Annotated in this window: 35 protein-coding genes and 1 pseudogene (1 of these 36 running past the window's edge); 14 read left to right on the top strand and 22 right to left on the bottom strand. The window is 68.8% G+C overall.

All coding sequences use genetic code 11. The features are described 5' to 3' along the window. From PHN62_RS12135 to PHN62_RS12100, 8 genes are all read right to left on the bottom strand, one after another. A protein-coding gene (locus PHN62_RS12135) for a hypothetical protein (protein ID WP_300150990.1) crosses the window boundary here: on the bottom strand, positions 1-3,221 show its 5' portion. It extends 2,524 nt beyond the left edge of the window; 3,221 of the gene's 5,745 nt are visible here — the first part of the coding sequence; its start codon is at positions 3,219-3,221; its stop codon lies off the left edge, out of view. A gap of 360 nt (positions 3,222-3,581) precedes the next feature. Beyond that, entirely contained in the window at positions 3,582-4,022 is a 441-nt protein-coding gene (locus PHN62_RS12130) for a DUF6691 family protein (protein WP_300150988.1), read from the bottom strand. A gap of 1 nt (position 4,023) precedes the next feature. After that, positions 4,024-4,446 (bottom strand): YeeE/YedE family protein, encoded by a 423-nt coding sequence (locus tag PHN62_RS12125; RefSeq protein ID WP_300150986.1) that lies wholly within the window; start codon positions 4,444-4,446, stop codon positions 4,024-4,026. Next, positions 4,443-4,811: a metalloregulator ArsR/SmtB family transcription factor gene (locus PHN62_RS12120; protein ID WP_300150983.1), complete on the bottom strand. Its 369-nt coding sequence runs from the start codon at positions 4,809-4,811 to the stop codon at positions 4,443-4,445. The genes PHN62_RS12125 and PHN62_RS12120 overlap by 4 nt, the downstream gene beginning before the upstream one ends. Continuing rightward, entirely contained in the window at positions 4,811-5,014 is a 204-nt protein-coding gene (locus PHN62_RS12115; RefSeq protein WP_300150980.1) for a DUF2892 domain-containing protein, read from the bottom strand. The genes PHN62_RS12120 and PHN62_RS12115 overlap by 1 nt, the downstream gene beginning before the upstream one ends. 97 nt (positions 5,015-5,111) lie before the next feature. Continuing rightward, on the bottom strand, positions 5,112-6,875 hold the full coding sequence (locus tag PHN62_RS12110; protein ID WP_300150977.1) for a SulP family inorganic anion transporter: 1,764 nt from the start codon (positions 6,873-6,875) through the stop codon (positions 5,112-5,114). Positions 6,876-6,882: 7 nt separating this feature from the next. Beyond that, on the bottom strand, positions 6,883-7,776 hold the full coding sequence (locus PHN62_RS12105) for an MBL fold metallo-hydrolase (RefSeq protein ID WP_300150975.1): 894 nt from the start codon (positions 7,774-7,776) through the stop codon (positions 6,883-6,885). 116 nt (positions 7,777-7,892) lie between these two features. After that, positions 7,893-8,327 carry a helix-turn-helix domain-containing protein gene (locus PHN62_RS12100; protein ID WP_300150972.1) on the bottom strand — a complete coding sequence of 145 codons (435 nt, stop codon included), beginning with the start codon at positions 8,325-8,327 and terminating at the stop codon, positions 7,893-7,895. 88 nt (positions 8,328-8,415) lie between these two features. On the opposite strand from PHN62_RS12100, the gene PHN62_RS12095 reads away from it, so the two are divergent. The 3 genes from PHN62_RS12095 to pdxY all read left to right on the top strand — a co-directional run bounded on the left by PHN62_RS12095 (position 8,416) and on the right by pdxY (position 12,544). Beyond that, positions 8,416-10,698: a heavy metal translocating P-type ATPase gene (locus PHN62_RS12095; protein ID WP_300150969.1), complete on the top strand. Its 2,283-nt coding sequence runs from the start codon at positions 8,416-8,418 to the stop codon at positions 10,696-10,698. Positions 10,699-10,931: 233 nt separating this feature from the next. Next, positions 10,932-11,729, top strand: a complete 798-nt coding sequence (locus PHN62_RS12090; RefSeq protein WP_300150967.1) for a YggS family pyridoxal phosphate-dependent enzyme — start codon at positions 10,932-10,934, stop codon at positions 11,727-11,729. Continuing rightward, positions 11,729-12,544, top strand: coding sequence for a pyridoxal kinase (gene pdxY / locus PHN62_RS12085; protein ID WP_300150965.1), 816 nt, complete (start codon positions 11,729-11,731; stop codon positions 12,542-12,544). Before PHN62_RS12090 ends, pdxY begins: the two co-directional genes overlap by 1 nt. Before the next feature lie 78 nt (positions 12,545-12,622). Here the strand turns inward: pdxY and PHN62_RS12080 are convergent, their stop codons facing one another. The 9 genes from PHN62_RS12080 to PHN62_RS12040 all read right to left on the bottom strand — a co-directional run bounded on the left by PHN62_RS12080 (position 12,623) and on the right by PHN62_RS12040 (position 33,563). Continuing rightward, on the bottom strand, positions 12,623-16,597 hold the full coding sequence (locus PHN62_RS12080; RefSeq protein WP_300150962.1) for a hypothetical protein: 3,975 nt from the start codon (positions 16,595-16,597) through the stop codon (positions 12,623-12,625). Positions 16,598-16,615: 18 nt separating this feature from the next. Beyond that, entirely contained in the window at positions 16,616-17,944 is a 1,329-nt protein-coding gene (locus tag PHN62_RS12075; RefSeq protein WP_300150960.1) for a hypothetical protein, read from the bottom strand. A 251-nt stretch (positions 17,945-18,195) separates the two neighbouring features. Continuing rightward, positions 18,196-19,176, bottom strand: a complete 981-nt coding sequence (locus PHN62_RS12070) for a hypothetical protein (protein ID WP_300150957.1) — start codon at positions 19,174-19,176, stop codon at positions 18,196-18,198. A 23-nt stretch (positions 19,177-19,199) separates the two neighbouring features. Further along, a complete protein-coding gene (locus PHN62_RS12065) occupies positions 19,200-22,856 on the bottom strand; it encodes a hypothetical protein (RefSeq protein WP_300150954.1) in 3,657 nt (1,218 codons plus the stop codon). 29 nt (positions 22,857-22,885) lie between these two features. Next, on the bottom strand, positions 22,886-25,150 hold the full coding sequence (locus PHN62_RS12060) for an AAA family ATPase (protein WP_300150951.1): 2,265 nt from the start codon (positions 25,148-25,150) through the stop codon (positions 22,886-22,888). After that, the gene (locus tag PHN62_RS12055; RefSeq protein ID WP_300150948.1) at positions 25,147-26,793 is read right to left on the bottom strand and encodes a hypothetical protein; all 1,647 of its coding nucleotides are present in this window, start codon (positions 26,791-26,793) and stop codon (positions 25,147-25,149) included. The genes PHN62_RS12060 and PHN62_RS12055 overlap by 4 nt, the downstream gene beginning before the upstream one ends. Further along, positions 26,790-28,511 (bottom strand): hypothetical protein, encoded by a 1,722-nt coding sequence (locus PHN62_RS12050; protein ID WP_300150945.1) that lies wholly within the window; start codon positions 28,509-28,511, stop codon positions 26,790-26,792. The genes PHN62_RS12055 and PHN62_RS12050 overlap by 4 nt, the downstream gene beginning before the upstream one ends. A gap of 85 nt (positions 28,512-28,596) precedes the next feature. Beyond that, positions 28,597-32,484, bottom strand: coding sequence for a hypothetical protein (locus tag PHN62_RS12045; protein WP_300150942.1), 3,888 nt, complete (start codon positions 32,482-32,484; stop codon positions 28,597-28,599). Continuing rightward, entirely contained in the window at positions 32,481-33,563 is a 1,083-nt protein-coding gene (locus PHN62_RS12040; protein ID WP_300150939.1) for a hypothetical protein, read from the bottom strand. Before PHN62_RS12040 ends, PHN62_RS12045 begins: the two co-directional genes overlap by 4 nt. 531 nt (positions 33,564-34,094) lie before the next feature. On the opposite strand from PHN62_RS12040, the gene PHN62_RS12035 reads away from it, so the two are divergent. Beyond that, positions 34,095-35,411 (top strand): hypothetical protein, encoded by a 1,317-nt coding sequence (locus PHN62_RS12035; protein ID WP_300150936.1) that lies wholly within the window; start codon positions 34,095-34,097, stop codon positions 35,409-35,411. 751 nt (positions 35,412-36,162) lie between these two features. Further along, positions 36,163-36,612, top strand: a complete 450-nt coding sequence (locus tag PHN62_RS12030) for a hypothetical protein (protein WP_300150934.1) — start codon at positions 36,163-36,165, stop codon at positions 36,610-36,612. Between the two features lie 275 nt (positions 36,613-36,887). On the opposite strand, the pseudogene PHN62_RS12025 reads toward PHN62_RS12030, so the two are convergent. The 4 genes and pseudogenes from PHN62_RS12025 to PHN62_RS12010 all read right to left on the bottom strand — a co-directional run. Further along, positions 36,888-37,268, bottom strand: a pseudogene (locus PHN62_RS12025) (transposase); the annotation flags it as partial. A gap of 32 nt (positions 37,269-37,300) precedes the next feature. Further along, positions 37,301-38,281, bottom strand: coding sequence for an aldo/keto reductase (locus PHN62_RS12020; RefSeq protein WP_300150931.1), 981 nt, complete (start codon positions 38,279-38,281; stop codon positions 37,301-37,303). A 25-nt stretch (positions 38,282-38,306) separates the two neighbouring features. Next, entirely contained in the window at positions 38,307-39,620 is a 1,314-nt protein-coding gene (locus PHN62_RS12015; RefSeq protein WP_300150928.1) for an MFS transporter, read from the bottom strand. A 44-nt stretch (positions 39,621-39,664) separates the two neighbouring features. Beyond that, positions 39,665-40,063, bottom strand: coding sequence for a MarR family transcriptional regulator (locus PHN62_RS12010; protein WP_300150926.1), 399 nt, complete (start codon positions 40,061-40,063; stop codon positions 39,665-39,667). Positions 40,064-40,341: 278 nt separating this feature from the next. Here PHN62_RS12010 and PHN62_RS12005 point away from each other — a divergent pair, with 278 nt between their 5' ends. From PHN62_RS12005 to PHN62_RS11975, 7 genes are all read left to right on the top strand, one after another. Beyond that, positions 40,342-42,195 carry an AAA family ATPase gene (locus PHN62_RS12005; RefSeq protein WP_300150923.1) on the top strand — a complete coding sequence of 618 codons (1,854 nt, stop codon included), beginning with the start codon at positions 40,342-40,344 and terminating at the stop codon, positions 42,193-42,195. After that, a complete protein-coding gene (locus PHN62_RS12000) occupies positions 42,195-42,839 on the top strand; it encodes a 4Fe-4S cluster-binding domain-containing protein (RefSeq protein ID WP_300150920.1) in 645 nt (214 codons plus the stop codon). The genes PHN62_RS12005 and PHN62_RS12000 overlap by 1 nt, the downstream gene beginning before the upstream one ends. A 44-nt stretch (positions 42,840-42,883) precedes the next feature. Further along, positions 42,884-49,087, top strand: coding sequence for an AAA domain-containing protein (locus PHN62_RS11995; RefSeq protein WP_300150918.1), 6,204 nt, complete (start codon positions 42,884-42,886; stop codon positions 49,085-49,087). Further along, on the top strand, positions 49,084-50,415 hold the full coding sequence (locus PHN62_RS11990) for a hypothetical protein (RefSeq protein ID WP_300150915.1): 1,332 nt from the start codon (positions 49,084-49,086) through the stop codon (positions 50,413-50,415). Before PHN62_RS11995 ends, PHN62_RS11990 begins: the two co-directional genes overlap by 4 nt. 193 nt (positions 50,416-50,608) lie before the next feature. After that, the gene (locus PHN62_RS11985) at positions 50,609-52,486 is read left to right on the top strand and encodes a TRAP transporter large permease subunit (RefSeq protein WP_300150912.1); all 1,878 of its coding nucleotides are present in this window, start codon (positions 50,609-50,611) and stop codon (positions 52,484-52,486) included. Between the two features lie 42 nt (positions 52,487-52,528). After that, positions 52,529-53,545 carry a TRAP transporter substrate-binding protein gene (locus tag PHN62_RS11980; RefSeq protein WP_300150910.1) on the top strand — a complete coding sequence of 339 codons (1,017 nt, stop codon included), beginning with the start codon at positions 52,529-52,531 and terminating at the stop codon, positions 53,543-53,545. Positions 53,546-53,702: 157 nt separating this feature from the next. Beyond that, a complete protein-coding gene (locus PHN62_RS11975) occupies positions 53,703-54,467 on the top strand; it encodes an SDR family NAD(P)-dependent oxidoreductase (protein WP_300150908.1) in 765 nt (254 codons plus the stop codon). A 36-nt stretch (positions 54,468-54,503) separates the two neighbouring features. Here PHN62_RS11975 and PHN62_RS11970 read toward each other — a convergent pair whose 3' ends face one another. After that, complete coding sequence (locus tag PHN62_RS11970; protein WP_300150905.1) at positions 54,504-55,409, bottom strand: LysR family transcriptional regulator; 906 nt, start codon at positions 55,407-55,409, stop codon at positions 54,504-54,506. 192 nt (positions 55,410-55,601) lie between these two features. Here PHN62_RS11970 and PHN62_RS11965 point away from each other — a divergent pair, with 192 nt between their 5' ends. Both PHN62_RS11965 and PHN62_RS11960 read left to right on the top strand, forming a co-directional pair. After that, positions 55,602-56,774: an MFS transporter gene (locus PHN62_RS11965; protein ID WP_300150902.1), complete on the top strand. Its 1,173-nt coding sequence runs from the start codon at positions 55,602-55,604 to the stop codon at positions 56,772-56,774. Between the two features lie 183 nt (positions 56,775-56,957). Further along, positions 56,958-57,671, top strand: a 714-nt coding sequence (locus PHN62_RS11960) for a hypothetical protein (RefSeq protein WP_300150899.1), incomplete at its 3' end; no start/stop codon positions are given.

The following is a 57,671-nucleotide window of genomic DNA, read 5'->3' as shown; positions in this document are numbered from 1 at the left end:
GGCATGCTCTCCCTGAGACGGACGACTTCGTCCTCCTGTCCCTCGATGAGGGCGCAGCGGAGGAGATCGACATGCGACCCCAATTTGTGGGCGCCGCTCGTCGTCAGGCCCTGAACGCCGAACATGCGTCGCGCAAGCTCCAGATCGGAGATCAGCAGCGCCTCCGCGCCGATGCGCCCGGCGAGTTTGGGGGAGGGCTGCAGATCATGGGCCCGCAGGAGCAGATCAATGCTGCTGCCGATATCCCTCTGTTTCCTGAACTCGGCGGCTTTCTCCAGCAGAGTGTCGTAATCCGCATCCGGGAGCTGCAGCGCCATCGTCCGGAAGGGAGCGGCCGCAGGCTCTGCGGCTTCGCTTGGGGCGCTCTCGAGCTTCCTGAAGAGATGGTCCTCGCCCTGATCCGCCAGTCTGGGGCGGATTCCTTCCTGAATCCGGATCTCGCCCTTGAGGAGATTCAGGATCGCATCGGCGGTCCCGTTGGCTCCGATGAGGGGATTCCGGTCGAGATAGGCGCGCGCCCGGGGAGAGAGCCGATCCTGATCGACCGGAGCCGTCATCCAGAACCGGGCCCTTTCGCGCAGCTCCTCGGGCGAGGAGACCCGTTCGGCCACCCCGATCTCCGCCAGATCGATGACGTACTCCTGCTGCGTCAGGTTGATCGCCAGAACCGGCCGCCCCAGAGCCGCCGCCTCCAAGCCAACGTTCGAGAATTGGGTCGCCGTCACGTCGGCGGCGATGATCATCTCGTAGATGGACTGGGTCCGGTAGAGCGAGATCCGCGAGGCGCCGGCCGAGGCGGCGATCTTTTCGGCGAGCTTCTCCTCGGCGGTCAGCGATTCCCGCGGATGCAGCTTGATCGCGAGGCGCCAGTTCTCGGGCCAGCCTGCGGCCATCTCGATCAGCAGGTCGAGGATGCGCTGACCCTCCGCGCCCGAACCATGCTGCGCGCCGAAGAGCAGGATCCGCGCGTCCAGAGGCATGCCGAGCAGGCGGCGCGCCTCCGCGCCGGAGAGGGACCGCACGCTCGAAAGGCGCTGCTCCATCGACAGCGACCCCATGATCTTGACGAGCTGTCCTTCGGGAGGGCCGATTTCGTTGCAGTAGAGCGAGGCCTGATCGCTGGTGATGGCGCAATAGGCGTCGGCGAGGCTGGGCTTGTAGCGCGGATGGGCCGAGATGTAGAAAGCCTGAAGATCGACGCTGGGCGTCCCGGCCCGTCGGGCGAGGATGGTCGCGCCCCGGATTTCGGGAGCGCGTCCCGGAAGCGTGATCAGCTTCCTCGGGCGTCCCTGCTCGAGCAGACGCCTCGCCACGATCAGTTCGGAGGCGCAGTCCTTGATGACGGTGAGCGCCACCCGCTTCAGCCCCACGAAAGACAGGAACGCGCCGACGGGGACGACCGCCGGATCAAACCTCCTGCAGAATTCGGTCATGCGCTCCTCGAGGATCGCGGCGACCGCTGCGACCCCCTCCCGCGCTCCCTCCAGGGCCGCGCCGGGAATCATGCTGCCTTCCCGAGCCTTGGGGAGTTTGCCGGCTGAGCCCGCATCGATGAGGGTGACCGCCTCCCCGCGCTCCTCCATGCGGCCGACCAGGGCCTGGGCGGCCGCGAAATAGCTTGGATCGCCGACGCCGGCCATCATCAGGAAACGGTCGCCCCGGGCGAAATCGGCCTCCACCCTTCCGAGGAAGGCCTCGTTGAGGAAAGGCCCCAGAGGGCCGGGCTCGGGCGTCTGAGCGGCGGAGATCCGGTCCAGAGCGCCCTCGGCCCAGGCATGGAGGGCCTTCTCGTCCTGACGGCGCTCCCCTCCCGCGGGAGGCAGCAGCGCCTGAAAGGGAGTGCTGACCTCCCGCCAGGGAAGAGCGGTCAGGATCTTCCTGCGCCCCAGAGGATTGAGGGGACCCCAGGTCGCCCAGACCTTCACGCCGCTCCGGCTCAGGACGCAGCCGACGGCGAGCATCTGGAGCCAGTCGCCCCTCTGCAGCACGACGAGCGCCTGATCATGGGCTTCGCGGCGCAGGAACTCTCCGAAGGAGCGCGCGCGCTTGAAATGGCCGAACATGCGGTCGGCCAGAGACAGCGCCCAGATGCTGCGCAGCTCCGGATCGACGCCCTGGAGGGCGGCGTCGGCCATGCGCGCGCCGAAAGCTTCGGCGTCATGGCTGGCCTCATGATCGCCAGAGCTGTTGTGGGCGACCATGATGTCGTTCATGCTGATCTCTCCATGACGAGGATTCATGGAGAGATGCAGCGATCTGGATTGAGCGCCCCGCAGATCCGCGAGAAATGCCTCGGGCAGCGCGCCGGTGGAGACGATCAGCAGCCCTCCTTCGGTTTTCGGCGGCGCCTCCGTCGCGACCGTCCCCAGCTGAGACGTGAACAGCTCTTCAAGCGGCCAGACCCCGTGAAAGCGGAAGGCCGTCGTCAGAAGCCGCCGCGAGAGGGGATCGGCGTTCTCGCGCCAGGCTTTCTGGAGAACCTGCGGACTGGCGGAGGCGGAGATCTTCTGGACGCCGCCCAGAAGCTTGCGCGCCGCGCTCCACAAGGCTGCGTTGTCCGGCGCCTCCGCGCCCCGGATCCGCTCGGCGAGGCCGTCGAGGCTCTGATCCGTCTCGATGGCGAGCAAGGCCAGATCCGCAGGCGTGAAGCTCTTCGCCCTCTCGCCCAGAAGCGCCGACAGCTTCTTGCGCATGGGGGCGGGCGCGTCCTGATCCGCCGCATGAAGCCGGACGAGCAGCGCCGTCGAGGCCTCGTCGAGCCGGCGAGAGGTTTCGGGATGCGCCAGGATCTCCTTCGCCAGAGCGAGGAAGCTCGCCTTGACCGGGAGGATCTCGCCCAGGATCCGGAGGACCAGGCCCGGGCCCGAGGCTCTCAACTCCGCAGACAGATAGAGGTGCAGGTTCTCGACCCGGTTCACGCCGGCGCGCCAGAGCGCGCCCAGAATGTCGCGCGCCTCCGCATGGCGGCCGACGCTCTCCAGAAGCCGGACGAGAGGCTGCAGCTTCTCCGCGGATGGACGGTGGTTCTGGATCAGAAGCTCGATCCATTTCTCCAGCGTCACCTCACCTCTCAGGAGAGGGGCCTTCAGAAGGACGCTGATCTCGCCATGGGGCGTGTTCGACGGGAAAAACTCCCCCTGCGTGACGAAGTCGGCGATGAAGGCCCGCGCCGCCCGCTCCGCCGCCGCTTCGCTCTCCTGGCCCGCCAGGCTTATGGCCATGAGATCGATCCTTCCCGCTTGCGCGGAAGCCTGGGAATCGATTTCCTGGGAACGCTGCACGCCATTCTCTTGAGACATCGAAAGCCCTGTTGACCCTGAACGAAGATCCATCACCAGGCTTGTAGGCCTTGAGAGCCGGTTTGAAAATAGCGAAGGTCTTTCCGTCTTGCGCTTCAATCCTGAAGCGCAAGGACATGATTTTTCCCGGATGCGCCTCAGGGCGGGCCGGAAGCCGGTTCCGGAGGTCTCCGCGTCCATCCCCGACGCCGCGCTGCGACGGCGCGACGCAGAGCGCGAACGTGATCCGGAAATCCGTCCGCGCCGGGGGCGCGCCAGACTCGCGCCGGAATCGCGCCGACCTCACGCCTGAAGGGCGCGCCGGGCGTCGAGGCTCCTGCGGATGGCGCGGGCGATCAGGATGCCCGCGATCATCGAGGCGACGAAGACACAGGCGTCCGGCTGGAACAGCCCCAGCGCCGGAATCGAGGCCCCGGGGCAGAAGCCCGCCACGCCCCAGCCGATCCCGAAGATCGCCGAGCCGATCACCAGAGGACGGTCGATCTCCTTGCGGGTCGGCAGCTGGAAGCCTCCGCCGAAGATCGGGCCGGGCTGCTTCAACGCCAGCCGGTAGCCGATGAACGTCACGATCAGGGCGCCGCCCATCACGAAGGCGAGCGAAGGATCCCATGTTCCGGCGACGTCGAAGAAGTTCAGCACCTTGGCCGGGTTGATCATCCCCGAAACCGCGATGCCCGCGCCGAAGATCAGTCCGATCAGGAAGGGCGAGAGAAAACGCTCCATCTCAGAAGCCTCCGAAGACGTGGCGGACGAGGTAGACCGTGAGCCCCGCCGTCGCCATGAAGGTCAGGGTGGCCGCGATCGAGCGGACCGAAAGCCGCGCGTTGCCGCAGATCCCGTGTCCCGAGGTGCAGCCCGAGCCGAAGAAGACTCCGATTCCCACCAGCACGCCGCCCGGAATCAACCAGGCGCGCGGCGTGGGGCTGGAGAAATCGGGCGTCCAGAAGAGCCCGAGCAGGACCGGCGCCGCCACGGCGCCCGCCAGAAAGGCCGCGCGCCAGGGCCAATCCGAAGCGGCGGGCGGCAGGACCCCCGCCAGAATCCCCGAAAGCCCGGCGATCCGGCCATGCAGCGCCATCAGCAGCACCACCGCCAGACCGATCAGGGCGCCTCCCGCAAGGGACTCGAGGGGCGTGAACTCCGTCATGAGGCCTCTCCATTCTCCGGCCCCGCGCAGAACAGCCGGTGCATCGTGGACATGAACTCCGCCACGCGCGGATCCGCGAGGCGATAGAAGATCTGGCGTCCCTCCTTGCGGCCCTCGATCAGGCCCGCCTCCCGGAGTTCGGCCAGCTGCTGCGAAAGTCCCGGCTGACGGATGCCCAGAAGATCCTCCAGAGCGCGCACGGAAAGCTCGCCCCCCACGAGCGCGCAACAGACCATCAGGCGATCCGGATTGGAGAGCTTCTTCAGGAAGGCCGAAGCCTCCCCGACATGGGCGCGCATGGCCTCCGCGTCGGGGGAGGGCCCCGACGCGAGGAAGACAGCGCCGTCGGACGAGAGCAGGGGCATCAGGAATCCTTCTTCAGAGGGCAGGTGTCGAAGCCGAAGATCCGATAGAGCGGGCAATAGGAGAACAGCGCCGTCCCCAGCGGGATGAATCCGATCAGCCCCAACCAGCGGGCCGGGCCCTCCAGCAGCGTCAGCAGCGAGAGCAGCGCCAGACCGAGCAGGATTCGCAGCATCCGGTCGATTCCGCCGACGTTCTTCTTCATGGCAGTCTCCTTGAGCGACGCGGCGGCGGGGCTGGCCCCGAGGCGCGTCCTGGGTTGAGAAGGATAATTCGATTGCGATCTTTCGCAATTCCGGGATCTAGATGACGTATTCCGGTTTCCGGATCTGGTCGGCGGCCTCGCCCTCCAGCGCGGTCGCGGCTTCATACTGGCTGAGGAACACCCGCCCGCTCAGATTCCCGAGGAAATCCGAGCGGTTCAGGCGGTCCATGACCGGCCCCTTCACCTCGCTGAGGTGGAAGCTCACGCCCGCCTCCCCGAGCCGGTGGTTGATCGCTTCGAGGCTGTCGAGCGCGCTGGCGTCGATGGCGTTCACCGCCGAACACATCAGCACCACATGACGGATCTCGGGCCGCTCGGCGACCAGGCCGAGAATCCTGTCCTCCAGAGCGCGGCTGTTGGCGAAATAGAGGCTCTCATCCACCCGCAGCGTCAGGACATGCGGACTGGTCACCACCCGATGGCGCTCGACGTTGCGGAAATGCTCCGAGCCCGGCACTCGCCCCACCACCGCCATGTGCGGCTTGCTGGTCCGCTGGAGATGCAGCAGCAGCGACAGCGCCACCCCCGAGACCACCCCCGGCTCCACGCCCCAGAGCAGCGTCACGAGGATCGTGGCGGCCATGGCCGAGAAATCGGTCCTGGAATAGGCCCAGACATGACGCAGGGCCTTGAAGTCCACCAGCGACAGCACCGCCACCACGATGGTCGCCGCCAGCACCGCCTGAGGCAGATTCGCCAGAAGCGGCGTCAGCCAGAGCGTCGCGCCCGCGATGCCGAGCGCGGTGAAGGCTCCGGCGGCCGGCGTGCGGGCTCCGGCGTCGAAATTCACCACCGAGCGCGCGAAGCCCCCCGTCACCGGATAGCCCGAGGAGAGCCCCGCCGCGAGATTGGCCGCGCCGAGGCCGATCAGCTCCTGATCGGGCTCGATGCGCTGGCGGCGTCTGGCCGCGAGGGTCCGGGCCACCGAAACCGACTCCACGAAGCCGATCACGCTGATCAGGAGGGCGGGCGCCAGAAGCTTCAGCGCCAGATCCATGGAGGCCTCCGGCCAGCCGAGCGGCGGCAGGCCCCGAGGCACCGCCCCGACCAGAGCCAGCCCTTTCGCCCCGAGGTCGAAGGCGGTCGTCAGCAGGATCGCGGCGGCCACCGAAAGGATCGGCGCGGTCCTGGCGGCCATGTCGGCGACGCGCGCGGGGACTCCCCGTCGGGTCAGCAGGGGCTTGAGCCTCAGCCGGGCGAAGGTCAGGAAGCCGAGCGTCCCGAGGCCGATCCCGAGGGCGTAGGGATTGAGGCTCCCCGCCGAGCGCGCCAGAGACGTCAGGATCTGCGGCAGGGCCTCGCCGCCGCCCGGAACGCCGAGCAGATGACGCAGCTGTCCGGCCGCGATCAGCAGCCCCGAAGCCGTGATGAAGCCCGAAATCACCGGATGGCTCAGGAAATTGGCGAGGAAGCCCAGCCGCAGCAGGCCCATCAGCACCAGCATCCCTCCCGAGAGCAGCGCCAGAAGAGCCGCCGCCGCAAGATGCTCCGGCGTCCCTTGAGTCGCGAGCTGCCCGAGGCTGGCCGCGGTCATCAGGGAGATCACCGCCACCGGACCCACCGCCAGAGTCCGGCTGCCGCCGAAGACCGCATAGGCGACCAGAGGCAGGATCGAGGCGTAAAGCCCGACCTCCGGCGGCAGGCCCGCCAGCATGGCGTAGGCCAGGGATTGCGGAATCAGCATGATCGTCACGATGACCGCCGCAAGGAGATCGTCCGTCAGGGCGGCGCGGTCGTAGGCGCGGCCCCACCCGAGGATCGGCGGACGGCGGAGGGCGGCGAGGAGGCGGGCGGGACTCATGGCGCGGTCACTCCCAGGGGGAGGCGTTCAGCAGGTCGAGCGGAATCTTGAGGTAGCGTCGTCCGTTGGATTCGGGCTCCGGCAGGCGTCCGCCGTTCATGTTGATCTGGAGCGCATGCAGGATCAGCCTCGGCATGGGCAGGGTCTTGTCGCGGGCCTCGCGCAGGGCGACGAACTCCGCTTCGGTCTTGCCCGCGACCATGACGTTCTTCGCCTTCTGCTCGGCGACGGTCGATTCCCACAGGACTTCGCGCCCCTCGGGCTGATAGTCGTGGCCGGTGAAGAGGCGGGTCTCGTCGGGAAGGGCGAGGATCTCCCGGATCGAACGCCAGAGCGCGCGGGCGTCTCCGCCGGGGAAGTCGGCGCGGGCGGCGCCGCTGTCGGGCATGAAGAGCGTGTCATGGACGAAGGCCGCGTCGCCGATCACATAGGTGATCGAGGCCAGCGTATGGCCCGGCGAGAACATCACGAAGCCGTCGAGATTCCCGACCCTGAAGCGCTCGCCCGCCGCGAAGAGCTTGTCCCATTGCGAGCCGTCGGCGGGGAAGTCGGGCCAGTTGTAGAAGCCCTTCCAGAGCTTCTGGACCTCCACCACCTTCTCGCCGATGGCGGTGCGGGCGCCGGTCCTCGCCTTGAGCCAGGAGGCCGCCGAGAAATGATCCGCATGGGGATGGGTGTCGAGGATCCACTCCACCCGATAGCCCTTCTCCGCCACGTAGGCGAGGATGCGGTCGGCGTGGCGGGCGGCGGTCTGGCCGGATTTCTCGTCGAAGTCCTGGACCGGGTCGATGATCGCGCAGGCCTTCGTCTCGGGATCGGCCACGACATATTGCAGCGACCAGGTCCGCGGATCGAAGAAGGCGGCGACTTCCGGCTTGTGCGACATCTGGGGTTCCTTCATCCGGGTTCCGGGGCGGCGATTCTCGGAGCCTCGCTTCCGAGGGCCTCGCTGTGAGTTTCGTAATTATGATTGCAAAATAACGCAATCATTTTTTCGCGGTCTGGAGGCGTCGGCTGTCAGAGCGTCCCGGCTTCGGGATGATGCTCATGGCCGCAGAGGCTGTGGTCGCCCAGCACCTCGATCACCCGGCAATCCGCGATGACGCCATGGGCGCATTCGGCGATCATGCGCTCCAGCTCCGATTCCAGCGCCTTCAGACGCAGGATGCGGGTCTTGACGGCGGACAGCTGCGCCCGCGCGACGCCGTCGGCCGCCGCGCAGGAGCTGTGCGGCTGATCCGAAAGCTCCAGAAGATCCCGGATCGCCTCCAGAGGAAAGCCGAGGTCGCGCGCATGGCGGATGAACCTCAGCCGGTTCAGGGCCTTGCGGTCATAGATCCTTTGTCCGCCTTCGCTGCGCGGAGCCTCCGGCAGAAGGCCGATCTTCTCGTAATAACGGATGGTGGGGACCTTCACGCCCGCCGCCGCGCCGAGTCTTCCGATGGTCGACATGTGCGAATCCTCTTGAAGCTCTAGCCGCTATAGGGATTAGCCCTCTGCGCGGCAAGGCGATCGCCCCTCTGGCGGAAGGTGGAGACTCATGGACGAGATCGGAGAAGGCGCGGACCGGACGGCCTGCGAATGGACGCTGCGCGGCATGGATTGCGCCTCCTGCGCCGCGAAGATCCAGGGCGCCGTCGAGCGTCTGCCGGGCGTGCGGGAGGTTTCGGTCGGCGTGATCTCGGAGCGGCTCAGGCTGAGGCTCGACGAATCGGCGACCTCGCGCGCCGAGGTGGAGGCGGCCGTCAGGGCCCTCGGCTACGCCCTGGAGCCCCGCGCCCAAGCCGCCGGATCCCCCGAGCGCCGCCAGGACCATGATCACGGCGACCACGACCATGACCACGAAGGCCATGATCACGAAGGCCATGATCACGCCCCGAAAACCGCCGCCTCCGGCCATGGCGCGCCCGGCCATGTCCATGACGATCCGGCGGATCGGGGCAAGCGCTGGTTCGAGACCTCGAAGGGCCGGCTGGTGATCTTCACCGGCGCGCTGCTGGCCGCCGCATGGATCTTCGAGCTTCTGACCTCGGCGGAGCTGGGGCGCTGGGCCTTCACGGCGGCCTGTCTGATCGGGCTGGCGCCGGTGGCGAAACGCGCCTTCGCGGCGCTGCGCATGGGCCAGCCCTTCACCATCGAAAGCCTGATGACTCTCGCGGCGGTGGGGGCGCTGTTCATCGACGCCGCCGAGGAGGCCGCCCTCGTGGTCTTCCTCTTCGCGGTGGGCGAGGTGCTGGAGGGCGTGGCGGCGGGCAAGGCGCGCGACGGCATCCGGGCTCTGGCGGCTCTGGCGCCGAAAACCGCCCTGCTGGAGGGCGAGGGCGGCGCCCTCCGCGAAGTCCCCGCCGGGAGCCTCGCGCCCGGACAGATCGTGCTGACGCGTCCCGGCGACCGCATCCCGGCGGATGGCGAGATCCTCGAAGGGACGTCCGGCGTGGATGAAAGCCCCGTGACCGGCGAGAGCGTCCCCGTGACGCGCGGCCCCGGAGATTCCGTCTTCGCGGGCTCCATCAACGCCGAAGCCGCCCTGCGCATCCGGGTGACGAAGACCGCGGCCGACAACACCATTGCGCGCATCATCCGGCTCGTCGAGGAGGCCGAGGAGGCCCGCGCTCCCACGGAACGCTTCATCGACCGCTTCTCGCGCTGGTACATGCCCGCCGTCGTGGGGCTTTCGGCGCTCGTGATCCTCGTTCCGCCGCTGCTCTTCGGGCAATCCTGGGAGGTCTGGACCTATCGCGGGCTGGCGCTGCTGCTCATCGGATGCCCCTGCGCTCTGGTGATCTCGGTTCCGGCCTCCATCGCCTCGGCGCTCTCGGCGGGGGCGCGGCGGGGCCTCCTCATGAAGGGCGGCGCCGTGATCGAGGCCGCCGCCACGGTCCGGAGCGTCGCCTTCGACAAGACCGGCACCCTGACCCATGGCCGCCCGCGCGTGACCGACCTCTCGGCCTTCCCCGGCGGCGACGAGGCTGAAGTCCTCGCGGTGGCGGCGGCGGTGGAGAAAGGGTCCTCGCATCCTCTGGCGAAGGCGATCCTCGCCCACGCCGAGGAGAAGGGCGCCGAACGGCTCGCCGTCCGCAAGGCGAAGGCCATCCTCGGGAAGGGCGTCTTCGCCGAGGTGGCGGGAGAAGCGGCCTGGGTGGCCTCTCCGCGCTTCGCCCGCGAGGAGGGCGCCCTTGACGCCGCAGGCTCCGAGGCCGCCGCGCGGCTGGAATCCGAGGGCAAGACGGCGGTGGTCGTGATGCGCCGGGGCCGCGCCCTCGGGCTGATCGCGATGCGCGACGAGCCCCGCCCCGACGCCGCCGAGGCCGTGCGTCAGCTCAAGGCCCTGGGCGTCGGCGCGACCATCCTGACCGGCGACAATCCCCGCACGGCGGCGGCGGTCGCGGAGGCTCTGGGCATGGCGCATCGCGCCGAGATGACTCCCGCCGACAAGCTGGAGGCCATCCGCGTCCTGAGCGCCGAAGGCGGCGTCATGATGATCGGCGACGGCGTGAACGACGCTCCGGCGCTGAAGCAGGCGAGCGTCGGTGTGGCGATGGGCTCGGGAACCGACGTCGCCCTGGAGACCGCCGACGCCGCCATCCTCCGCGACCGCGTGACCGACGCTCCGGCGCTGATCCGTCTGGCGCGGGCGGCCATGGCGAACATCCGTCAGAACGTGGCGGTCGCGCTGGGGCTGAAGGCGGTCTTCCTCGTCACCTCGATCCTCGGGATCACGGGGCTCTGGATCGCGATCCTCGCGGACACCGGCGCCACCGTCCTCGTGACGCTCAACGCCCTGCGCCTGCTGCGCTTCGATCCCGCGAAGGAGGGAGGCTGAAGGCCGCGGAGGGCGGATCTTCCGGATACGAGGCCCCTCTCGCCGGGCTCCGTCGGCCGCAAAGCCGCCGGGTCGGGAAAATATCTCTCGACGGACCCTTCCGGGCGAGCCAGCATGGCGCCGGACACGTCTGAATCGCAGGAGGCTCTTCCCATGACCCGAGACGGCGCGCAGAGGACGCCAGGCTCAGAGGCCCCGTCGGCCCTCCCGTCGCCCTTCGGGAGCCGGCGCCCGTGAGCGCGGCCGCGACCCCCGCCGGAGCCGCCGGTCTGTCGCCCGAGGAGGTCCTCCGCTTCGGGGAGGATCCGCAGGCGCGTTTCGCCGAAAACCTCGCGCATCTCGAAGCCCGCATCTCGACGGCCTGCGCGCGGGCCGGAAGAGCCCGCGAGGAGGTGCGGCTTCTGCCGGTCTCCAAGACCGTTCCGGCGCATGTCCTGCGTCTGGCCCATGCGGCGGGGCTGCGCGCCTTCGCCGAGAACCGGATCCAGGAGGCGGTCGGCAAACGGGAGCTTCTCGGGGATCTCGATGTGGACTGGAGCATCGTCGGGCATCTCCAGACCAACAAGACGAAGCCGCTCGCCCTCTTCGCCCGGGAGCTCCACGCCCTCGACAGCCTGAGGCTGGCCGAGGCCCTCGACCGGCGTCTGGAGGAGCAAGGGCGGGATCTGGACGTCTTCGTGCAGGTCAACGTCTCCGGAGAGGAGAGCAAGTTCGGCCTGTCGCCCGGAGAGCTGCCCGACTTCCTGGACCAGCTCGACCGCTTTCCGCGGCTGCGGCCCAGAGGGCTGATGACGCTCGCGCTGTTCAGCGCCGACCTGGCGAAGGTGCGTCCCTGTTTCGTGCGGCTGCGCGAACTGGGCGAGGCCGCGCGGCGGGGGCGTCCGGGCCTGACGGAGCTGTCCATGGGCATGTCGGGAGATTTCGAGGAGGCCGTCGCCGAGGGCGCCACGGTGATCCGCGTCGGGCAGGCGATCTTCGGCCGGCGCCCGACGCCGGACGCCCGATACTGGCCGGGATTTGCGGAGACATGATGAAGCGCGTCATTTCGATTCAGAGTCAGGTGTCCTGGGGCCATGTGGGCAACAGCGCCGCCGTCTTTCCGATGCAGGCGAAGGGGGTCGAGGTCGTGGCCGTGCCGACGGCGCTTCTGTCGAATCATCCGCATTATCCGACCATGCGCGGGCGGATCCTGCCTGCGGATCTGGTGGCGGATCTGCTGCGCGGCGTCGAGGAGCGCGGGCTCGTCGACGGGGACGCGATCATCCTGAGCGGCTATCTGGGCTCTCCGGAAACGGCCCATGTGGTGAGCGAATTCATCCTGCGGGCGCGGCTGAGGCATCCGGAGATCCGGCATGTCTGCGATCCGGTCATGGGGGACGACGACCTCGGGGCCTTCGTGAAGGAGGAGCTGATCTCCGTCTTCCGCGAACGTCTGGTTCCGCTCGCTTCGCTGATCACGCCCAATCAGTACGAACTGGAGCTGCTCACGGGGGAAAGGGCGCGGAGCCTCTCCGGGATCAGGACGGCGATGCGCGCCTTCGGCCGGGAGATCGACGCGGTCGTGACGGGCTGCGTGCTGGAGGAGGGCGTTCCGGGCCATGTGGAGTCGGTGGCCTGGTCGGCTGGCGAGATCTCCCGCACTTCGGTCGAGCGGCTGCTGATCCGGCCTTGCGGCACGGGGGATCTCTTCACCGGATTGCTGGTCGCGCGTCTGGCCTGCGGAGTTCCGCTGGCGGAGGCGGCCGCCCGGGCCACGGCGGAGATCCACGCCGTTCTCGAGCGCACCCGGGCCGCCGGAACCGAAGAGATGCGGATCATCGGCTTTCCCTTCGCCTCGAACCCCTGAGGGGAGGCGCCGGAGGTCGCCCCGCGCGCCATGCATGCGGCGGCTTCCGCGCCGGAAACCATCAGGTGCAGACAGCCTCTAGGCCTCGGAGATATAGGCGCCCCTCGGGATGATCGAGACCGAGAAGGCCTGTGCGCTCACATCATGCCGCTCTCGGCGCGACAGGGTTTCGGTCCCGCCGCTCGGGAGCCGGATCTCGGCGCGCGCCTCGCCCGGATCCATCAAGGCGAGATAGAGCCGCACCTCTCTTTGGGTCCTCTTGTCCAAAGGAATGTCGATCTGGACCTTCTTCCTGAAAGCTCCCCGATTCAGCAGGATGAGGGCTCCAAGGGGCGCACCCTTCTCCTGCGAGGTCGGAGCGGCGAAGGCTGTCCGCATCCCGAAACCGCCGCCGAGCATCCTCCCCTCGGTTTCGCCTTCAAGCCGCAGTTTGCCTTCGTGGATCCACCCGCGAAGGCGCAACCGCATCGACGCCTCGCCCTTCTCTCCATAAGGCAGGAGGATCACGGGGTCGGAGATCCCGCAGAGCATCGAGAGAGGCAGGGAGAGCCAGCTCCCGCAAGTCTCCGGAGTCAGGTTGCGGAAGCTTTCGGTCAGGCGCTCGGTGAAGTTGATCCTGAAGACGGCGGGCTCGATTCTCGTCTCCAGAGCGGCGGTCGCGAAGGCGAGCCCCTTCAGGTTGTCTCCAGACCGACGATCCGGCGCCTCCAGCACCCGCGCGAGCCATTCCTCCTCCTCCTGAGAGGGGCGCAGGATCTTGTTGGCGATGAAGGGGGATGTCGAAGCCCTCCATTCGCGCGCAGGCTGCTTCGTCTGCGGCTGGAAATTGCTGCGCCCGAAGGAGCTCTCCCCCACATGCCGCCGCAAGACGTCGAGGCAGTTCTGGACGTCGTCCGGAACATGGTCGTCCTGGAAGACTTCCGTCACCAGCGCAGCCGCCCCCACCACCAGAGAGATGGTCAGGAGAATCCCGAACAGGGGGCCTCCGGCGGCGAGCAACACGAAGGAGGCGAGTCCCGCGCCGCTGGAGATCACGGAGAGGATGTCCACGGACAGATCGGACAGGGGCTTTTCTCCGATGTCCCTCCAGATCCTGTAACTGCTGACGGCGACTCCCACGGCGTCGCCCACGAAGGAGAGCCGCTGCGCCATGAGCCTGGCCGCCCCTTTCGCCAGAGCCGGCGAGACCCTGACTCCGAAGACGTCCGCGCCGAAGGAGATCGCGCGGACGCCCAGACGATTCGTGGAGATCTCCAGAATGGCCACGATCTCTCCGAAGCCTTCTCCCATCTCGGCGAGCATGTCCCTGGCGCCGTCGTCCGTCATCCGGCGCAGCAGACCCATCGCGGCGAAGGCCAGACCGAACCCGTCGAGCGCGCGGTCGAACTTCGTCGAACTCGCCTCAAGCCCGTCTCCCCGGAGGCTGACCTCGATCGATGCGGAGAAAGTCTGGCGCGTCTCCCTGAAGCTCCAGTTCTCCCCCGAGACTTTCGTAGACTTCTGGGTCTTCTCGAAGGCGTAGGAGAACCAGACGATGTTTTCGCTCTCCAGGGCGTCCGAACCGGGAATCCGGATGCGGAGCAGGCTCACCGCCGTCTTCTGGACGCAACTGCGGACCTCGTGGGAGCCGGAGGCCAGCATGTAGAACAAGGCGGCCTGGAACCGCTCGCTCCGCAGCAGCTGGAATCCTTCCTTGCGCTCAAGCCCCAGGATGGTCCGCAGCATCCGCTCCGGCCATTCCAGAATCTTGCGCACGACGCCGGGCGCGGATTTGAAACGCAGCGCGTTCTGCAGGCCTTCCTGCGCCGGATCCCTGATCAAGGTCAGAAGCGGCGCATAGGCCATCAGCCCCGCCAGATCCTGAAATCCGCCCTGCTCGACGAGCGCCAGGTTCAGCGCCCTCCTGATCTCGTTCGTCAGAAGACGGGGCGCCTGCTCGCCGCAGAGCGCCCTTTCCGAGAAGGAGCCTGCGCTCAGCACGGCGGCCATCTGGGCGAGATGGTCGTCGATCCCCTTGAGCGTCATGGCGATCTCGCCGCCGAAGGCCGCCGCCGAGGCCTGCGCCGACCATGAGGGCTCCAGTTGCCGCAGAAGCTGCGCAAGCCAGATCAGACGGCTTTCCTCCTGGCTCGCGTCCTCGGCCTCCAGAGCTCCGGGCTTCGCGTCTTCGGACAGGGAGTTGGCCCAGTCCAGCGCCGCAGGCCCGAGCCGCAGACGCGCGGCCTCCTGCTCCGCGACGGTGGCGGGATCGGCGAGAAGGGAGAAGAACCGTCTGGCGGGCTCGCCGAAGGCCAGGCCCTGCTCCAGCAGATCCGCGGCGTGAAGCGCCAGATAGAGACGAGGCGCGCTGATCGCCGAGCCCCATTCCAGAGAGCCGAGGCGGATGAAGCCGCCCGACTTCTTCGAGAGATCCCGCGCCTCGGGATCCTCGAAGCGCCCCAGCAGGGCGTCCGGCTCCTTGAAGGGCCCGGCCAGGACTTCGCTCACGGCGGTGGAGGCCAGGCTGCGGGTGCGCTGCATCTGACAGAGCAGCATGGCCAGATTGGCCCGCTCCAGGCGCTGGTCATGGCTTCGCCGCAGCCGCTCATAGGGCTCCGCCAGAGCGCGCGCCGCAGCGGCGAGGGCCAGAAGACGAGGGCTTTCCGCCGCCAGCTTCACCGGAAGAGGCTCGCACTGGCGGATGCGGCGTTTCTTCTCGTCCCGGATCTCGCTGATGACGAAGGCGCGCTTCAGCGCCGGACGGATCCGGCTCCAATCCCGCGCGTCCGGCTCGGGGTCGGGGAGCGAGTCGAAACGGATCCATCCTTCGCCTTCCGGCAGGGCCTCGATCAGCCGTTCGGCGCGTCCCGCTTCGTCGTCGCCGAAGATCTCCGCCTCCTTGACGAAGCGGACGCCCGGAGAGGGCTTCGCGATTCCGGGAGGCGCGTTCTTTCCCGATCTGGCGATTCCCGGCGTCGTGATCCTCGCGCGGCCCGAGGGCGTCGGCGGGGCGACGATGACGGTTTTCTGGTCCGGCGGCGCGAAATGCGAGGTCAGGCCGATGCGCGCCAGACCCAGAGAGGAATCCTGTGCCGTGACGACATGGCTCCAGACCTTCATCCAGACCGGAGCCGCCGGGTCGAGCTCGACAGCCTCCAGAGCCGCCGACAGGGGCGTCTGCGCAGGGCGCGCCACGCCTTTGGCGTCGCGCTCCAGAAGATCCGAGGCCCGGACGTCGCGATGGAACCGGCCCGCCAGACCTCCTGCGCCCTGGGGTTGGGCGATCCGGATCTCGATCCGCAGACGCGCCTGCTCCCTCAGAAGGACGGAGCCCCAGAGCCCGAGGAGATCGCCCTCCGCAGCGCGGCGCATCTCCTGCAGAAGCGCCGCGAGGGGATCCCTTGCGCCGCCCGCCGACCAGAACGGCTCCGGACCGAGGGAGGCCTCCCTCCCCGGCTCGTCTTCGCCCGCCGTCAGCGAGAGCAGCAGCCGCAACGCTGTTTTCGGCTCCCCCTCCTCCCCGGGCTCCTCCTCCCCGGGCTCCTCCTGCTCGGGCGTGGGGGGGCTCCCGGCTCGGACGGGGGCGGCGGCCGAAGGCGCGCTCCGGGCTGCGGGATCTTTCTCCGCTTCTGAGAGCAGGCGCTGTTTCGGATCGACGATCCGCCAGGTCCCCGCATGCATCGTCTGGAGGTCGCTGACCGGCCCCGTCGGCGTCGCCAACACCGAAGGCTGACCGACGAAGATCTTGAAGCGGCCGGTCGTGGCGTCGGTCGCGAGCGCGGTCTCCGCCACCTTGATTCTGGCGGTTTCCGTTCCGGAATCCAAGGTCGCGTCCACGGCAGCGACCTTGCCGGAAGCCGCTTGCGGCAGATGATGATAGGCCTTCCCCCTGACCTCCCGCCGGATGGCGTCCAGAACGGCGCTCGCCAGCGGGGCGGCGGCCTGTCCCACGGAGACCGGCGTTCCGGCTTCGGAGATCTCGATCAGGAGGTCTTCGCCCGCCTGCGGCGACCAGCTCCACGCCCCGCTCGGCCTGAGGGCGATCCGGGCGCCTTTGACGACGATCTTGGCCATGGAGCGCCCCCTTCTCCGTCAGGATACGTCGAGATCGCCGCTGACGGCCACCGATCCCGCGATCTTGACGCTCCTGGCCTGCGTCTCCGTCAATCCCTCGCTCAGGGAGAAGACCGCAGACTTCTGCGCCGCCGAGAGCAGAAGACCGTCGCCCGTCAGGGCGACGTCGATGTTCCCTTCCTCCAGATTCTCGTCGCGCGCCATCGGGGCGCCGAGCGCGAGGGGCTGTTCGCCGGAAAGCGCCTGAACGATCCGCGGGTCGCCGCGCATCGGACGCAGATAGACCCCGCCGCGCTCCTCCGACATGGCTGGCGTCAGGCAGAGCGCGCGCAGGGGCTCCTGCGGCCCTCTGGCCATCCGCCAGATCCTTTCGTCCCGGGGCTTGAGGAGCAGCTCCCCGCCGCCCTCCGTCCATTCCTCGACGAGGGCGGGCAGAAAGCGGGCCTCCCGCACGGGCGGCCGCGGCGACGGCGGCGGCGCAAGCACGATCTGCGCCTCCCAGAGCCCTTCCGGCCTGATGATCAGGATCGTCTCCGCCGCCAGCCACGTCCGGCCGAAGATGGAGACGAGGCGCGGAGTCGGCGGCGCGGGCGCGTTGGGAAACAGCGTCGTTTCCTTGGGTTCGGCCTCTCCGAAGAGCGCCGCGGCGATCTCGGGCAGAGGCGCGAAGCCCAGTCCTCCGCTACGCAGCTTCAGGGGCTTTCCGGGTTCCTGGGAGCCGAAGAACCGCCAATCCTTCTGATCCAGAACCAGAGGCTTCTGATCCGCGATCACGAAGACGACCCTTCCGTCGCCATGAGGGATCGCCCGCCAGCCGAGAAGCCGCGGATCCCGCCAGGCGATCTCCGCCGCCGCCGCCGACAGGAAATTTCCGTTCGTCATCCAGCCGGGCCGCAGCAGACAGACGCCCGGCTCAGGGGCGGCGAGGCCCTTCTCCGCGCCCCGGACGAACAGACGCTCTCCGCCGACCAGTTCGTAGAGGAAGCTCCCCATGCTCTGGTTCTCGCCCCGTTGCGACAGGATCGCCGTAGAAGGAGCGAGGTTGGGCGTCGAGGCATGGAGCCAGTCCAGCAGCGAAGGAGGCGCGATGCGTCCGTGAATCCATTGAGCGTCGATATTCGGATCCGAGGCCTCCGCCAGAGAATGGCCCGTGGTGACTCCGTTCACCTCCAGAGGCTGGATGGCGGCCGCATGACCGAGATTCAGCAGGCCTCTGGCCCGGGAAGCCGCCAGTGCGTGCAGCTCTCGGGAATCCGCGCCGGGAACGGCCAGAGAGACGTGGGGCGGCCCGTTGAGGCGGAAGGTCAGAATCGCCTCGTCGCTTTCCCAGCCTCTCTCGCCGATCATGAAGCCTGGCATCTCCGGGAGCTCCTTCCGGGGCGGCTCCGGCGAAGTTCGCGGAGCGGTTCGGGTCTGAATGTGCGGGATGCGGAGAGGCGACGTCCCTGTCCTGTCGCCGCTTCCAGCAGGGGCCAGGGGCGCCGCCCGCCTTCTCGTCGCGGAGCCTCGATGGAGGCTCCGCCCTGTTCCGGGGATCCGGTTCGCGAACCGGACGCTTCCCATCGCCTGCGTCTCCTGTCCCCGAGGGCGGAAGCCCCCTAGGCGATATGGCCGCCGCCAGCGGCGCGCACATGCAGGACCTCCACCGGATCGGTGTTCATGCCCCTGCCTTCGAAGGCGCCGCTCCGGCTGTTGTCATGGGTGTTGTTCAGCTTGCGCAGCAGGCGCCCGTCGTTCTGCCCCATGTTTTCAGGAGCCCAGACGATCCGGGCCAACCGTCGCTTGGCGTCGGCGGAATCGGCGACGGTCTCCCAGTCGGACAGCATGGAATCGGCGCTGATGGCGGCGAAGGCTCCGGCGGCGATCATCACATAGCCGTCAGCCGGGAAACCGGCGGAGCCGGTCAGCAGCTCCATGTCCGGGAGGCTCATGATCCCGCTGGGCGCAGAGGTCTTCAGCTCCAGCTTCGGCATCTTGTCGACGCCGTTTCCATCCAGCGCGCCGATGCGCATCAATTCGGCGCAGATCGTGTTGCTCACCATGCGCCGGACCAGAGAAACCGCCACCGCGTCGCCATGGGCGTTTTCTTCGACGCAGCTCGCGTCGCAGACGGCGCCGTCGATTCCGCCGAAGGCGAATCTGCGCGTCCAGTGGTTGCCGTCCCTGTCGGGGGGAAAGGGCATGCGTCGCCAGTCGGCCGTATCGATCCACTCCGGATAGGCGGTCGGGAGCATGGTGGTGACGCCCCGAAAAAGGCGCAGCTCCGCCCATTCGCCGTTGCGCGTGACGCTGATGCGGCCCTCATGGATCAGATCGCCGAACTTCAGCGTCCCATGGTCCTTGTGGGAGATCGTGAGCTGGTGCGATCCGGCGCTGACCTCGGTGTCGGTCGGCGGCGGCGGGCGAGTCCGGGCGTCGCCGTCGATCAGGACGGCCACCCGAAAGCCGACGCCGTCGTTCGATCCGCTATGCCTGAGATGAACGTCGTTGTTGGCGGCGATCGAGAAAGGCAGATGGACCCAGAAGCTGTTCAGCTTGTTGGTGAGCTCGTTGCGTTCGTCATGCAGCACGAAGGACATGGTCGTTCTCCAGAGATGGGGTCTCAAAGACCAAGAAAGCTCAAGGGAGCGAGCAGAGCCGCCTTGATCGGGGTCCTGACGGGCTCCTGCCCGGCGCCTCTCCGCAGCTCCAGCCAGAATGCGCTGCTCCCGGAGAAGATGGGCTGGACGAAGTTATGGGACACGATGTTGATTCTGCCCGTCGATTCCAGAATCTGGACATTCGGCCTGTCGGCGGGGGGGAAGATGGCTGAGTCGAAGAGAGCCCGGTGCGCGGCGTCCAGATCCTTTTGCTCCAGAATCTCCCGGGCGTCCTTTCCCTGCTCCAGCCTGGCGGCGATGAGCAGGCGCACGAAGGAATTCAGAGTCTTGTCGTTCAGATCCCGCGTCATCGTCAGCGTCGCGCAGCGGCTCGTCACCATGGCGGCGAGGCAGTCGTTGCTGTCCGGATTCAACCAGAGCCGCCGCAGCAGCGACACGACCGCTTCGCCTTCCTTGTAGACCACGCCCCTGGTCACCTCCTCGAACTCCCTGCGGAAGCTGAAGGGGACGCTGCCGGAGGACAGACGCCCGAGCGCGCCCGCATTCTGGACGACCGTCGCCGCCGCCATGGCCGCGGGCGACGACAGCGCGGCTTCGGCTCCCTCCATGAGGAGCCCTTTCCCCAGATCGGCGGCCGCCCCCCCGGCGGCCTGAATCCGGAACTTCAGGGCGCGCAGACCGCCCAGCGCGGCGACGGGAAAGGGGCAAGCCTCCAGAACGTCGGCTTCGGCCGAAATGACCATCGGGCAGGAAAGGCCCGAGGCCTGCTGCTTTTTCGTATAGTTATAGGCGAAGAAGTCTCCGAACTGGCCCCAGCCGCTGCCGGCCGCGCGCGCCGCATGGGTCAGATAGAGCGTGGCGGCGTGCAGGCCATGAGTCAGAACCTCGCCGCCGAGCACCGCCTCCGCGACATATTCGTCGAGGGTGCGGTTGATCACGACCAGCCGCGCGCCCGAAGCCGCGTCGGCGATCCCCTTGAGATCCGCCAGATCCTGCAGATAGGTGGAGACGTTCTGGACGGAATCCGTCAGATAACGGTGATAGGCCATGACCTGCGTGATCATCCGCTCGCCGTCGAGCGCGCTGTCCGGGCCGCTGGGCAGGCGGAAATAGGTCGAGAGGTTGAGGGCGGCCTCGGGATCTCCGTCCTTGAGCGGGCCGAGCGCCTCGGCGGAGCCCTGGTCCGGCCTCGGCTTGGCCAGATCCGGATTCTCGTGGGCGCGCGCGCCGATGACCTGCACCACGTCCATCAGCAGCTTCAGGGATTCGCTGATGGTCGGACGCCCGAGCCGACTCTGGCCGTCCGGAGCCGCCGCGATGAATTCGCCCAGCGTGAGCGCCCGCATTCCGCGCTCGAATTCTGCGCGGGCGCCGCCGCTCAGAGCGCCTTGTCCGGAGCCCGTGTAGATCCTGCGCAGGGCTTCGCGCATCTCGCCGTATCTGGCGAGCCGTTCGCCGATCTCGGCGGCGGAGAGGCCGCTCTCGGCGCGGATCTTGCGCTCCTCCAGCGCCGAGATGACGCGCCCATCCGGATCGATCTCCTTGAGAAGGATCGGCTCGTCCTTCAGGGGGTCGGCGGGCGAGACGTCGCCCTCGCGGAAGACGAGCTTCACGTCCTTCAGAGGGTCTTCCCCGTCGAGGCCCGGGGCGTCCTCTCTGAAGAGGATCTCGGCGCCTTCCGAGCGCGATCCTGTCAGCCTGCCGATCACCTCGCCGGCGTCGTTGTGCAGATCGGCGACGAACTCCTTGCCGGGCGGGATCCGCTCGGTGATTTCGGCCGGCATCAGGAAGCGCGTCGGCGGCGGATTCGCGGCGGCGGATTCGGCCGCTCTCCGCAGGCTCTCCTCCCCCTTCTTCGTGATCTTGCCTTCCGCGACGGCGGCGGCGGGCGGAACGCTGGCGGCGGCGGCGGCCTCCGCCACTTCGCCCATGTGCTCGGAGATGAGCCCGCCCGCGCGGTAGAGGGCGCGCATCTCCCTGATCTGCTTCTGGCTCTCCGTCTCCTCCCCGTCCTTTCTCCCTTCCTCGAGGTTCTCGGCGAGGCCCCGGATCGAAGCGTCGCCGAAGGCGGCGGCGAAGGCGTCGAGGGTTGCGCCCCGGATTCGCCTCCGGCGCGCGTCTTCGCGCCTTTGGGCGGCTTCGGGAGATTCCTCCGCGGCGGCGGCCTCCTGGGCGGGCGTTTCGGCGAAAGCCGCGCGCAGAGCCTCGACGGCGGCGGCGAGCGTCTCCCTGTGGCGCGAGTCGCCGATCCCGTCGATCCTGGCGGCCATGGCGTCCGCCGTCCAGAACCTGGCCTCTCCGGAGTTCAGGGCGTCGACCAGCTTCTGATAGACCGCCCCATACGAACCTATGACGGTCCGCGCCTTGGAGAGAGCCTCCGCGATCGGCCCGGACACCGAGCTCGAAAGCGTGACGAAGAGCTGCGCAAGCCGGTCGTTCAGATCCGCCCGCGTGAAACGGTTGTCGATCGCCACGACATCGCGGATGTCCGTCAGCAGCGAGGGGGCGAAGACCTTGAGACTGTCGGAAAGCTGCTCGATCCGCTCGGACGCCGCTCGTTCGGCGATGCCCTTGCGGCGCTTGGCGTCCTCCGGAGTTTCGCCGAAGACGCGCTTGCGACCGGCTCCCTCGACGCCGCGCCGATGGACCGCCTTGGCCACGACGCCGGGTTTGCCTTCCTGCATCTCCGCGTATTTCGACATGAGCCACAGGAAGACGTAGGAATGCAGCGAGGGCGCCCGCACGAACTTGTGCAGATTATCGGCGCTCTTGCGGTAGAGCACATAGGCGTCGCGCAGCGAGCCGCCGACCGGGATCCCGACGTCTCCCAGATCCACGCGATAGGCCGGGTCGCCTTTCGAGAGATCCTCCACCCAGGGCAGATTCAGCTGCGGCGCGACCCCGACGATCTGATCCCAGCTTTTGTTCCGCGGGTCGCCCTCGAGCTGACCCCGCAGGCTCTCCACGGAGGCCGCGATGGCGTCGATCTTGCGGCTTCGCTCCGCCGCGTCGCGGCCTTCGAGGCCGAAGGCCTCCAGCGCGGCGCGCAAGGCCTTGCGGGCGGCGGGCGCGTCCGCCTCGAAGGCGAGCAGGAGCTGGAGGATGCGGCCCGTGACGATCGGATCGTCGCGGAAGAGATCGTCGATCCCGGCGCCGATCAGGCTGGTGCCAAGCAGCCGGTTGACGTCCACGTTGAGATAGCGGTGGGCCAGTTCGAGGAGCGCCTTGGGAAAGGTCGAGCCGGAGAAACGCGCCGTCACGTCGAGATCGCGGATCATGTCCTGCGCCAGAAGCCCGCCAAAGGCGGCGCGGCTCGCGTCGGTCGCGCCGCCCGCGCCGCGCGCCTGATCGAGCAGCACGCTGTTGGGACTGACCTCCATGGCGCTTCCCTCTTCGGCGGCCGTTCCCGGCGCCTTCATCCTCAGCGCGTAGAATCCGACGTCGTCCACCCAGACGCTGCTGTCGTCGAGCAGCCGCAGTTCGGGTTTGAGCTTGCTGAACACGTCCGCCGCGCTCAGGGCGCCGTCCGCGGAGGAGTCGCCGGTCTCGAAGACGAAGACTCCCTTCTTCCCCGCATCCTCCGGGCGGTCGGCTCTGAAGCGCCCCATCACGACGAGGGTCCTGCTGTATTTCTCGGGGGGGCTGAGGCGAGCGGACATCGGGATCTCCCTGTGACGACGGATCGGGTTCACTGCGGCGCGGCGGTCGGACGGCGCAGCGCTGCGCGGAATCTCTGTTTGGCGAGGCGCTCGATGACGCGGACCGAACCTGTCGCCATGGCCTCCCGGATGATCTCGCCGCGCGTCTCCTCCGGACAATCTGTCCAGCCCAGACGCCGCAGGGTGAGATCGAAGATCGCGGCGATGTCCTGTTCGTCGGAGATCGGAAAGAAGGGCGCGATCAGATCTATGCGGTCGAGAAAGGCGCGGTCGAGCGGCGAATGCCGCCGGGCCGCCTCCAGCGCGGAGCGGCGGCGCAGGGCGTCGACGTAGATCTCGATGCGGGCCTCTTCTTCGGCGGGGTCTCCGGCGGCGGAGAATCCCGCCCTGGCCTCCAGAATCCGGAGATCCAGCGCCTTCTGCATGGCGCGTTCGGTTTCGTCCACGGCGCCGTGCAGGATCAGTTCGCGCAACTTTCGATCGTCGAAATCGGCCGCGATCCGGGCGCGGGTCGCGCCTTTCTCGCGGGCGTCGCGCCATGCGGCCTCGATCTGCTCCATGCCGAGATTGGTGGTCGCAAGGATGACGGCCTGCGTGAAATAGACCGGGCGCCCGGTCGAATCCGCGCCCTGTCCTTCGAGGATCGAGAGCAGGATGTCCTGAATCGAGGGATGCGCGCGATCTATTTCGTCGAGCAGGATCACGCAGCTCGGCCGGGCGCGCACGGCGTCGTAGATCGTGCGCGTATGTCCGAAGCCCACATAGCCGGGATCGGCGCCGATGAAGCGGGTGCGCGCCGCCTCGGTCGCATATTCGCTCATGTTGAGCAGCACGAAGGCTTCCTGATCATACCCGAGCGCTTCGGCCAGACGTTTGGCCAGATGGGTCTTGCCGACTCCCGGCGGACCCGCCATCAGGATCCGCGCCCGGGGCGAAGCGCCCGCGTTCGCCCTTTCCCCGAAGGCCACGGCTTCGGCGATGCGCATCACCGCCGCGTCCTGAGCGATCACCTCGCCCAGAAGCTGCTGCTTCAGCATCTCCTCGAGGGCCTCTCCATCGCGCTCGATCATCTCGCGCGGCGTGTTGAGGTCGCGGGCGACGAAGGCGGAAAGGCTCTCGCTGGAGAGGGCCTGCGCGCCGAAATCCCGCGCCAGCTCGACCGCGCCGTCGATGATGCGCAGGGCGCTGCGCGGAGCGGCGGCTCCGGCGTAATTCTCCTTGGCGAGCCGCTGCGCGCGCCGTCCGAGGGTCTGCGCGGGCTCTCCCAGCGCGAACCCCTGACGCAAGGCGCAGGCCGCGGCGTGATCCGCGGCGATCTCGACGGCCTGATCGCTGGTCGCCGGCGGAAGGGCCCGGGGCGTCAGCTGGCTGACGAAGGGCGCCCGACGGACGGCGTCGCGTTCGGCGGCCAGCAGGAAGCCGCGCCTTCCGGCGATGAATTCATGACCGATGGCCCTGGCCGCCGCCTCGCCCGAGGGCAGATCCGGCGACATCACGAGGTCGAGATCGTCGATGACCGGCGTGATCCCCTGACGGATCGCCTCGCTCAGACGTTCGAAGGCGGTTTGCGAGGCCTCCGCCGCGCCGATGAGGTCGCGGCGGTCGCAATAGCGGAATTTAATCTCGCGCAGCCGGGGATCCTCCTCCTGGGCGAAGGAGCGCAGGGCCGCTTCGGCCAGACGCCGCATGAAGGCGGTCTTGCCGCCTCCTGCGGGGCCGACGAGCATGTAATGTTCTCCCGCCGCCAGGGCGCGCCTCAGGGCGGCGACATGGCTGACCAGCTCCGCGCCCCGGCCCTGCAGGGGCCGCCCCGAGAGATCGTCCGCGTCGAGAATCTCGCCTTCGGCGTCGATGGGGCGTCCGACCGCGCAGGCCTCCCGACGGCGGCGCTCGGCGTCGAGGAGGCTTCCCCTCTCCAGCCCGCAGCGCGCGAGGGCCTGACGCGCCAGAGCGAAGCCCCCTGCCCTGTCCTCCACCTCCGTCTCCGAGATCCAGAGCAGCACGCCCGAAGAGGCGCGCCCCAGATATCCGCGCCGCGCCAGGTCGGCTTCGCAGCGCGCGCGCGCGCCGACGGCGTCGAAGGCTGTCGTCACCGGGCCGCGCCGCTCCTCCTCCGGCAATGCGAGAGGAGAGAGGTCGATTCCGTCGAGCAGAGCGGAGGCCTGCGCCGCCCGCGCGTCGGCGCGCAGCCCGCCCAGGGCCCTGCGCGCCAGATCGACTCCGCAGAATTTCCGGCCCGCGCTCTGGGCGCCGGCTCCCGCGCGCTGGAAGAAGGATCCGATCACGCCGGTCATCTGGCGTCCTCCGCGAGAAAGGCGGACCCGTCCAGAACGGAGGAGTCCAGAACGAAAGCCCGCACTCGCCGGGACAGCAGGAATCTGCGCCCCTTCTCTCCGGCGACGCAATGTCTCCAGAAAGCCGACCACCAGGGGCTGTCGTAATCGGCTTCATATGGAGCGCCGCCGGGCCCCGAGATCTCCCGAAGCGTCTCGTCCGGGCCTGCGCCTGCCGAGGCGAAGAGGTCCAGAGCGAATCCGGACCATTCGCTCTCGAAGGCCGCGCGTTCGATTCCTTCAAGGTCCGGGCTGGTCATCTCCGCTCGCACCCCCGAGCGCGGCTTGAGGAAATCCCGGGCGATCGTCTGTTGCGCGGCGCGCAGATCCGTCCCGACGCGGTCATCGCCCAGATCATGGAAGGCCTCGCCGATCAGAGGCGCGAAGACGGCCGCCGCATCCTCCGGGGTCAAGGCCCCTGCGGCTTCGGCGAGCCGCTCCAGAGCCGCGCCCATCTGTCGCCCGACGGTCGGAACCCGCGCCGCTCCGGCGAGCCGTTCGACGATGGAGGCGCGGGACCCGACGCCCTCCAGGGCCTGAGATTCGATCATCGGTCGCTGCAGGCTCCGCCGCCATTCGTAGAGTCTGGAGGCGGAATCCGCAGAAGCCTCGACGAGGTCGAGCCTCGCGAGAAGAGCGCGGCGCAATTGCGCCTGCGCCACGCCGATCTTCTCGCCTCCGGGTTCGGGCGGCGTCCAGCGCCAGGGCCCCTTTCCGTCTGCGGCGACATGGAAGACGCCGCCGATCTCGTCCAGCGCCGCAAGATCCGCCAGCGCGTCGGCGTGAGCGGGCGCGGCGGTCGCGGCGCCGCGCGCCGGATCGAAGAGAGCGTTCAGCGGCGAAGCTCCGCCCCTGCCGAAGAAGGCCCGCCATCCGACGAGCCGCCGCCGGGCCTCCATGGACATCTCGGGCACGAGCATCCAGGCTCCGGCCTCCGCCGCCTCGCGGATCGCTCTGGGGATCTCCCGCTCCTGCGCGGGGAGCGGCGCGAGGCCGGGCGCCGCCGCCTCGCCGCGAAAACCGATGACGAGAGGATTCAGCCAGGCCTCGCGGGCCCCGGGGGGAAGCTCGGAGAGCAGATCGCCGAGCACGATCACGACATCCTGGGGGAAGCGTCTGTTCTCTGCGCCGCCGATGAAGAGCGCGACTCCGCGCGCCGCGAGTTCGAAGCGCCAGTCCGGCCAGTTCCGGCTTGCGGAACGGTCGTCCGGGCTGGCCGAGGGCGGCGTCTTGAGCGGATGCTCCTTCGGCGCGAAGGGGACGTATCGGGCGAAGGGCTCAAGTTGGCGGTTGACGAGCACGAAGCCTTCTCTGGGCAGGGGCGAGCCCTCGCCGATCGGCGCGAGCAACGCCGCCCTGCGGCCATCCATGAATCTGATCGGCGGAAGGTCGAAGGACTCCGGGTCTCCGAGCGGATGGAGGCTCGGATGCGCCTCCCCCTTCCGGGCGGGCGCGACGCAAAGCTGAAGGAAGCAGTCTTGCCCATCCATCGGCGAGAGGAGGCCGACCTGCTCGCCGGGCTGGAACTCATTCAGGCGGACGATGTCGGCTCCCCATTCCTGCAGGCCATGCGGAGAGGCACCGATGAACAATCGTGCGGTCATGGACGACCTCCGCGCGACGGAGGAGGCGAGGGGGAGCGCGTCGTGCAGAGCGCCGTCTCAAGCCGAGATGCGTGCCATCCCACGCCCACGTCGCATCGCAGGCTCTCGCGCATCTCGTCTATCCAGAGCGCCGCGCTGTTCGCTTGCGAGGCCATGGAGCCGAGCTCCTGGCGAAGCGATCCCTGATCCGCGCGGAGCCTGGAGATCCCGGGCTCGGCCGCTGCCTGGGCCGCAGCCTGGACCGCAGCCTCGTCGAGGACGCGCCCGGAGAGCTCCTGCAACCGCCCCCAGAGGCTCTCTCCATCGGGAAGCATCCCGACGGCCATGTCAAGCCGGGTCAGCTTGTCTTCGGCGTATTTCAGACGAGTGGATAATCCGGAGATCTGCGAAGCCGCCGCTGAAATCCTGGGCTCGACCGCAGCCCGGACCGCCGCCTCGTCTAGGCCGCGCCCGGAGAGCTCCTGCAGCCGCCCCCAGAGGCTCTCTTCGCCGGGAGGCGTCGTCCCGACCACCTCGCCTAACCGGTTCAGCCTGGCTTCAGCTTCCGTCAGCCGAGCGGGCAATCCTGAGATCTGTTCGCTGAACTCCTTCTCCAGCCTGGCGATCTGCTCCAGGCGGGAGGCCGCCTGGCGCTCCATTTCGGTCACCTTGGCGCTCAGATCCGTCACGCCGCTCGCGCCTTCCAGCGTCGCCAGACGCCTTGAGAGATCGCCCCCGAGCCAGGCGGCACCCCCCAGAAGCGCCAGACTCGCGCCCGCCGCCCAGAGAACCCAGCGCGGAAGTCGGCGAGGCGCGGCCCGCGCCGCCTTACCCTCCAGTTCGGAGATCCGCGCCTCCAGAGCGCGCGGGGCTTCGGCCAGGGCTTCAAGCCGACGCGCCCGCGCTTCGGCCTCCGCGCGCTCCTGAGCCTCGGGCCGGGCCGGGAGGCCTCGGGTCTGCTCGAATTCCTGGAGACGGCGGGAGACCTCGCCGAACCGGGCCGCTCCCGCCTGCTTTTCGGCTCCCGCCTCGATCAGAAGCCGCCGCAGCGTCTCCTCAAGATGATCGAGACGCCGCAAGATCCCGCCGGATTGCGGCGTCGTCCCTGCGGCGGGGGCTGCTCCTCCCTGAAGCCTCCCGACCATGGCGTTCAGCCGTGCGACCTCGCCGCGCAAGGCGGCCAGGGCGGACAAGGCGTCCTCCTCCGCGCCGCGCGCAGAGGCGGCGGGCCTGGACTCCGCCTGAGGGGCCTGCGCCCTTTCACCGGGGATGACGAGCAGGGCGTCCGGGGCCGCCGCGGCCTCGGTCGCGACGGAGCGATGCGGCTGGCGGCGGCGCGCCTCGTCGAATCCCTCGAAGATCCGGGCCGCCTCCGCCAGATGGGCTCCAGGCTCCATGGCGCGCGGGGACGCTCCCGGCGCAGGCGCGGGGCCCTTCGGAGAAAGGTCCATTTCGGGCTTCTCCTCGGCCAGCAGCCGATAGGGAGAATAGCCGTAAACCGCATATTGCTTTGCGGTCAGGATCCATCCGTCGTAACGGCGCGCTCCGGACGGCTTGGCGAGGATCACGTATTGATCGCGCCCGATCGGGAAATGCCCGACGAAAGGCGCCGAGGTCGGGAGCGACGAATAGCCGGCGCGGTTGAGGATCAGGCTCCGGATTTCGGATTCGAACTCCCCGGGCCCCGGATCGAAGACATGACCCCGATCCGCCGTCAAGCCATAAGAGAAGCGTCTCATGTCCTGTCCTCCAGAGAACGCGGCCCGCCCCGCCGCCTTTTGCGTCCGGCCGCCGCCATCTCTCCCTAGTCGGGAGACGGCCTGTTCAGATCCGCGCCCGCCAGAGCGGGTCTTCGGCATCCTCCCTGGGTCCAAGGCCGAGGATCCGCACGAGATCCATATATTCGGCGTCGTTCACGGAGATCTCTCCGGATCCCTCCCGGGTCTGCGCGGCGAAGGCGGCGTTCCTGGGGATTCCGATGGACTCGCCTTCGAGCGCGACCGCGCCGACGGCGGAGAGGTCCTGAAACCTTTCGGTCAGATTCGCAATGGCGACCCGCAACTTCCGGTTGGCGTCCTTGAGCCTGCCCTCGTTCTCCTGTCCGGCGGCGTGCGCGGATTTCCCTGCGGGATCGAGCCAGCCGCCCATTTGCAGCATGCGCAACGCATAGCCGATCAACAGCCGCCGCCGCATCAACCGCAGACGGATCAGGCGCGGCTTCAGATGGCTCAATCTCTGGCCGTCTCCTCCGGCGACGGGGTCGTCGAGGAAGGCTTGCGCCTTCTCGACCCGCGCCGGATCGGCGGCTCTCAGCCGGGCGACGGCGGCCTGAAGATTCCGCAGATAGGAAAAGTTGCAGTCGAGCTCGGTGGAGACCTGATTGATGGCCAGCACATCCTCCGGGGTGAGGTTCTGCTGTCGGCTTCTGCGCCGCACCGCTTCGGCGGAGGCGGGCAGCAACTCCTGCCAATCGGCGGCGCCGTCCTGTTCGGCGTAGATTTCGGCGTAGGCCGTCGCAAGGCTTCTGGAGTCCTGACCCGTGGAGGAGGCGCTCCAGATGCTTTGCCTCCCGTTCTTCATCTGGGCGTCGATCCGCTTGCGCAGGTCGCCGATCCGCCCCGTCTGCCTGACCAGCATGTCATAGGCTTCGGGCTTCATGAGGTCGATGGGGCTGCCGATGAGCGCCTTCATGAAGGGCAGAACCTTGATGAGCGCCGCCGACATGGCCAGATCGGCGACCAGTCCTTCGTCCACCTCGATGAAGGCGCGCCGCGCGGAGAGGATCTGCTTCAGCGCGGTGAAGGCGGCGGCGTGGAAGTCCCGCAGATCCGCGCCGAGCGCCGCGGTTTCGGTCAGGACGCGGACCTTGTGGAAGTCCCGTTCGCCAGGATGCATGGCCAGATGCGCATAGCGGACCTCCGGAGTCATGTTCCTGAGCGCGCGCGCGAGGGCCGCCGCCGTCCCGGCGGCGGGGATCCTGAGGATCGCGTCTCCGAAGCGGCCTTCGGCTTTGGCGAGGGCCTTGCGCTCCTCCTGCGAGAGGCGGTTGTCTTCGGCCGGGGCGCCGGCGACCCCGAGAGGTCGGCGCGCGCCCGAAAGCAGGCTGTAGAGCGCTTCGGTCGTCGCATCGGCCAGCGGCGCTTCGGAGGCGCCTCCGACCGAAAAGCCCTTGACCACGTCGCGCAGCGCCTCGCCCAACCTCTGGCCCAAGGCGTCGTGATAGGCGCCTTTCTTGCCCAGCTCGCCCTGGATGAATTCGACGACCTGATCCATGTCAAGCTCGCGCCAGAATCCTTCCAGGGAGGCGCGCGCCTCGTCGAAATCCCGTCCTTCGAAGCTGGCGTCCGGATCGATTCCGACTTCCGGCAGCAGGACCCGGACCATCTGCGCGCAGGCCTGCTCCATGCCTCGGAGCGCGGCCAGTCCATGCGAAACCCGCCGCCAGACCGTCTGCAAGGCCTCCTGCCCGGCGAAGCTCGCGGAGCTTCTATGGAAATCGCGCCAATGGTCCAGCGCGTTTCCTTCCAGATGGGCCGAATCGGCGGGGGCGGGCGCGCCATCCTCCCTGATGGCGGCCAGGCGGGGCAGCTTTTCGGAGAAGACGGGGTCAAGCTCGGCGTAGACCCTGGCCGCCGTCGCCTCGCCGTCGACCGGCTCCTCGACGAGCAGACGGCGGACGGCCTTTCTCCGGCTGAGCCGGGTGCTTTCGAGAACACGGCCCTCCAGATCGCGCCAGAGGAGGCGATGTCCGCGGAATTCGCCGGGCTTGCGCCGTCCGTCGCGCGCCGCGATCAGATAGATCAGAGAGACGTCCCGCCGCCCTGCGGCCAGCAGGGCCTCGATCAGATTGCGCAGACGCTGCGCGTCGCGCCGCAGCCGGTTCTGGAAATATGGCCGTCGCGCCAGAGAGGGCGAGGCGTCGATATGGTCGAGCAGATCCGCGAAGCTCGGTCCGTCTTCGCCGGAATCGACGTCGCGCAGACTGAGGAAGGGCGGCCAGGCCTGGCCGAAATCGGCGTCGGATTCCTCCGGCGCGTCCTCATAGTTCATGCTGTGGGCCAGCTCCTGGAGCGCCTCCTCGGAATAGCCGCCCTCCTTGAGGATCTGATCGAACTTGTTCACGACGATGTAGATCGGCGCGCCCTTGTTGGCGATCATCCGGGCGAAATCGGCGTAATCCGCGGTTTCATGCCCTGCGTTGACGCTGGGTTCGTCGGAATCCACGATCACGGCGGCGGCGGGCGCCGTGGCCTGCAGCACCTTCTTGATGTCGTCGCCGAGGTCGTTGAACGTGGGGTGGATGATCTGCTCGCCGGCGAGGTCGAAGAAGCGCAGGCGCGCCATGCTGGGCGTGTCCACCTCGGCGACATGGGCGAAGCTTTCGTCGGTGCGCAGGACGTCCTGCTGCGCGCGCCATTTCTCGACCAGCTCCTGCACCGTTCCGGATCTGAAGGCGCTCGCCACGATTCCGTCGCGTTTGGGCTCGCGGGCGAAGGCCGCCGTCTCGAGCAGCCGCACCCGCCCTTCGAGCCAGAAGTCGCGCCCCGTCGCCGCCGGATCGTCGAGCCGGGCTTCGTCCGGGAGGAGCGCCGCGGCGAGGGAGGCCATGAAATAGCTCTTGCCGGTCTTGCGGCGCCCGACGACCGCCACCCAGCAATCGCAGAGGTTCTCCACCTCCTGGGGAGCGGGGCTGCGGCTGATGGGTCTGGGAAATTCATGGCCGAGCAGATCGCCCAGCGCGAAGCGGATCATCCGCGAGCGCGCCGCAAGCCGGAGCAGCAGGCGGCGCAGCTCTCCGGCGCCGTCCTCGGGCGCTTCGAGCCCGAGGGCGCCCGCCCCCGCGACGGCGCGGGCGGCGGCGGCGTCCAGATTCCTGCGGCCGCGCAGATGCGCCGAAGCCGCGAATTGCAGCGCCTCCAGAGCGAGCCGTCTTTCGGCTTCCGCGGTCGGGGCCTCCGTCAGCGACAGGAAGGCCGATTCGGGCGCGACGGGCGGCTTTCCGCCCTCGCCCTCCAGAGCGCGGCGGGTCTGATCCGCCGCCTGAAGGAGCCGCTCCAGCGTCTCCGTCGGGAATTCGGCCTCCGGATCCGCGAATCTCAGGTCGCGCATGAACAGCAGCTCGTAGAGCGCGACCCGATCGGCCGCCGCGAACATCTCGGGCGCGCGATGCAGCCGCCGCATCTGCCAGAGGATCTGTCTGGAGAGTTCGGCCTCGCTCCCCAGTCCATCGGCTCCGACCAGGGCCGCCACATCCCGGTCGCAGCCGCAGAGCGCGTCGCGGATCAGGCCCGGCTGCACGACGCGGCGTTTCTCGCCTTCGTTGGGGTCCATCTGCTCCAGGATGCGCCGGGCGGCCTCCGGTTCGGAGAGGTCGGCGGCGGCGCTCCACCATGCGTCCCAGAAGTCGAGGATCATGCCGCGGCTCAGGGCGGCGGGGCGGCCTTCGGCGCGTCCATAGGCCCGCAGGGCCTCGTTGGCGATGCGATAATGCAGCGCCGCGTTCTCCGGAGTCGCCTCCGGCGCGTCGGGCGTCGCCGTATGGTTCGACAGGGGCGTCGGGCAGAGGGCGGTCAGGCGGCACAGCTCCTCGAGGGCGGCCTCCCGCGCGCCTTCGCCCCGCATCTCTCTGGCCAGGGCGCGCGCCCAGGGCTGGGACGCCTCGTCGATCCGCTTCAGCAGGTCGGCCGCGCTCCGGATTCCGCTCTCGCTCATGTCTCCGTCCTCTCCGCATCTCCGACCAGGCGAACCCGCAGCCCATCGGGATGGACCGGGCTCCAGACGTAAAGACGCCGCGCTTCGGCGGGGCGCAGCAGCCGCGCGCGCCACCCTTCGGGAACGCGCCGCACGTCGTCGAAGACTCGCTCCACGCCGTCTTCGCCGAAACGCCAGCGGGCCTTTTCGAAGCCGGCCTCGCTGAGCAGATCGACATGCGCCGCGCCTGCTTCTCCGCCGGAGACGTCGAAGCGGATTTCGCGCAGGCCGTCGCGCGTGCGGCCCGGACGGAGGCTCTCCGACCGGCGCCAGTTCTCCGTTTCGAGGAAGGCGGCGCGCAGGGATTCGTCGGAGAAGGCTTCGATCCAGAGCGCCAGCCAGGCCGCCACTTCGGGCCGCGCGGCGCCTGGCGGCTTGCTCCGGAGCCGGGCGATGCGCGGATCCTTCAGAGCCCTGAGGGTCATCCGCCGCTCCAGGGCGCAAGCCAGCCGTCTGAGGAGGTCGATGCGCCTTTCCCGCTCCAGGGTCTGGTCGGAGACGACCTCCTCGACCGCGTCCAGAAAGGCGAGATCCGATTCGGAGAAGGCCGCCCATTTCTCCAGAGCCTCGCGCCATTGCGCGGCGGCCTCGCCGACGGCGCGATTCAGCCTGGCGAGCTCCTCGTCTGCGTCGAGGGCGGCGATCTGCGCGATCGTCTCGACGTCTCCGGCGCGGTTGCGCCGGACCAGAGGCAGGGCGTCCGCAGGCGCCTCGAAGCCGGAGAGCAATTCGCCTTCCGCGCTCAGATAGGCGACATGCTGGGGGGGAAGGCGTTCGAGACGCGCGGACTCCAGCAGGCGCAGGGCGCCTGAAGGGGCGACCGCCGCCAGAGCCTCCACATCGAGGCCGCCGCCGGGATCGCTCCTGAAGCGGTTGGCCGGAGATCCCGGCGCGCTCCACCAGGGCCGGAACAATCCGGCGGCGCGAGGGGATCCGTTCGCAAGGTCGATGCGGTCGGAGACGGACCGGAAAGCAGAGTTCAGCGCCTCCGCGCGCAAGATTTCTCCGGGCCTGAACTCATGAAGCGGGGTCTTGCTCATGAAGCCGCTCTCCCTCAAGTTTCGCCGTCCCCGGAAGCGGAGCCTTGCTCCCATCGGATTCAGTCGTTCGTTCGTCCTTCAAACGCTCCAGCCTTCGATCCGGTCGCGTCGCAGATCTTCGTCCGACCCGGTTTCGCCGCTCGAACACCCTGAGCTTCTGCTCGATCACATTTTCAAGACACGCAACCGTTTCGGCTCCGCCGACAAACGCTCGGGCGATACGAAGCCCCCCTCCGTTTCTCTGAAGAACGTCTTTTAACCTTTTACAATCTCCACGGAGTTGTCAATGATGGAAAAGCAATTCCTGAGTGAGCCGATTCCTGAAAACAGGACGGCGGCGGGTGGCCAGGATCCGACGTTTGCAGTCTCCAGGAGCGAGAAGGTCAGGACATGAAGCCGCCAGCCGCCATGACGTGGACTGCAAGGCGCGGTCCGCGCGCCAGGACGGCAGACAGAGGCCCTCAGGTCTCCAGTTTTCCCCAACCCTCAGGGCGCCGGGACGCCTTGAGCACATGACGGAAAGAGAACCTCATGACGATCTTCCAGTTCAGCGACGACACGCCGAAGGACCTGCCGCTTTCCTCTTCGGGTTCAGCGCAAGGGCGCTTCTCCGGGCGGACGACGTTCTCCATCACCAACCTGACTGCGCGCCCGCAAGGCGGACGGATCTCGGTCAGGCCTCTGGGCGAGGCGAAGGCGGATTGGTTCAAGATCGTCGGCGCATCGCCGGACAGCGCCGAACTGACGAGGAGCTTCGCGCCGTCCGACACCTTTCGGCCGGAAGTGAGCGTCGCGCCGCCCGCCGACGCGCCGCCAGGCGAATACAAGTTCCAGCTTCAGATCGTCTCCACGGAGGATCCCGCAGCCGGCGAAACACGAGGACCCATCGTCCGCTTCACGGTTCCGGAAGTCGACAGATCCCCCGGAACCTTCCTTCGCCTTGCGGCGGCGGGGGCGATTCTGGCGTTGACGGCTTTCGGCGGCGGCTATTTCCTTCGTGGAGTCGTGACTTCGGGCGATGTTGAAAAGGCCAGAAACGAGGGCGGCGCGCAGCACGCCGCCGAACTGGCCGGGCGCGACGAGGAGCTGCGGATCCAGATCGGGAAAATCGCCGAGCTGGAGGAGGTCGAAAGCGGGTTGCGCGGAGAGCTGAAGAGCCTTGCGGAGACCCACGACGCCAGACTTCAGGACGCGGCGACCGAAACCCGGCGTCTTCAGGACGAAATCAAGGACCAGACCGCCAGGGTTGAGGAAGCCCGCGCGCTCCAGACCCAGTTCAACGATGTCTTCAAGGGAGACGCCCCCTTCAGGGAGCGGCTGGATCAGGCTCAGGCCGATCTGACGCAAACGGCCCGTTTGCGTGATGAAAACCTGACCCTGGCCCAGGCGAGGACGCAATGCTATGGAGCCCTCGGCGATCTGGCCGGGGGTAAGGACGTTCTGCCCCGGCTGGAAAGCTTTGAGGCCGAAGCCGCAAATCTCCGCGCCGCATCCGCAGCGATGAAGATGGATTCCGAACGTCTCAAGAGCGAATCGGACACCCATCAGGCTGCGACAGCCGAAGCCGTTCAGCATCTTGTCGAGGTCTCGTCCGAACTGGAGGCCGCCCTGGCGTTCAACACCGAACTCACCGTGATCATGGAGCAAGAAGCCGAAGAAAACCTCGCCGCGAGAACTCGGGCGCAGGAGGCTCAGGCCGCCCTCCAGCTTCAGATCGACGATCTCGGCGTTCAATTGCAGACCGCGCAGACGCGAATCGTCGATCTGACGCAGCAGGGCGAGCAGGCGGCGAAGACTTACGCCGAACGCATCGCGCAGAAGGACGCCGAGACGCCAGCTTGTCCATGAGCCTCTCCCCTTGAGCGTTTTCCGACCGAATTTGGTCGTTCAAACGCTCCAGGTCTTTACTTTGTCGCGCTTTCGCGACGCGAGGCCTGGTCCGCTTCGCTGGACATCGCTCCGGAAGCCGCGCGCAAGCACGAGGATATCCAGACTCAAGTCGGCGAAGGGCGCGGCGTGCTTCGGAACTTCGCCGCGCTCAAGCATCGGAGCTCGACGTGAAGGATCGGATCTCCGCGCTCGTCACCGCCTTGAACCCGACGCCCCGCCCCCTGAAAACCGGACGCCTCCGGAAGCCGATCCCTTGCCTGATCTGAGGAGGGATCTCCGGTTTTCCGATGTTTTCCGGGAATCTTCCGCCTGATCCGGCCTCTGTCGAGGCCGGTTCTTTCTGGTTTCCGACCTCGTGAAGACGTCGGCCGACCGCGCATCGCTTCAAGCAGGACCAGGGCCTCGCCCTCGACGGCGGACCATCCGCGCGACTTCATGCCGGATCATCCCTTCCATCGGGCGCTTCCTCTTGCGCATCCGCCCTGGAAACCGGCGACGTCTCGGTCTGAAGGGGTTGCGCTGGAAACCGCCGCGGATTACGATAAGGAGCATGTTATATGAATGCAATCATTAGACCAGAAGGCGACAGGGAACAAAACCCCAGGGCGCACCACCTGACGAGGGGCGAGATTCCGCTCCACCTCTCCGTGCGCCATCCTTCGCCCTCTGCGATGCAAGGGTACAGGACGCTCAAACGGAGGATTCGGACATGTTCGCCAAGCTTCTCAAGCTGAGACTCCATGCGCCGCTTGTTTTGGGAGCCGCGCTCTGGAGCGCCGCCGCAAACGCTCAAGAGGCCGGAGGGGGCATCCTTCAGAGGGTGCAGGGCATGGAGGCGCGGATCGTCGCGCTGTCCGGCCAGCTCGCGGAAAAGGATGAACAGATCCGGCGGCAGGAAGCCGCCCTCGCCGCCTTGGGAGCCAGAGTCGAGCAGGAAACCGCCCGAATCCGGGTCGCGCCCTCGCAGAAGCGCCATAGCGGCTACAGCGCCGCGCGCGGGGGTGGCTCCAACGCGATCACGATGGTCGCGAACTGCAATGCGGACGAGGTCGTCGTCGGTGTTGAATTGATCGTGGGAGGCACCTGCAAGAGGCAGTGCGATGCGGATGGAGGGGCTTTGCACAAATTCCGACTGGTCTGCGGCCCCAGATTTCAATAAGGAGCCGCCCGAGGCTTTGCGGAGGCTGGTAGGGGGTAATTGTTCACGTGGTTGACGGTTTTTGATCTGAGGGGCGTTGATATGGCATGGTGCTTTCCCTCTTTTCAGAACCGGATCCATGAGGAGAAATACGTTCTGATTCAGCGTCTTACGGTGCGAATCACGGAGCTTGAGGTTCTTCTTTCCACCCTCGGAAGACTTCATCGAATTCGCATCTGCCGCCTTCGCAGGATGGCCCAGGCGAGGGCAGGGAAAGTGGCGAAGCTTAGGCTCTGTCAGCGTTTGATCCAATCGCAAGCGGCAGCGATGTTGAGGATGCCGACGAAGGATGCAGCCGTCTTCTCATATCTTGTTACGGCGGCCCTCCATTCCTTGAGCCTTCCCCAGAACCTCTCGACCCTGTTGCGATTGAGGTAGATCGAGTCCGGGCAGGCGATGGGGGCCTCATTTCTGCGTGTGGGAATGGATGGACCCGCTCCCAGATCTCGGATCTGCTGTCGGAAGTCATGGCTCCTCTAGCCCCGGTCGGCGACGACCCGTTTGGGAACGCCCTGCAGCTTCCGAAACAGTGGCATGGCCTGGTACAGCTCATGGGCCTGTCCCCGGGCGAAGCGGAAGGCGGTGGCGCACCCTGCGGCGTCGGCGATCACGCAGGACGTGAAGACGGACCGTCCAGGCGACGCCCCCCTCACGGGCGGGGATCGGCGGGGCGGGCGGCGGCGGGCGGAGCGAGGTTGCTGACTTCGTCGAGGCGGGCGAACTGCGCCTCTGACAGCTTCAGCGAGATCGCGCCGAGATTGCTCTCGAGCTGGGTCAGCTTGCGGGGGCCGATCATGGGAATGGCGTCCTGAGCCCCAGCCCAGGCGATGGCCACGCGGTCAGGCGTGGTCTCCAGCTCCTCCGCCACGGCGAGGACCACGTCAAGGATGCGGGTCCGCTGCTCGGAGTTCTCGGCCTGAAAGACGCGTCCGCCCATGGCCTCGGCGCGGCCCGTCTCGCCCTTGCGGTATTTGCCCGTCAGCAGGCCGCCGCCCAGCGGAGACCAGGTCACGACTCCAAGCCCGAGCGCCCGGGAGGCGGGGAAAAGATCCGCCTCGGGCTCGCGATGGACGAGGCTATGCTCGAATTGCGCGGCCGCGACGGGCAGGGCGCGGGTCAGCTCGGCGATGGTCGCCACCCGCGCCAGCCGCCAGGCCGGGAAGTTCGACAGCCCCGCATAAAGGATCTTGCCCGCCCGCGCGAGATCGTCGAGCCCGCGGATGATCTCCTCGGAAGGCGTGACCCCGTCCGGATGATGGACCCAATAGAGGTCGATCCGGTCGGTCTTCAGCCGCTTCAGACTCGCCTCCAGCGAGGCGACCATGGCCTTGCGGCTGTTGCCGGTCACGAGACGATTGGCGCCCGGCGCGGCGCCGTTCGTATATTTGGTCGCCAGCACGAAATCTTCGCGGCGGTTCTCCAGAAGCCCGCCGAGGATCTCCTCCGACTGGCCGAACTGATAGACGTCCGCCGTATCGATGAAATTGCCGCCCGCCTCGGCGTAGGCGTTGAAGATCGCGGCGCTCTCCCGAGCGTCGGCGCCATGGCCCCAGCCCAGGCCGAAGCCGCCGGTTCCGAGCGCAAGCTGCGACACCCGCAGACCGGTGTTTCCGAAGATCCTGTAGTTCATGGCGAGTCCCTTCCGGTGTGATGGGTCAGGCGGCCCGGGCCTCCGCGTCGCCCTGCGGCCGACGGATCAGGAAGACGGCCATGGCCGCGATCAGGCAGATGAAGCCCGCCGCGTAGAAGGCGGGCAGATAGGTCGCGTAGAAACTGCGGGTCAGGCCCGCGCCCCAGGCGGCCACCGCCGCGCCGATCTGGTGGCCGAAGAAGATCCAGCCGAAGACGATGGTGGCGTTCGCTCCGAACCTCTGGGCGGCGAGCTTGACCGTCGGCGGAACCGTGGCCAGCCAGTCGAGGCCGTAGAAGACGGCGAAGAGGGTCAGTTCGTAAAAGCCGAAGCCCGTGAAGGGCAGATAGAACAGCGAAAGACCCCGCAACGCGTAATACCAGAAGAGCAGCCAGCGGCTGTCGAAGCGGTCGGAGAGCCAGCCGGAAGCTATGACGCCGATGAAGTTGAAGGCGCCGATGGCCGCCAGAAGGCCCGCCGCCATCACCGGCGCGACGCCGAAATCGCCGCAGATCGCGATGAGATGCGTCTGGACCAGACCATTCGTCGTGGCGCCGCAGATGAAGAAGGTGCCGAAGAGAATCCAGAAGGTCGCGGAGCGCGAGGCCTCCCCCAGAACGCGGATCGGCGTGAGGAGCGTGCTCGTCAGAGAGGCCTCCTGCGGCGCTTCGGTCTGGATCTCGGCGGCGCCGAAGGGCGGGAGGCCCAGATCCGCCGGACGCTCCCGCACCAGCAGCAGGACCACGACCGCCGCCAGCGCCAGCATCGCGAGCAGCAATCCCAGAGCCGGACGCCATCCCCAGGCCTCGGACAAGGCCGCGAAGGCGGGCAGGAACAGCACCTGCCCCGTCGCGACGCTGGCGCTGAGCAGCCCGAGGACCAATCCCCGGCGCGCGACGAACCAGCGTGTGGCGACCGTCGCGCCCAGCACCATGGCCGTGAGCCCCGTCCCCAGCCCGACGACCAGCCCCCAGAACAGGAAGAGCTGCCATAGCTCGGTCATGGCGAAGGAGCCGAGGACTCCGGCGGCGATGACGATCAGCGCGAGGGTCGAAACCTTTCTGACGCCGAAGCGGTTCAGCAGGGCCGCCGCGAAGGGGCCTACGGCGCCGAAGAGCAGCAGCCGCAGGGCGAAGGCCGCCGAGATGTCCGCCAGATCCCAGCCGAACTCCTTTTGCAGCGGCCCGATCAGCACGCCCGGAGCCCCGACCGCGCTGGCGGCGACCATCATGGTCAGGAAGGTCGCCGCGACGACCACCCAGCCATAATGAATCCCCTTTCTGGAGAGCGCTTCCGCCAGAGCGGAGGAAGGCGGAGACATGGAGGGGGGCGGAGACATGGGATCCTCGATTGCGGGCATATGCACGTTTCAGGGCGAAAAAATCAGAGAGCGCCGAGGATCTCCTCCAGGAGCTTGAGCTTCTCGGCGCCGAGGCGCGCCTCCATGGCCTGCTGACTTTTCTCCCATGCGGGCAGGGCGTCGTTCAGGGTCCTTTCGCCGAGGGGCGTCAGGCTGGCCATGGCCTCCCGCTGATCGAGCTCCCCTTTGGCGGTGGCCGCGAGTCCGGCCTTTTCAAGCACCCGGACGTTGCGGCTCACCGTGGAGCGGTCGAGGTCGGCGTCGTGGCCCAGTTGCGTGAGGCTCACGGGCTGGAGGCGCTGGATCTTGCGCAACAGGGAGTATTGCGCGACGTTGATCCTGAACGGCGCGAGAGCCTCGTCATAGAGAGAGCCGATCTTTCGGGTGGCGGCGCGCATCTTCGCGCAATAGCAAGCGGTCATGATTCATGCATATGCCCGCATTTCGGCCGAGTCAAGACGATGCGCACAAGGAAGGCCGCACCTTGCTCGCCATGGAGATTCTCCGGTCATGATCCGGGGCGGCGCCAGATGGGCAGCAAGGTTCTGTCGTCTCCCCCATGATCATGGCCAGACGCTCGGGAGAGATGTCCGCCCATCGGAGGCGGCTACGGCCACACATCGGCCGGCTGCGGAAGCGGATCGCAAAGATTGACCATTTTCTGCAAACGGATAACCTGTCGGCGTGCATGATCGGACGCATGCTCGCTCAAAGCGGGGTTCAGGACGTGACGAAAGAGGATCCGAGGCCGCGCTGGGTGCGCGACCTGACGCGTTTCCTGCCCCTCAAGAGCCAGTTCGTGCTGACCGGAAACGTCCGCGACCTCCAGATCCGCGCCTTCGGAGACCGGGTCGCTGCGGCCTCGATCATCGAAACCCTCGCCGCGACCCTTTTCGAAGCGGGATTCTCCGGCGTCCTGCGCCATGATCCCGTCAACGGATTCTCCGCCGTCGCCGATCCCGCAAGGCCGGAGGCCGATCCCGCCGAGCCGCTCCTCCGTGTCGGCCTCACGCCGACCGAAGGCCGCGCGGCGGGCGGTCCCGATCTCCTCGCCGCCGTCCTCCAGCGCCTGACGGCTCTGGAGGGGCCGCCGATCGCGCTGATCGTCGATTTCGCCTCGCGGCTGATCGTGCGCAACGACGCGCTGTCTCCCGCCGAGCAACAGCTCTTCACGCGCGCCCTGGTCTACAGCCATGCGGCCCAGGCGCGGCCGGTCGGGCCGGATCGCGCGCCGCGATTCAACTCCGTCGTCTGGATCGTCGAAAGGGAGGGAGACCTCCCCGACTGGCTCACCTTCGAGAATCCCCGCCTGAGGCACATCCCCGTCGCCGCCCCCGACCGCGCAGCGCGGCGGGCGGTCGCGCCTTCCCTGGCGCGCGGCCTCCCCGGAGGGCGGGAGGCCTCCGCCGAAACCCTCGCCAGGGCCCGGGACGATCTGGTCGACGCCACCGAAGGCATGTCGCTGATGGACCTCAACGCCGTCTCGCAGCTCGCCCGGGCCGAAGGCGTGCCCATCTCCGACGTCGTCGAGGCCGTGCGGCGCTACAAGGTCGGGGTCACCGAAGACGCCTGGCGCAAGATCGAACGTCGCCGCATTCTCGAAGGCGGAGAGGCCATCCGCAGGCGCGTCATGGGGCAGGAACATGCCGTCGTCCACATGCTCGACATCGTGAAGCGCGCCGCCACCGGCCTCGGCGGAGGGCGGCGCGGAGGGCGTCCGCGCGGAATCGCCTTCCTCGCGGGGCCGACGGGCGTCGGCAAGACCGAGCTCGCCAAGGCGGTCACCGAACTGCTCTTCGGCGACGAAAGCGCCTATATCCGCTTCGACATGTCCGAATTCAGCGCCGAACACGCCGATCAGCGGCTGATCGGCGCGCCGCCCGGCTACATCGGCTACGACATGGGCGGAGAACTGACCAACGCCGTGCGCGAGAAACCCTTCAGCGTGGTGCTCTTCGACGAGATCGAGAAGGCGCATCCGCGCATTCTCGACAAGTTCCTGCAGATCCTCGACGACGGCGTGCTGACCTCGGGGCGCGGAGACCGCGTCTATTTCTCCGAGACTCTCATCATCTTCACCTCCAATCTCGGGATCTACTCGACCGGGCCGGACGGAGAGCGACGCGCCAACGTCTCGCCGGACCAGCCCTTCGAGGAGGTCCAGAAGCGCGTGCGTTCGGAGATCGAAAATCACTTCAAGCTCGTCCTGAACCGGCCCGAGATCCTCAACCGCTTCGGCGAGAACATCATCGTCTTCGACTTCATCCGGCGCGAGATCGCAGGGCGGATCTTCGATTCCATGGTCGCCTCGGTCCTCAAGGACGCGGAGGCTTCCGGGCGTCGGATCTCGCTGTCGCCCGAGGCGAACGAGGTTCTGCGCGATCTCTGCGCGGCGGATCTCTCCAACGGAGGACGCGGCGTCCGCAACAAGATCGAGGCCCATCTGATCAATCCTCTGGCCCGCGCGCTCTTCGAGCGGGAGGCCGAGGGGCCCGCCCTGATCCGGCGCATCGAGCCCGGCCCCATCACCCGGCTCGATCTGGAGGATCTCTGATGCGGATCGCCGTCTCGCGGCTTCATCATCCCGTTACCGCCCTCGGACCGGGACGCCGGATCGGCCTCTGGCTTCAGGGCTGCTCCATCCGTTGTCCGGGCTGCGTCTCGGTCGACACCTGGGCGCATGGCCTGGGGCTCGCGCCCGTGGCGGAGGTGGTCGCGCGGCTCGCGGAGCTGGCGGGAGACGCCGACGGCCTCACCGTCTCGGGGGGCGAGCCCTTCGAGCAGCCCGAAGCTCTGGCGGCGGTCCTGACGGCCTGGCGCGGGATGTCCGGGCGTTCGGTCCTCGTCTTCACGGGCCGCGAGGTCGGGGAGGTCGAGGGCTGGCTGGAGGCCCATCCGGGCCTGATCGACGCGCTGGTGACGGGGCCTTTCCGCTCCGATCTGCCGCAGACCATGGCTCTGCGCGGCAGCGACAATCAGGAGCTGCGGATCCTGACGCCCCTCGGCGAGGAGATGCGCGCCTGGGACAGGCCGCTGCGGCCCGAGGATCGTCGGCTCGACGTCATGTTCGACGCCGAGGGAAACGCCTGGCTCGCCGGAATCCCCGCGCGAGGAGACATGGCCCGGCTGCGTCGAGCGCTCGCGGCGGCGGGCCATGACGCCGCCTCCTCCGACATGCGGAGCCTCTTTCCGACATGATGCGTCTCTGTCCGAATTGCCGGACCGAGCGGCCGGCCGAAGAAATGTTCTGCGAAGGGGAGTTCGGGGGGAGGCCCTGCGAATGGCCCCTGTCCGGCCTTCCGCTGCGGCCCTCCGGATGGCGTCCGCCGGAAGAAGCCCCGCAGGAAGCCCCGCCGCCGTCCGCCGCCTCTGCGCCGCGCTGCGCGAACGGCCACGCCGTCGAGCCGGGCGACCTCCTCTGTCCGGTCTGCGGCGCCGATCTGCCGGAGCCGACCGCCGGAGAAGAGGCGGAGCCGCCGCGAAGCGATCCGGGGGAGACGGAGGAGGCTGGGCCCGCCGCCTCGCCGCGAATCGGCGACTGGCTTCTGCTGCGCCGGAGGCCGCCGCTCGACCGCGCCCCGGAGCGCCACGAGGCCTTGCGCGAGTCCGACGGGCGCCGGGGGCTCCTGACGCTCCATCCTCAGGGCGACGAGCCGGATCCGGAGATTCACGAGGCGCTGCGGCGGCTGGATCGCAGCCATGTTCCGGAGCTGCTGGAGACGGGGCGGCACGAAGGCCGCGCCTACGAGGTCTGGGAGGATCCGCCGGGCGGCGGCCTCGCCGAGCTGGACGACGCCGTCGCGCCCGTCTCCCGCATCCTGGAGGAGGTCGGCGCCGCTCTGGCCGCCTGCGCCGACCTCGGGCTGCGGCACCGGAATCTTGGGCCGCACGCCGTCATGGCGCGTTCCCGCGAACCTCTGGACCTCCTGCTTGTCGGCTTCGGATCGGCGCGGCTCTCGGATCAGGATCTCGATCTCGTCGAGCCTGTGGAGGCGACGCGCTACGCCGCCCCCGAAGCGGTCGTGGGCGGCCTCGCCCCCGCGAGCGACTGGTGGAGCCTCGGCATGATCCTGCTGGAGCGGATCACGCGCGGAGAATGCTTCGCCCAGGCCGACGATCAATCTTTCCTGATCAGCGTCCTCGCCGACGGCGCGCCTGTCCCCGAGGGCCTCGCGCCGGAAGTCGACGCGCTGCTGCGCGGCCTTCTGGCGCTCGACCGCCGCGCGCGCTGGGGTTGGCCGGAAGTCCGGCGCTGGCTCGCGGGAGACGTCCCCGAAGCCCCGCCGAGACGGCGCCTTCCGGAGCGGGATCAGGCGAAACGCTCCATCCTCCTCGGAGAGCGCCGCTTTTCCAGCGCCGCGCGCTTCGCGCTCGCCGCCGCCGAAGCCGCGCACTGGAGCGAGGCGCGCGGCCTCCTGCTCCGGGGAGAACTCGCCTCCTGGATGGAGGAGGCCGGGCTTGCGCCCGATCTGCGCGCCGACGTCCGGGAGATCGCGGCGCTGGAGGATGTTTCGGAAGACCTCCGGCTGGCTCTGGCGCTGAAGAGCCTCAATCCTGCCATGCCGCTCGTCCTGCGCGGCGAGATCGTCGCGCCGGGCTGGCTCCTGGAGCACCCGGAGGAGGGATACGCCCTGATCGCGGGTCCGGCGCCCGATCGTCTGGAGCGCATGGACGCCGAACTCTGGCCCTCGCGTCTGAAGAAGCGCGCGCTCAGGGCGCGGGAGCGGGCGCGCCAGCTCGACGTCGAGCTTGACGAGCCCAGGTTCCGGACCCTCGCCCTCTCGACCTCCAGAAGCCGGCTCTCGGCCCTCTGGGAGGAGCAGCGCCGCATCCTCCCGGATACGGATCATCCCGGCCTGCTCGCGCTCGTCGAGCGGCGGGTGGTCGAGGAGGAGGATCTGATCCTTCTGCTCGGCGCGGCCGTCGGACAGTTCCGCAGCGCCGACGCCATCGTGGAAGAGGCGGAGCGGCTGGCGCGTCGCGCCGGAATCGCGGATTTCGACGCCTCCGCGGCGCTGGCCCGCCTCGCCGCGCCGAGGCGGGAGCTGCACGCCGCGATCGAGGCGCGGCTCGAAGGCTTCGCGCGCTGCGGCCTCGAACGCGTCGACGAATGGGCCGACCGCTTCCGGCTCGAAAGGCGGCTTCCGGTCGCCTGGGCTCTGGCGCTGATGAGCGCGCCGGAAGAACTCTGGCGACGGCCGCCGCGTCAATCCTACGTCGCCGCGCTTCTCGACTTCTTCTCCCGGCGGATCGCCGGATCGATCATGCGCGGCCCCCTCACCCGCATGACCATCGGCAGGACGACGGCCCGCGTCGATCTGACCGAACTCGACGATCCGAGGCGGCGGGCGGGCGCGATCCTCCAGCATGTCCTGTTGCGCAACGACCAGAGCATCGGGATCGATCCTGGAATCCTGGCCGCGGATCCGCAGCTGGAGCATCGCTTGCGGAGGCTCCACGCCCAGGCGGCCCTCCACCGGCGCGACACCGGCGTCGACGGGCTTCACCTCGGCTTCCCCTTCCTGACGCTGCAGGAGGCGAAGCCCAGGGTCAAGCCGAGGATCGCGCCGATCCTGCTCTGGCCGATCCGCCTGAATCCGGAGGTGGGCGCGCGGGGCCGGATCACGCTGGCCTTCGACCGCGACCGCGAGGAGGTCCGGCTCAATCCGGCGCTGGAGACGCTGCTCGGCGTGGAGGCCGCGAACCGCTGGAGAGAGGCGGCCCACGCCCTGCTGTCGCGCTCCTCGATCAACGTCGCCGAAGCGATGGAGGCCTTCCGCGCCCTCGCCGCCGTGGAGGACCGCGAGCTCAAGCCCCTGCCCTCCGGCGATCGGAAACTGGACCCCGGAGACGACCGGATCCTCTGCGCGGCGGTCCTCTTTCATCTCGGCTTCATCGGACAGGCGGTGATGGAGGATCTGCGGCGGCTGAAGGCCGCGCCCCCCGAAGGCTCCGGTCTGGAGATCGCGCTGCGCATCGGCGAAGACCTCCCCCGGAGCGAGGCCGCGCGCATTCCGGAGGAGGACCGGTATTTCACCGCCGACAGCGATCCCTCCCAGGAGGCCGCCGTTCTGGAGGCGCGCGACGGACGCGGACTCCTGATCGAGGGGCCGCCCGGCTCGGGCAAGAGCCAGACCATCGTCAACATGGTCGCCGACGCCATCGGCTCCGGGCGGAGCCTGCTCGTCGTCTGCCAGAAACAGGCCGCGCTCGAGGTCGTGCACAAGCGGCTGGAGGCGGTGGGGCTCGGCGGACGCGTCGTCATGGTCAACGACGTCAATCGGGATCGCGAGCCCGTCATCCGCGCGGTGCGGGAGCAGCTGGAGGAACTGGCCCGGAGGCCGCCCGGCCCGACCCCATGGCGGCGGCTGCGTCAGCAGACGGCGGCGCGCATCGAGACGCTGGAGCGCGATCTCGACGGACGCCACAAGGCGCTCCATGCGACGGATCCGCGGACGGGACTCTCCTGTCGGCTCATCCTCGGCGACCTCATAGGCCTTGCCGACGCAGGGGAGACGCCCGCTCTTCCTGCGCTCCGGCGGCGGCTGGAGGGCCTCGACGCAGGGCGCGTGACGCAGTTGCAGGAGGCTTGCGCGCCTGTCGCCGCCCTCTGGCTGGCCGCGCGCCCTGAAGGCAGCGCGCTCGTCGACGTGCGCCCCTTCGGAACCGACGACGCCGCGATCCAGGCCTGTCTGGCGGATCTGCGCGCCTTCTCGCAGCGCGAGGACGAACGTCTCGCCGTCCTCGCGCGCACCCCGCAGGCTCTGGCCGTGGACGATCCCGAAGCCTGCCGAAGATGGTCCGCCGCCCATGGCTCCATCCTGCTCGAGCTCGATCCGGCGCTGCGACGCCGTCTGGCGCGCTGGCTGGATCCTCTGGCGGAGGCCTCCGGGCGCCCGTCAGGGAAGACCGCCGCGCAGGAGACTCTGGCCGGAATCGAGAGGGATCTCCTCGACGAGGCGCCGGACGAGAGCTCCGACGCCTCAGGCGAACTCGCGCGAGGGATGTCCGACGCGGAGTTGCGGCGCTGGTCCGGCCTTTCGGAGCGTCTGCTCGAAGCGCCGGGCCTTCTCGGCGGGCTTTCGCCCTTCCGCTGGAGCGCCGCCAGACGGCGGCGGCGGCTCTTCGCGCGGGAGGGCCTTGCGGACGCCGCCGCCTTCGACGCGGCCCTGCGGCGCGAAGCCCGGATGCGTCCCCTGCGCGCGCGCCTGGAGGCGGTTCTCCGGGAGATCGGCGAACCCCTGGCGGAAGGGCCTCCCCTCCGGCGGGACCGGCTGCTCGCCGCCGCGCAGGAGGCCCTTGGGCGGCTCGCCGAGGTCCAGGCGCTGGTCGCCCGGCTGGAGGCCTGCCCCGAAGGCGACGCGGCCCGGACCATGGCGCGGGCGGCGAACCGGACCGCGGTCCAGACTCTCGTCGAGGGGCTCGCCCAGAGCGCGGCCCGCCATGACGCGCGCGCGGCGAGCTCGGCGGCTCTGGAGCGGGCCGCCCTCTGGATGACCGAGGACTGGAGCGGAAGCTGCGCCCTGGCCATCGCCGGGGAGGCCGGAAACCGAACGCGGCTGGAGGCGCTCGAAGGCGACCTGCCGAGGCTCGCCGCCTATCAGAGGTTCCGGGCGCGCGTCCCGCATCTGGGCGAGGAGGCCATGGCGCTCTTCGCGGAGCTTGGCGGCCTCCGCGAGAAGCTCGAAGCCCTGCCCCAGGAGGAGGTCGGGCCGACCGTCGGCCGCGTGATCGCGACGGAGGCGCGGCTGGCCTGGAAGGCCCGGCTGGAGGCCGAGGACCCCACCCTGCTCCTCGAAGACCGGGAGCTGGAGGCCAGAGCCGCCGCCCTCGCCGCCGCCGATGCGGAGATGCGCGCCCTGAACCGCCGCCTGCTCGCGGAGGGAATCGACACGGACGGCCTCGCCCCCGTCCGCGAATGGGAGGACGTCACGCGTCTGCGCGGCGCCCGCGCCCGACGCCTGCGGGAATTCGTCGAGCGGGGCGCGGATCTCGGCCTGATGCGGCTCAGGCCGGTGTGGCTGGTGAATCCCGACGTGGCGAGTCGGCTGCTGCCGCTGCGCAAGGCCCTCTTCGACAGGGTGATCTTCGACGAGGCCTCCCAGATGCCCATCGAATACGCCCTTCCGACGCTCTATCGCAGCCGCAGCCTGGTCGTCAGCGGCGACGAGAAGCAGATGCCGCCCTCCGCCTTCTTCTCCGGCCGCCTCGAGAGCGACGAAGCCGAAGTCTACGAGGGACGGGAGGAGGAGGAAGGCCTCGACGAAGAGGCGCGCGAGGCCCTCGCCGAGACCTGGGACCGCAGGGAGATCAAGGATTGCCCCGATCTTCTCCAGCTCGCCAGGACCACCCTGCCCGCCGCCACGCTCCAGATCCATTACCGCTCCGTCTATCGCGAGCTCATCGGCTTCTCGAACGCCGCCTTCTACGCAGGCCGCCTCAGCGTGCCCGCCCGCCATCCCGCCGAGGAGGTCCGCCGCGCCCGCCCCATCGAGATGATCCGGGTCGACGGCGTCTATGAGGATCAGACCAACCCCGGAGAAGCCGGGCGGGTGGTCGAGACGCTCCGCGGCCTGCTCGCCTCCGAGGCGCCTCCGACCGTGGGCGTGGTCACCTTCAACCGCAGGCAGGCCGACCTGATCGAGGAGATGCTCGAGGAAAGGGCCGAAGAGGATCCGGTCTTCCGCAGCGCCCTCGCGCGCGAACGCGACCGCATGGAGGACGGCGAGGACGTGGGCTTCTTCGTCAAGAACGTCGAGAACGTGCAGGGCGACGAGCGCGACGTCATCATCTTCTCCTCGACCTTCGGCCGCAACGCCCAGGGCGCCTTCCGCCGGTTCTTCGGCGCGCTCGGACAGAACGGCGGAGAGCGTCGGCTCAACGTCGCGACGACGCGCGCCCGACGCAAGATCGTGCTCGTCACCTCGATGCCGATCCCGCTGATCTCGGATTTCCTCTCGACCCGCCGTCCGTCGCAGAGCCCGCGCGACTTCCTTCAGGCCTATTTCGAATATGCGCGGTGCGTCTCGGAAGGCGATCTGGGCGCCGCCGAAGCCCTTCTGGCGCGCTTCGCCCCGGAGCGGCGCCCGAACCGCAGCCGCAAGGACCACGACCTGACCGGCGACGGGCTGCAAGAAGCGGTGGCGGCTGAAATCCGGGCGCTCGGCTGGGAGCCCCGCCGCGTCGAGGACGAAGGCGTCTTCGGCCTCGACTTCGCCATCGAGGATCCCCGGACGGGCCTTTACGGCCTCGGCGTCGAATGCGACGCTCCGCGCCATGGGCTGCTCGCCTCGGCGCGGGCGCGGGAGATCTGGCGTCCGGGCGTGCTGCGGCGCTCGATTCCGGCCCTCCACCGGGTCTCCTCGCAAGGCTGGCTTCAGGAACCCGAACGGGAGCGCGCAAGACTGAGGGCGGCTGTGGCCGCAGCCATGGGAGAACAGGCATGAGCGGACCGAAGGTCGTGCGCATCGTCACGCGCGAGGAGATCATGGAGATCTGCCGCGGGCTCATCGCCCGCGTCGACGCGGCGCTGGAGGACTGGATCCGCATCGGAACCCGCAACGGCCTCCTCGACGCGGCGGAGATCGCGGCGGCGCGCGGACATCGCGACGCCCTCGCCGAAGCCCTCGCGCGGGGGCGCTTCGAGGACCTCCAGAAACAGGCGCCCGCCGAGGAAGCCTTCCTGCGCGAGGACATCCAGCGGCGTCTGGCGCAGGCCGCCGCCGAAGAGGCAGCCGCCCGCTCGAAGGCGCGGCGGGAGCGGGAGGCCGCCGCAACCTTGCTCAAGGCTCTGCGGAAAGCCGGGGCTCCGCTGGCTGCGGATCTGGAGGCGGGGCTGGAGCGCGGAGATCCGGCCGCCGTCGGGCGCGGCCTGCTGCTGCTGGGCGGCGCAGCCCCCTCGCCGAAGACGGACGCCGGCCTCGCCGCCCGATTGCGCGAGGGAGAGACGCCCCCCGCCGCCTTCACGGATCGAGCGGCGGACGGGACGCGCGCCCAGCCCGTCGAGCCCGGAGATCCGGAGATCGAACGCATCGCCGCCAGAATCGCGCAGATCAGGCGCATCGGCCAGCCGGAGACGCCGACGCCATGGAGCGCGCGGCTCGACGAAGCCGAGGCGGCCCCCCCGGAGAGGAGGCGCCTCATCCTCGACGCGCTGGAGGTCGAGACGGGACGCGCGCTCGCGGCGGCGCGGCGAAGGGCCGCCGCCCTGTCGGAGCTGCGGGCGGCGCGGGCGGAGGCGGAGGCCCTCGGCCTCGCGACGGAGGTCCGGACGGAGAATCCGGAGGCCCTGGAGATCGAGGCGATGGAGGCGCGCCGCGCCGAGACCATCGCGGCGGTTCAGGCCTTGCGCGCGTCCCGGGCCGCCGAGGCGCGTCGGGCGGCCGTTCTGGCGGGGCTCGGGGCGCTGGGCTATGAGGTTTCGGAGAACATGTCGACCTCCTGGGCCTCCGAGGGGCGGCTTGTGCTGCGGAGCGCCCTCCGTCCGGATTACGGCGTGGAGGTGAGCGGCGGCGACCGGCTCCAGATGCGCCCCGTCGCCTTCGACCGGAACGGCCGGGGGCCGGACCCCTCCCGCGATCAGGATGCGGAAACCCTCTGGTGCGGCGATGTGGAGGGCCTGGAGAAGCGGCTCTCCAGCTTCGGCGACGCCTTGCGGATCGAACGCGGACTTCCTGTGGGCGCGGTCCCGCTCAAGCGCATCGAGATCGGGGATCCCGGGCGCGCCGACGAGGCCGAGGCGCCCGCTCCCTCCCGAACGAAGTCGAGGCCTTGAGGCTCTTTCGCCCTGACGCAACCTCCGGATCCGGCCCGGAGAGGCTCGCCCCCGGGTTGATCGGTTTCCGATTGCAAAGCGCGAATCATCCGCCTTATTCCTGAGGTCAAGGCGCTGGCGGATTTCCCCCCTCGGGAAAGCGCCGCGCCAGAGGCGACAAGACCTCAAGAGCCTTGACGGGAGGATGAACCGGATGGAGCTGACGAAAGAGCGGCAGGACGCCGAAATCGCGCTCGGCGGCCTCGAAACTCTGGCCGAACCCAGACGCGCCGAGCCCTGGATGCGCCCCATCGAACATCTCGCCGCCGCGCTGCTGGTCGTGATGATCGTCACCGTGCTGGCCAACGTCCTCTTCCGCTACGCCCTGCACAAGCCCCTGATCTGGGGAGACGAAGTGGCGTCGCTCTCCTTCATCTGGATGGCCATGCTCGGCGCGGCCCTGGCGCTCGACAGACATGAACACATCCGCCTGACGGTGGTCCTGCCGCTCATGCCGCCCCGGCTCGCCCGGATCGCCGAAGTGGGCGGACAGGTGCTCGTGGCGATCCTGCTGGCGCGGCTCCTGCCGGTCGCCGTCGAATACGCCTATGAGGAATCCTTCGTGCGTTCGCCCGCCCTCGGGCTGCCGCTCACCTGGCGCGCCTCCGCGCTGCCGGTCGGGATCGGGCTGATGCTGCTGCTCACCGTGATCTCCATCCTGCGGACCGGCGAATGGCGGATCATCCTCGGGACGCTGATCCTCGCCGGAGCCCTGACGGCCCTGCTCATCGGCGTCAAGCCTTCGCTCCTGAGCATCGGCAACTGGAATCTGCCGCTCTTCCTCGGGCTCTTCGCGGCGCTTCTGCTGGTCTGCGGCGTGCCCATCGCCTTTTGCTTCGCGCTCGGGACGCTCGCCTATCTGACCTTCGCCAGCCGGGCCCCGGTCTTCGTCATGATCGGGCGCATCGACGAAGGCATGTCTTCGCTGGTGCTGCTCTCGGTGCCGGTCTTCGTGCTGCTCGGCTGCATCCTCGACGCCACCGGCATGGGCAAGGCCATCGTCAACTTCCTCGCCTCGCTGCTCGGCCATGTGAAGGCGGGCATGAGCTATGTGCTGCTCGGCTCGCTGTTTCTGGTCTCGGGGATCTCGGGCTCGAAGGTCTCGGACATGGCGACCGTCGCCCCGGCGCTCTTCCCCGAGATGCGCCGCAGAGGCCATTCTCCGCCCGAAATGACCGCCATGCTCGCCACCGGCGCAGCCATGGCCGACACCGTGCCGCCCTCCATCGTGCTGATCGTGCTCGGCTCGGTGGCGGGAGTCTCCATCGCCGGGCTGTTCACCAGCGGATTCGCCATCGCCATGGTCCTGCTGCTGGCGCTGGCCGTGCTGGCGCGCTGGAACGCCCGTCATGAGGACATGTCCGGCGTCCGCCGCGCGAGCCTCGGCTTCGTCGGCAAGGCGGCGCTGGTCGCGGCGCCCGCTCTGGTGCTGCCCTTCCTGATCCGCGCTCTGGTCGGCGGCGGAGTCGCCACGGCCACCGAGGTCTCGACCATCGCCGTGGTCTACGCCTGGATCGCCGGGGCGACGCTCTACGGCGGCGTTCCGCGCAGCCGCATCCTGCCCATGCTCGTCGAGACCGCCGCCATGTCGGGGGCGATCCTGCTGATCCTCGGGGCGGCCTCGGCCATGGCCTGGGCGCTGACGCAATCGGGCTTCGCGCGGGATCTGATGAACTTCGTCAAGGATCTGCCGGGCGGATGGATCAGCTTCATGCTGGCCTCCATCGTGATCTTTCTGGTGCTGGGCTGCATTCTGGAGGGCCTGCCCGCCATCGTGCTTCTGGCGCCGATCATGTTCCCCATCGCGAAGAGTCTGGGGATCAACGACATCCATTACGCCATGGTCGTCGTGACCGCGATGAACATCGGCCTGATGGCGCCGCCCATCGGCATCGGCTTCTACATCGCCTGCAAGATCGCCGACGCGCCCGCCGATCAGGTGATGCGCAGCATCTGGCCCTATATCGGGGCGCTCTTCGTCGGACTTCTGCTGATCGCCGCCGTGCCCTGGTTCTCGACCGCGCTGCTGTGATCGTCCGGAACGCCTTTCACAAGAAACCTTCGGGAGGACTTCATGACCATCGACCGCCGTTCCCTTCTGCTCGGGACCGCCGCCGGACTCCTGGCCGCGCCCTTCGTCCGTCCGGGCGAGGCCCGCGCCGCCGAATTCGCCTACAAGGTGGCGAACAACCAGCCCATGACCCACCCGAGCAACATCCGCCTCACCGAGGCGGTGGCGCGGATCCTGGAGGAATCCGGCGGGCGGGTGGACATCCAGATCTTCCCCTCGAACCAGCTCGGCGCCGACACCGACGTGCTCAGCCAGCTGCGCGCGGGCGGCGTCGAGTTCTTCCAGCTCTCGCCGGTGATCCTCTCGACGCTGGTGCCCAGGGCCTCGATCAACGGCGTGGGCTTCGCCTTCCCCGATTACGACACGGTCTGGAAGGCCATGGACGGCGAACTCGGCGCCTACGCCCGCGGCCAGATCGAAGGCGCGGGACTCGCGGTGATGGACAAGATCTGGGACAACGGATTCCGTCAGATCACCTCGTCGCGCGGCCCCATCGTGACGCCGAAGGATCTCGAAGGCTTCAAGATCCGCGTGCCGGTCTCGCCGCTCTGGACGTCGCTCTTCACGGCTTTCGGCTCGGCGCCCGCCTCGATCAACTTCGCCGAGGTCTACACCGCCCTCCAGACCGGCATCGTCGACGGCCAGGAGAATCCGCTCTCGATCATGAAGACCTCGAAGCTGTGGGAGGTGCAGAAATACTGCTCCATGACCAACCACATGTGGGACGGATTCTGGATGCTCGCCAACCGCCGCGCCTGGAACGCCCTGCCCGATGATCTGAAAGAAATCGTCGCCAAGCATTTCAACGAAGGCGCCGAGAACCAGCGCGCCGACATCATGGCGATGAACGCCGGACTCAAGACCGAGCTCGAAGCCGAAGGCTTCGTCTTCAACACGCCGGAGGCCAGCCTCTTCGAGGCCAGGCTCCGCGAGGCCGGATTCTACGCCGACTGGAAGAAGACCTACGGCGACGAAGCCTGGGAGAAGCTCGAAGCCGCCGTGGGCCGCAAGCTGGCCTGAGGAAGGACAGGGCCTCCGCGCGGCCCGGCGTCCGGCGATCCCTGCGCCCGCAGACCTCCCGGGGATCCTGCGGGCCGCGGCCTCCGTCGGCCGGCGAGAAGAACGAACCCCGTCGGCGGGACGCGGGCGCCCGTCGTCGCACCCTTGAGGAGGATCCATGAACAAGGTCGCTCTCGTCACCGGCGGCTGCCGGGGCATCGGCCTCGCGGCCACGGAGGCGTTTCTGGAGGCCGGATGGCGCGTGGTCATGGTCGACCGCGACGAGGCCGAGCTGAAGGCGGCCTCTTCGCGCCTGGCGAAGGTCCTGCCGGTTCTGGCCGACGTCTCCATTCCCGAAGAGGTCGAGCGCATGGCGGCGGAGGCTCTGGCGGGCTTCGGCCGCATCGACGCTCTGGTGAACAACGCCGGAGTCGCGCTGTTCTCGCGCGCCGCGCGCACCAGCTTCGAGGAATGGCGCGAGGTCATGGCCACCAATCTCGACGGCGTGTTCCTCTGCACCCAGGCCTGCGTTCCGGCTCTGGCCGAGACGAAGGGCGCCATCGTCAACATCGCCTCGATTTCGGGCCTGCGGGCCTCCACGCTGCGGGTGGCCTACGGCACCTCGAAGGCCGCCGTGATCCATCTGACCAGGCAATTCGCGGCGGAGCTGGGCGAAGCGGGAATCCGCGTCAACTGCGTCGCGCCGGGACCGGTCCGGACCAAGCTCGCGGCGGCGGTCCACGCCCCCGAGATCATCGCGGCCTATTACGACGCCATTCCGCTGAACCGCTACGGCGAGGCGCGGGAGATCGCCGAGGCCGTCGTCTTCCTCTGTTCGGAGAAGGCCAGCTTCGTCACCGGGCAGACTCTCGCGGTGGACGGCGGGTTCGACGCGACCGGCGTCGGGCTTCCGGCGCTCCGGCGCGAGAACGCCCCGCAGTGAGGATCCCGCCCGGGCCGCAGGGTCCGGGCGACTCCCTCATCCGGCGGCCAGACAGGCCTTCAGGCGCGGCGTCACGAAATCCAGAAAGACCCGGACGCGATGCGGGGCGTTCTCGCCGCCCGGAAACAGCGCATGGACGTCCTCCGTCTCGCCCACGACGGCCTCGGCCAGCACCTCGACCAGACGGCCCGCCTTCAGATCTTCGCGGACGTGGAATTCGCCCATCCGCGCCAGCCCCACGCCCGCCAGAGCCATGCGGCGCACCGTCTCGCCGTTGTTGGCGATGAGCGGCCCCGCAAGGTCGTTGTCGAGGATGCGGCCCCCCGCCCTCAGAGGCCAGACCGCCGCCGAACGACGGAAATTGAAGCTCAGACAGGCGTGGTCGGCCAGATCCTCGACGCTGCGCGGCGTGCCGCGGCGGGCCAGATAATCCGGCGAGGCCACGATCTTGCGCGCGGCCGCGCCGAGCTTGCGGAGCGTCATCCCCGAACTGGGCAGAGGGCCGATCCGGAAGGCGACGTCCGTGCGGTCGAGATAGAGGTCCACGATCTCGTCGGAGAGCGAGAGATCCACCCGGATCCGGGGATGCGCCGCCCAGAAGGCCGGGAGGATCGGCTCCAGAGCCAGAGCCCCGAAGCCCACCGAGGCGCTCACCCGCACCACGCCGCCGCCGCAGGCCGCCCCTTGCGACAGATCGCGCTCGATCTCCTCCAGCTCGGCGAGCAGGGCCTGGCTGCGCTCGTAATAGAGCCGCCCCTCGGCGGTGGGCGAGAGACGGCGCGTCGAGCGCTCCAGCAGCCGCGCCCCGAGCCGGGATTCGACGCGTCCCACCATCTTGCTCACGGCCGAGGGCGTCATGCGCAGCCGCCTTGCGGCTTCGGAGAAGCTCCCCGCCTCCACCACGCGCAGGAAGACCTGCATTTCGCCCGCCCGATTGTCCATGCGCGGCTCTCCAAAGCCCCTTGATGAAATCGCTTCACAGATGATGTGCCGAAGGAGGCGCTTATCAAGCCTTTTTCCAGGCCGTATCTGAAGCTCCGACCGCGGCCTTGTCCGGCCGGACCCTTCATGGCCGCCCAACCGGCCCGGACGGCCCTTCCGGCCCGCCCGGACCGCGCTCCGAGGACATTCCTGATGACCACCGTGGACTCCGCCGCCCGCAGCGGCTTCAACTGGCCTTTGCTGGCCCTGGCCGTGGGGGCCTTCGGGATCGGCACGACCGAATTCTCGCCCATGGGGCTTCTGCCGATCATCGCCGAGGGCGTGGGCGTCTCCATTCCGACGGCGGGCCTGCTGGTCAGCGCCTACGCCCTGGGCGTGATGCTCGGCGCGCCCGTGATGACGCTGCTCTTCAGCCGCTTCGGCAAGCGCGCCGCCCTGATGGCCCTGATGGGAATCTTCACCCTCGGGAATCTGCTGTCGGCCCTGGCGCCCGACTACTGGACGCTGCTCGCCGCGCGGCTGGTCACCAGCCTGAACCACGGCGCCTTCTTCGGACTCGGCGCGGTGGTGGCGGCCGGCGTCGTGCCGAAGGAGCGGCGGGCCAGCGCGGTGGCGACCATGTTCATGGGCCTGACCATCGCCAACATCGGCGGCGTTCCGGCGGCCACCTGGCTGGGACAACAGATCGGCTGGCGCTCCTCCTTCGCCGCGACGGCGGTTCTGGGGCTGATCGCCATCGCGGCGCTCTGGCTGGCGCTGCCGAAGGGCGAGCCCGGCGCGCGTCCGGACCTGCGGCGCGAACTGCGCGTGCTGACCCGGCCTGAAGTGCTGGTCGCCCTGCTGACCACCGTAATGGGCGCGAGCGCCATGTTCACCCTCTACACCTACGTCGCCCCGGTTCTGGAGACCCTGACCGGCGCCTCCGGGAGCTTCGTGACCTTCGCTCTGGTGCTGATCGGGGTGGGCTTCACGCTCGGCAACATGCTGGGCGGGCGCCTGGCGGACTGGTCGCTCGACGGCGCGGCGGCTCTCTGCATGGCGGCTCTGGCGGCGATCATGGTCGTGCTGCCCCTGACGCTGGGATCGCAGACCGGCGCGGCGGCCTCCCTGCTGATCTGGGGCGCGGCGGCCTTCGCCATCGTGCCTTCGGTGCAGATGAAGGTCATGCAGGCCGCCGCCGAAGCTCCCGGTCTGGCCTCCTCGATCAACATCGGGGCCTTCAACCTCGGCAACGCCCTGGGCGCGGCGGCGGGCGGCGCGACGATCAGCGCGGGACTCGGCTACGCCGCGGTTCCGGTCGTCGGCGGATTGCTGGCGGCGGCGGGTCTGGGGCTGATCCGGCTCGGGCGTCGCCGCGCCGGGTGACTCCCCGCAGCGGAATCCGCGGGAACGGGCCTCCCGCAAGGGAGGCCCCGCCCCATGCCCCGTCAGGATCAAGGGTGGTTCATGGTTCATTCTTTCGTCACATGGCGCCGGCTATCAAGGTCAGGTTCCGGCGGCGCGCCGCGCATATGGCCGCAAGGCCCTGTTCCGGAGGAGAGAAACACCATGAGGCCCTGTTCCGGAAACCTGATCCCGCGCCTCGTCGCGACGACGGCCCTGGCGCTGTCCCTCTGCGGCGCCGCCGAGGCCCGTCCCTCCCCGGAACGCCTGGCCGCGGCTCTGGCCGCCGTCATCTGGGACGGCGCGCCTCCGCCCGACGCGACGGAGCGTCTGCGGGCGGGGATCGTCGCGGAATACCCCCTCCTCGACGCCGCGATCGCGCGCGGCGAGCCCGACTACATCGACGCGACCCTTTCCGCCGCGCTCCTCGCGCGGGAGGCCAGCCATCCGGCGACGCGTCGCGCGATGTACGACATCGCCCGCTATCTGCTCGCCCATGCGGTGGAGGACGCCGAGACCAATCCCATGCTCGCGGAATGGCGGGCGATGGATCCGGTTCAGGAGCCTCTGGGCCTGGGAACGGGCCTCGCGGTCAGCGACTTCGCCGCCACGGCCTTCCTGCTGGGTCTGGAGGATCCTCCAGGCGCCGACCCGAGCCCCCGCATGGCCGAAGCCCTGACCCGCCTGACCTCCGTCTGGAGCGAGCAGGCGGAATCTCCGTCCCGACGCTTCATCCTGACGCGCCTCGACGCCTGGACCGTCGGGATCCTGGCGAACCGGGCGGCGCTCTCGCCGGAGCAGCGCGCCGAGGCCGCCGACATGCCCTGGAGCGGCGCGACGCCCTCGCCCGAGACGACGAAGCTGGTGACCGGCGTTCCG

Origin of the sequence: Neomegalonema sp. (assembly GCF_028688855.1) — a bacterium.
In the GTDB taxonomy this organism is placed as follows: domain Bacteria; phylum Pseudomonadota; class Alphaproteobacteria; order Rhodobacterales; family Rhodobacteraceae; genus Neomegalonema.
This window is presented reverse-complemented; position numbering and strand designations above follow the sequence as displayed.

Excerpts from the sequence above, each read along its gene's own strand:
- PHN62_RS12010 (WP_300150926.1), bottom strand. The coding sequence starts at position 40,063 with ATGACCGCTTGCTATTGCGCGAAGATGCGCGCCGCCACCCGAAAGATC.
- PHN62_RS12030 (WP_300150934.1), top strand. The coding sequence starts at position 36,163 with ATGTTCGCCAAGCTTCTCAAGCTGAGACTCCATGCGCCGCTTGTTTTG.
- PHN62_RS12040 (WP_300150939.1), bottom strand. The coding sequence starts at position 33,563 with ATGAGCAAGACCCCGCTTCATGAGTTCAGGCCCGGAGAAATCTTGCGC.
- PHN62_RS11965 (WP_300150902.1), top strand. The coding sequence starts at position 55,602 with ATGACCACCGTGGACTCCGCCGCCCGCAGCGGCTTCAACTGGCCTTTG.
- PHN62_RS12095 (WP_300150969.1), top strand. The coding sequence starts at position 8,416 with ATGGACGAGATCGGAGAAGGCGCGGACCGGACGGCCTGCGAATGGACG.
- PHN62_RS11985 (WP_300150912.1), top strand. The coding sequence starts at position 50,609 with ATGGAGCTGACGAAAGAGCGGCAGGACGCCGAAATCGCGCTCGGCGGC.
- PHN62_RS12050 (WP_300150945.1), bottom strand. The coding sequence starts at position 28,511 with ATGAGACGCTTCTCTTATGGCTTGACGGCGGATCGGGGTCATGTCTTC.
- PHN62_RS11975 (WP_300150908.1), top strand. The coding sequence starts at position 53,703 with ATGAACAAGGTCGCTCTCGTCACCGGCGGCTGCCGGGGCATCGGCCTC.
- PHN62_RS11990 (WP_300150915.1), top strand. The coding sequence starts at position 49,084 with ATGAGCGGACCGAAGGTCGTGCGCATCGTCACGCGCGAGGAGATCATG.
- PHN62_RS11970 (WP_300150905.1), bottom strand. The coding sequence starts at position 55,409 with ATGGACAATCGGGCGGGCGAAATGCAGGTCTTCCTGCGCGTGGTGGAG.
- PHN62_RS12110 (WP_300150977.1), bottom strand. The coding sequence starts at position 6,875 with ATGAGTCCCGCCCGCCTCCTCGCCGCCCTCCGCCGTCCGCCGATCCTC.
- PHN62_RS12035 (WP_300150936.1), top strand. The coding sequence starts at position 34,095 with ATGACGATCTTCCAGTTCAGCGACGACACGCCGAAGGACCTGCCGCTT.
- PHN62_RS11995 (WP_300150918.1), top strand. The coding sequence starts at position 42,884 with ATGTTCTGCGAAGGGGAGTTCGGGGGGAGGCCCTGCGAATGGCCCCTG.
- PHN62_RS12105 (WP_300150975.1), bottom strand. The coding sequence starts at position 7,776 with ATGAAGGAACCCCAGATGTCGCACAAGCCGGAAGTCGCCGCCTTCTTC.
- PHN62_RS12000 (WP_300150920.1), top strand. The coding sequence starts at position 42,195 with ATGCGGATCGCCGTCTCGCGGCTTCATCATCCCGTTACCGCCCTCGGA.
- PHN62_RS12060 (WP_300150951.1), bottom strand. The coding sequence starts at position 25,150 with ATGACCGGCGTGATCGGATCCTTCTTCCAGCGCGCGGGAGCCGGCGCC.
- PHN62_RS11980 (WP_300150910.1), top strand. The coding sequence starts at position 52,529 with ATGACCATCGACCGCCGTTCCCTTCTGCTCGGGACCGCCGCCGGACTC.
- PHN62_RS12020 (WP_300150931.1), bottom strand. The coding sequence starts at position 38,281 with ATGAACTACAGGATCTTCGGAAACACCGGTCTGCGGGTGTCGCAGCTT.
- PHN62_RS12070 (WP_300150957.1), bottom strand. The coding sequence starts at position 19,176 with ATGTCCTTCGTGCTGCATGACGAACGCAACGAGCTCACCAACAAGCTG.
- PHN62_RS12075 (WP_300150960.1), bottom strand. The coding sequence starts at position 17,944 with ATGATCGGCGAGAGAGGCTGGGAAAGCGACGAGGCGATTCTGACCTTC.
- pdxY (WP_300150965.1), top strand. The coding sequence starts at position 11,729 with ATGAAGCGCGTCATTTCGATTCAGAGTCAGGTGTCCTGGGGCCATGTG.
- PHN62_RS12130 (WP_300150988.1), bottom strand. The coding sequence starts at position 4,022 with ATGGAGCGTTTTCTCTCGCCCTTCCTGATCGGACTGATCTTCGGCGCG.
- PHN62_RS12120 (WP_300150983.1), bottom strand. The coding sequence starts at position 4,811 with ATGCCCCTGCTCTCGTCCGACGGCGCTGTCTTCCTCGCGTCGGGGCCC.
- PHN62_RS12005 (WP_300150923.1), top strand. The coding sequence starts at position 40,342 with ATGCTCGCTCAAAGCGGGGTTCAGGACGTGACGAAAGAGGATCCGAGG.
- PHN62_RS12045 (WP_300150942.1), bottom strand. The coding sequence starts at position 32,484 with ATGAGCGAGAGCGGAATCCGGAGCGCGGCCGACCTGCTGAAGCGGATC.
- PHN62_RS12100 (WP_300150972.1), bottom strand. The coding sequence starts at position 8,327 with ATGTCGACCATCGGAAGACTCGGCGCGGCGGCGGGCGTGAAGGTCCCC.
- PHN62_RS12065 (WP_300150954.1), bottom strand. The coding sequence starts at position 22,856 with ATGTCCGCTCGCCTCAGCCCCCCCGAGAAATACAGCAGGACCCTCGTC.
- PHN62_RS12055 (WP_300150948.1), bottom strand. The coding sequence starts at position 26,793 with ATGACCGCACGATTGTTCATCGGTGCCTCTCCGCATGGCCTGCAGGAA.
- PHN62_RS12125 (WP_300150986.1), bottom strand. The coding sequence starts at position 4,446 with ATGACGGAGTTCACGCCCCTCGAGTCCCTTGCGGGAGGCGCCCTGATC.
- PHN62_RS12080 (WP_300150962.1), bottom strand. The coding sequence starts at position 16,597 with ATGGCCAAGATCGTCGTCAAAGGCGCCCGGATCGCCCTCAGGCCGAGC.
- PHN62_RS12115 (WP_300150980.1), bottom strand. The coding sequence starts at position 5,014 with ATGAAGAAGAACGTCGGCGGAATCGACCGGATGCTGCGAATCCTGCTC.
- PHN62_RS12015 (WP_300150928.1), bottom strand. The coding sequence starts at position 39,620 with ATGTCTCCGCCCCCCTCCATGTCTCCGCCTTCCTCCGCTCTGGCGGAA.